We start from the raw sequence: 57,671 nt of genomic DNA on the forward strand, positions 1-57,671 counted from the left end.
TCATAACACGGCGCCTTTCGAAGGTCAGTCTGGCAGCGAACTCAGAAATTCGCACTGCCTGGTGTGCGCGGGAAGGGGATCACGTCACGCACGTTCTGCATGCCGGTGACATACGCCACCAGTCGCTCAAAGCCCAGGCCAAATCCGGCGTGAGGGACGGTGCCATAGCGGCGTAAATCGCGATACCAGGCATAATCTTCTTTTGATAAGCCCATGTCGTCAAGACGACGATCAAACACATCCAGTCGTTCTTCACGTTGTGAGCCACCGATGATTTCACCGATACCCGGCGCAAGGACGTCCATCGCTGCCACGGTTTTATTGTCATCGTTAATGCGCATATAGAACGCTTTAATATCTTTCGGGTAGTTTTGCATGATAATCGGCGCTCCGACATGTTCTTCGGCCAGATAGCGCTCATGCTCTGATGACAGATCCACACCCCACTCGACAGGAAACTCAAACTGTTTGCCGCTGTTTTGCAGAATCTCGATGGCATCGGTGTAATCCATCCTGACAAACTCTGCATTGACCAGGTTTTCCAGACGGGATACGGCATCCTTATTAATTCGCTGTGCAAAAAATGCCATGTCGTCAGCCCGCTCTTCCAGTACGGCTTTACACACGTACTTCAGCATGTCTTCTGCCAGTTGCGCGATATCTGCCAGCTCAGCAAACGCGACTTCCGGCTCAATCATCCAGAACTCCGCCAGGTGGCGCGACGTGTTGCTGTTTTCGGCGCGGAATGTCGGGCCAAAGGTATAGACCTTGGACATTGCGCTGCAATAGGTTTCAACGTTCAGCTGGCCAGAAACCGTCAGGTAGGTTTCCTTGCCGAAGAAGTCTTCACTGTAATCGACATTGCCTTTGTCATCACGCGGGAGGTTCATCATGTCCAGTGTGCTGACACGGAACAGTTCACCCGCCCCCTCAGTATCGCTGGCCGTGATCACCGGCGTGCTTATCCAGTAATAGCCGTGCTCGTGAAAGAAGCGGTGCAGGGCCTGTGACAGACAGTTGCGAATACGGGTCACTGCACCAATCACATTGGTACGGGGACGCAGGTGCGCAAACTCGCGCAGGTATTCAATGGAGTGACGCTTGGCAGCCATCGGGTAGGTGTCCGGGTTTTCTACCCAGCCTATAACTTCTATGCTTTGCGCCTCGATTTCGAGCGACTGCCCGGCGCCCTGTGATTCTTTTACTGTGCCTGTGACAGCCAGTGAACAGCCTGTCGTAAGGCGCTGGACATCCGCATAGTTAGACAGGGTATTGAGGGCTACAACCTGAATGGGATCGAAGCAACTGCCATCGTGCAGTGCAATAAACGACAGCCCTGCTTTGGAGTCACGGCGGGTCCGTACCCAGCCTTTCACTGTCACTGATTCGCCTTGTGCGTACTTGCCTTTGAGTACGTCGACAACGGGCGTATGCGTCATGTCTCTTTCTCCGTTAGTTAAAACTTTTCTCCGCTGCCGTATCTTCGCACACTCATCAAACCGAATACACCGTGTCGGGCACTTTGTAAAAGGCCTGCTGTCGGAGTATAAGTGATAGTGCAGATCGCATATGCCTGGCGATGTGAACACACGAAAGTGCTGTCTCGTATATTCTAAGAGATATTGCAGCTATACAGATGCAGGCTAGTATACTCAACCAACGCATGGATACCAGAGTTTGGGATGACAAATGGGCAATAAAAACACAATTTCCACACAGTCAGACCGGCGGCAGTTGCCACGCAGGCAGGACATGGTTTACCGGGGCGTCATCACATTAAACGTGATTGCCTGGCTGATGCTGGTGGTCGCACTTATTTTGTTTCATTTCGCCCGGCCCGACTTTGTCAGTGGTGTTCAGCAGTACTGGGGGATTGAAGGCGACACAGCCTGGTCACAGGGCTATTTGACAGCACTGCAGGGAACACTGCTGGTCTGTGTCGGACTGACATTGCTTAGTATGATCCTGCGCCGCCACCGGACACGGCGTCAGGCGGACCGGTTTGGTGCAAACCTTTTCATTCTTGCACTACTTGCCGCCATAAGCCTTATTATGATCAATACAATCTCTCCCTGAGTGAACGGGTACCCATGAGCGCACCCGTTGTGTTTGCTTGTCTGTCTAGTTAATAAATGCGCTGTTGATCAGAATAACGGTGTAGATAATATACGCGACGGTAAACGCGCCTCCTTCCAGACGGTTCAGGCGACCCTGCCCACGAATGCCGATGCAAAAAATGAAGAGGGCCACGGTGCTGGCCAGCATGACCAGAATATCGCGGTATAAAAAGTCACTGGTGACGGTCATCGGCTGGATCATGCCGGCGATACCCACCACCGCGAGGGTATTAAACATATTGGAGCCAATCACATTGCCCAGCGCCAGGTCATGTTCGCCTTTTTTGACTGCCATCAGCGATGAAGCCAGTTCGGGCAGGGAGGTGCCAATGGCGATAATCGTCAGGCCAATAACCGTATCGCTGACGCCGAAGAAGGTGGCCACCTCGACCGCGCCCCAGACCAGGATCCGCGAACTAGCGATAAGTGCCAGCAAGCCAACCAGTAACCACACCACATGCGTTTTTACTGGGTCCTTATCGTTACGCAACTCTTCGCTGTATTCATCTGACAGCGCATCTTTGCCACCCCGGATGCCTTGCCAGATGCTCCAGGAAATAAGCAGAATAAACAGCCCCATTAGTGAGAATGCGTCGTCTTTTGACAGTTGCATGTCCAGCAACTGCCAGGCCGCAAAAAAGGTAATGCCGAGCAGTACCGGAATTTCTTTTCGTATAATTTCAGAGCGTACGGCAATTGGGCTGATGAGCGCAGTAAGGCCCAGGATCAACAAAATGTTGGCGATGTTCGAGCCAAATGCGTTGCCCAGCGCGATGCCTGAGTTGCCCTGAACGGCGGCAAAGATAGACACGATAATTTCCGGCGCGGACGTGCCAAACCCGATAATTAGCATGCCGATGAGCAATGGCGAGACACCGAAGTGATTTGCGACCGCTGCAGCGCCTCCCACAAACTTACCGGCACTCCACAGTAAAACCGGCAGGCCAATGATGATGGCAAGACTGGCAAGAATCATAACTACTCCTAGAGGCTACCTGATTTATGACCTGGTGCTGTTACCGTGACCCAAATCAGATTTTATTGTCTTAACGATGAAAAAATCCCGTGCGCAAAGCGCTATGCAAAACAGAGATTTGCAGTAAACTCGCGATCACGGACGGACTGGTGAATGCGCCAGAACCGAACCCTAAAGTTTAACTTATTCAGCTATTTATAGAAGCGTTTTTATATGCACAACACCCTTATTGTGGTCGACGACCCGACACTGTTCAATGAAACGGGTCTGACGGTACTGACGTTTGACAGCTATCTGTCTGACTTTCCGAAAAAGGACGAACCGAAAACCCGGGTCATTAACCTGTGTGATACGTCGCACTACCTCAGTGAGGGCTACTATTGCTCGCTTCTGGCGCAGGCGAGAAACCATGTTGTGCTTCCCAGCGTCAATACTATTAATGACTTACGTAGTGACAGTGATGGTCAGATCGGTCAGATTCCGATTCCAGGGCATATTTCTGTTCCCAAAGAGGCACAAAGCGGTGCGCCATTTATGGTTTTCTTTGGTGAAACGGACACGCCGGCATTAAAACGCCTCGCCCGTCTGGCGTTTGAAAGCTACCCCTGCCCGGTGCTGGAAGTTACCCTCCATGCAACCAGTGCCGATGGTTCTGCACCGATGTCGCAGCGCGTTGAATTTATGACCTGCACTCCGCAGGCGCTGACGCAGCTGAGCGGCGCGCTTCAGCAACGCTGTATTGCAGCAATTGGCAAGTATACCCAAAAGCAATGGCGCGCGTCGCGCAAAGGCAAACCAGCGCGCTGGGATATGGCCATTCTGGTGAATCCGGCTGAGCCCACACCGCCAAGCGATCAGAAAGCATTACGCCAGTTTGTTAAAGCGGCAGAAAACGCAGGATTTCAGGCTGATGTGGTGCAGCGTCTGTCTCCGGAAGAACTGGGGCATTATGATGCGTTGTTCATTCGCGAGACCACCGCCATTGATCATCATACTTACCGGCTGGCCAGAGCGGCAGAGCGAGAAGGCATTGTCGTGATGGATGACACACAATCGATTTTACGCTGCTGTAATAAGGTGTATTTGCAGGACGCATTTACTTATCACAATGTGCCTGCACCGAAAGCGCAGTTTGTTTCCAGCGCGGATGAGGCGACCTGTGCGCTGCTAATCGACACTTTTGGATTGCCGCTGGTGTTAAAACTGCCGGAAAGTTCGTTTTCCCGTGGCGTGCACAAAGCGCAGTCCGCTGACGAACTGAAACACTACCTGACCGACATGCTGAAAGTATCGGCGCTGGTGCTGGTTCAGGAATACATTTATACCGAGTTTGACTGGCGAATAGGTATGCTGGCCGGTAAGCCGATCTACGCCTGTCAGTACTTTATGGCGCGCAATCACTGGCAAATTTATCATCACGAAGGCGAGCGCTTCAGCTCGGGTGATTTCAAAACCATGCCAACCTTTGAGGTGCCTAAGCCGGTACTCAATGCCGCCATTAAAGCGGCAAAAACTGTTGGTGATGGCCTGTACGGCGTCGACATTAAACAGTCGGGGAATAAAGTGTACGTTATTGAAGTGAATGACAATCCAAGCATAGATGCAGGGATAGAAGATAAATACCTGGGTAAAGAGTTATATGCACTCATTATGCAGGAATTTGCCAGCCGTCTGGAGCGCCGGGGCCGATGAACGCGCGTCCGGAACACCGCGCGTCAGAAGCCGACGACATTGTGCTGCGTGCGGCGCAGCCGGCGGATCTGGAGGCACTCGTCGCCATTGAAAATCGCTGCTTCAGCACCGACCGGCTAAGTCGGCGCAGACTCAGGTATTACATTGAAGCATCACATGCCGTGATGATGGTCGCTGTCCAGCCTGACGCAGCAAAAGGCGCCTCGGTGACAGGGTATGCTCTGTTGTTACTGCGCAGAGGCACGCAGCTTACCCGACTTTATTCTGTAGCCGTGTTGCCGGAAGCGCGGGGCCGGGGACTGGCAGAAAAGCTGATTGTGGCGCTTGAGGAGCGGGCGCTTGCGAAGGGAAAGCGCTTTATGCGACTGGAAGTGGCGAGCAACAATATAAGCGCGATCGCCCTGTATGAACGGCTCGGCTTCCACCGTTTTGGTTTGTATCCCGATTACTACGATGATCACAGTGATGCGTTGCGGATGCAGAAAACCCTTGTCAATACTGGTGGTACGTGCCGCCAGCCGCCTTATCCCTGGTATCAGCAAACCACGGAATTTACCTGTGGGCCAGCTGCTCTGATGATGGCGCTCAGTGAACTTGGCCATGCACTGCCCATGACACAGCACAGCGAGCTCACTGTGTGGCGGCGCGCCACAACCATCTATATGACATCAGGACACGGAGGCTGCCACCCCATCGGTCTGGCTTTGGCGGCAGCGGATCATGGTGTTACTGCAGAGGTGTGGCTGAATGCCGGTTTGCCGCTGTTCGTTGAAGGGGTTCGCAATAAGGACAAGAAGAAAGTGCTGACGTTTGTGGAGAACAGCTTTGAATCAGAAGCGAAGGCGCAGCACATCCCAGTCCAGCAGTTTGACTGGAAACTGGATGATCTTATTAACGCAATGGACGAGGGTGCAAAGCCCGTTTGTCTTATCAGTACCTACGCGTTTGATCGTAAAAAAGCGCCACACTGGGTAACGGTAACGGGGTATGACAGGCACAATGTCTACCTGCATGATCCTGATGCCGACGGCAGGCCTCCGGTCGAGTGCCAGCATCTGCCCGTTGCCAGGGAAGATTTCATGCGTCTGGCCAGCTACGGTCAACGCAAAGTGCGTGCGCTGGTGCTACTGCGTGACAGGCGCACAAGCAAAGCATGAAGATCCTGCAGCGGCTGTACCTGCCACCGCAGGGTCAATCCGGGGCGTGGCGTGGATGACTAATGTCGCGCCTGCGATTGCTGAACCTGGGTATTGAGGTTATCGAGTTGTGACACCATACTCTGCAACTCGCCGACGGTGCCTGAGAAGGTGGTCGGTTTATTGCTGGCCGAGCCTTTGGCCGCATGATCGAACAAACTGCCGGCATCAAAACAGGCGGTTTTCGCAGTAAGCGCGTTCCATTCGCTCAGCAGCGACGAGGGGATACAGTGACGTTTTGCCATCAATTTGTCTCTGATTTGCAACACTCTGCCTACTAATAACGTTGCTTCACTAGTCATCTTTTTTACCTTACTAACAGCTTACTTCATTCCAGCCCTCATAAACCGGGCTGATAACATCAGTGTAGTCGATGAACCGGCCCTGTGAGGTACATACTCAAATGGATAAGTAGCAAAAATGATACCTGAATGAAAATTAAGCAGGCGAAGAGGGTGGGAAGATCAGGATTCGGCAGATGAGGCGGGCTGCGAGCGTGTAGTGTGTTGCATGCGTGTTTGGCCCGACATGGCGGGGGTATAGCAATTGCAATGTCAGGTTGCACGCGAACCCGCGCTCAGCGCATCCATCAGGCTGATTGGGAATACTGCTTTTTGCGATGATGGTGTCGATACAGCTTCACACAGCCACATGCACCAAGGTAGGGCAGCCAGATCAGTAAATTTAACAGGATTGCGGTAATGACACTGTAAATTATGGCTGCTGGCGTAAGTGGTACCGAAGGGGAGAAGTTATCCAGCACCCGTTTCAGAGTGGCCGCGTGCGCCGGATTAAACATATACCAAGCCTGCTCGTAATAATGCCCCTGTTGCAGTGTTTGCATGGCAGTTTGCATCGCCGCCAGCTGCTCGAGTGTTGCCCGCTTATTTTCTGCATCGGCGCGGATCAGCGCTTCGGGATTTTGCTCAAGTGCGGAAATCATACTTTCAACTGACGGGTAGCCGAAATCATCTGCCAGACGCTGATAACCCGACACCTGCTGCTGACTGGCGTCAATGTAGCCGCTTAAATACTGACGGTAATGATCAGCGAGAATGGGAATTTGCAGCGCAACCAGCAACAGCGCTGAAAAAATCAGCTTGTCGGCTAAGCGAATGACGATTCCCATAATTACTCCTGCTGGCTGAAGAGAGTGAAAGCGCACGCCTGCCCGCAAGTGTGGGCATCACGCTGCGCGTATATTGCGGCCGTACAGCGCCCGCGCCGTTTGCGGAGGGCATGCTAACCGCATGTTCATCAGACTAGCAGACGTTGTGTCAGGGTTACACGCTTTGGCGCAGGGCATCATACATCGCTGATGTCAGTGTTTTACACTGGGCTTCGCTGATAATATACGGCGGCATTATATATACCAGTTTACCGAAGGGACGGATCCACACGCCGCTATTGACGAAATGACGCTGGATAGTGGCGACGTCCGCGGCCTGATGAGTTTCCACCACACCAATTGCGCCCAGAATGCGCATATCAGCGACAGCGGGCAGTGCCAGACAGGGCTTCAAGCCGTCGGTCAGCCACTGCTCAATACTGGCGACCTGCTGATGCCAGTGACCCTCATTGATAATATCCAGGCTGGCACCGGCCACCGCGCAGGCCAGCGGGTTACCCATGTAGGTTGGTCCGTGCATAAACACGCCGGGTTCGCCCTGACAGACGCCCAGCGCTACGTCATCGGTACACAGTGTGGCTGCCAGGGTCATGTAGCCCCCGGTCAGGGCTTTACCCAGACACATGATATCCGGGCTGATACCGGCATGTTCGCAGGCAAAGAGTTTACCGGTCCGGCCAAAGCCGGTGGCAATTTCATCACAAATCAGTAATACGTCGTACTGATCACATAACTGTCTTGCACGCTTCAGGTACTCTGGGTGGTAGATCCGCATGCCGCCGGCACCCTGTACCACCGGCTCAAGGATCATGGCTGCCATTTCATGATGGTGCTGTTCGAAGAGTTCCTGCAGGGGTAAAATATCGTCTTCACTGAAGGTCTGATCAAAGCGGGTTTGCGGTGCCGGCGCAAATATCTGCGTATTCAGTACGCTTGAAAACAGGCTGTGCATGCCGTTCACGGGATCGCAGACCGACATTGCGGCAAAGGTATCGCCGTGATAACCATTACGCGGACTGACGATACGGTGTTTTTCAGCGCGCCCCTGACAGGCCCAGTACTGAATGGCCATTTTAATCGCAACCTCGACCGAGACTGAGCCAGAGTCGGCAAGAAATACCCGCGACAGGCCGGGCGGTGCCATGTCGAGCAGCTTGCGGCACAGCGATACGGCGGGATCATGGGTCAGGCCACCGAACATGACGTGAGAAAATGCATCAATCTGCGCATGTGCGGCTTTGTTGAGTTGTGGGTGGTTATAGCCATGAATAGCAGCCCACCAGCTGGACATACCGTCAATCAGGGTTTCGCCCGATGCCAGACTGATGGTTGCCCCTTCCGCGCCAGTAACTTCGTAACAGGGAAGTGGTGACACCGATGAGGTGTAGGGGTGCCAGATGTGCTGTCGATCAAAATCAATATTGTTCAAAATGTAACCACCAGTAAAGGTTTGCAATTGGTCAGAGTTGACAAGTCGAGTGACGCGCATAGACTAAGCCAGCATTCATCATTAGTAAAGGACAGGCCATGACCGCCGTGCCACGTACTCCCCAGCAAGCAGAGATTCGCCATGACTGGACAAAGCAGGAAGTTGATGCGTTATTTGCTATGCCATTTAACGACCTGGTCTTCAAAGCGCAAAGCATTCACCGTGAGTATTTTAATCCCAATGAAGTGCAGGTCAGCACCCTGTTGTCGATAAAAACCGGCGCCTGCCCTGAGGATTGCAAATACTGCCCGCAAAGTGCCCGATATGATACCGGCCTGGAAAAAGAACGCCTGCTCGAAATAGAAAAAGTACTGGAGCGGGCCCGTGAGGCAAAACAGGTTGGCTCAACCCGTTTTTGCATGGGGGCGGCCTGGCGAAACCCGAAAGACCGCGACATGCCGTACGTACTCAAAATGGTGCGTGAAGTGAAAAAGCTGGGCTTGGAAACCTGCATGACGCTGGGTATGCTGAGCCGCGAACAGGCGGTGGCACTCAAACAGGCCGGACTGGATTACTATAATCATAATCTGGACACCTCGCCGGAATATTATGGCGATATTATTACCACCCGTACCTATGATGATCGCCTGAATACACTTGAAAATGTGCGCTCAGCCGGTATGAACGTATGCTCCGGCGGAATTGTAGGTATGGGCGAGAGTGCCGGTGATCGTTCAAGCCTGCTGATGCAACTGGCTAACCTGCCAGAGCATCCGCAGAGTGTACCGATTAATATGCTGGTAAAAGTGAAAGGCACACCCATGGAAAATGTTGACGATCTGGAGCCGTTTGAGTTCATTCGTACCATTGCGGTAGCCAGAATTATGATGCCGGCAGCGCATGTGCGACTGTCTGCGGGGCGTGAAGACATGAATGAGCAGATGCAGTCTTTGTGTTTTCTTGCCGGCGCGAATTCCGTGTTCTACGGCTGCAAACTTCTGACCACCAAAAACCCCGATACCCACGAAGATGTAATGCTGTTTAAAAAACTGGGGATCAATACTGAACGAGGCCGCGAATTTTCTGATGAAGCGCACGAACAGGTGCTGGAAGAAGAGCTTATGCAGGCACAGCAGCCTGATAAGACACTGTTTTACGATGCAACTGCGCCACGCGTTGCGGATACACAACAATAATGGCCTTCAACTGGCTTGCTGACACACTGAAGGAGCGGGAGTCGCAAGGGTACCTGCGGCGCCGAGTCAGTCAGTCCTATGAAAAAGACAATATTATTTGTATTGATGGTCAGCACTATCTGAATTTTGCCAGTAATGATTATCTGGGCATGCGTCATCATGAAGGTATGCTGCAGGCCTGGACGGAAGGGTTGGCCCAGTATGGCGGCGGCAGCGGTGCCTCGCCGCTGGTGACGGGTTACAGCCAGGCGCATCAGGCGCTGGAAGCATATCTGGCACAGCATTTAGGCCGTGAGGCCGTGCTGCTGTTTAATTCAGGTTTTGCCGCCAATCAGGCAATTTGCCAGGCGCTGTTTCACAAAGGCGGAGAGGTTTTCGCTGACAAGCTGATGCATGCATCTTTTTTAGAGGGTGCGCTGGCCTCGCAGGCATCGCTTCGGCGCTTCCGGCATAACGATACAGCCCATCTTGCGACATTACTCAGTGCCAGCGAGAACGCCGACAGACTGATAGTCAGTGAAGGCGTATTTAGTATGGATGGCGATCAGGCACCTGTAACCCAGTTATGTGAACTGTCTGCGCAATCAGGCAGCTGGCTGATGATCGATGATGCGCATGGTTTTGGCGTGCTGGGCAGGCAGGGTTTTGGCAGTGTTGAAGCACATTCTCTGAGTCAGGCGCAGGTGCCTGTTGTCATGGGCACGTTCGGCAAAGCGATTGGTACTGCCGGGGCATTTGTAGCCGGGAGTCAGGCGCTGATTGATTATCTGGTGAATTATGCCCGGCACTATATTTACTCGACAGCGATGCCCTCGGCGCAGGCGGTGGCTACATTGTATTCACTGACTTACCTGCGTGATGCGGATGTCCGTGACCGGCTGAATGATAATATAGGGTATTTCCGCGAACGTGCCAGATCCAGCGGCCTGGATATCATGCCATCGAAAAGTCCTATTCAGCCAGTGCTGGCGGGTACTCCCGAACGTGCTGCAGCGCTGGGTCGGGCACTCAGGGTGCGCGGTATCTGGGCGGTACCGATGCGTTACCCTACGGTGCCAAAAGGTACAGATCGACTTCGTCTGACGTTAAATGCTGCGCATACGCGCCAGGATATTGATGCACTGACCGATGCGTTCTCACTTGCTCTGGAGGCGATAAGCACATGAGTCTGTCTGTCGCCCGCCCCCTGGCAGCCAGCGTGACATTCAGTCAGGCCATCGCGGCACGGTTTTCCCGAGCAGCGCGTGACTATAAGCGTTACGCCGGTGTACAACAGCAGATTGCCAGCCACGCTATCGACGGGTTCAGCTGGCAGGACGATGATGTGGTACTGGATATCGGTTCGGGGACAGGCTGCAATACCTATCATATCGCACAACGAGTGGCGTCGGCACAGGGCGTTGATATTGCTCCTGGGATGATCCGCGAGGCCGCGTCGCGCTATCCTCATATTACGTTTACGCAGGGTGACGCGCAGGCGCTGCCATTTGACGACGGACAATTCAGCGTGGTGTTCTCGTCAATGGCGCTGCAATGGTGTGCACAACCGGCGAAAGTGCTCAGTGAAATCAGGCGGGTACTGACGCCCGGTGGCCGGGCGGTGCTGGCAGTGATGGTTGATGGCTCGTTTGCTGAGCTTCGCGCGGCGCAACATGCTGCAGGGCTGGAAAACACGCTGATGCCGCTAGTTAGTGCCGGCAGCTGGCTGGCGGCAAGTCAGGCATCGTCGCTGATGCTGGGCTGCCATCAGCAGGTTCGTTACGCCGACACCTTCAGCGATATGTTCGCGCTGCTGCGATCGATTTCGCGGGTGGGCGCGAGCGCGTCAGTCAATACAGGGAGCAGACATACCCGCCGTGATTTTCAGGCTATGGCACAGGCCTACCCGGCAGCCTCTTCCAGTGAGCAGGGGCTGACGCTAAGCTATGACGTGTTGCACGTGCAACTGGAGAAACCATGAGTGCTTATTTTGTTACCGGCACAGATACCGAAGTGGGTAAAACCTATGTTACCTGTCAGTTACTGCGTGCTGCTACTGAGGCGGGGCTGATTTCGGTAGGGTATAAGCCGGTGGCGGCAGGCTGTGAAACGATAAGCGGGCAGCGGGCGAACGAGGATGCGGTCGCCATCCAGCAGGCAAGCAGTCTTTCGCTCGGTCTTGATCAGATAAACCCAATTACCTTTGATGCGCCGGTGGCGCCGCATATCGCGGCCGCTCAGACAGCCAGCCCGATAGGTGAACAGCATATTAAAGACGGTTATCATGCGTTGGGAGCACACAGCCCTGATTTGTTGCTCATGGAGGGCGCCGGCGGCTGGCGATTACCCATCAGCGACACGCGGTATATGTCCGATGTGGTGAGGTCTCTGCAACTGCCGGTTATTCTGGTAGTAGGGATGCGGCTGGGCTGTCTCAATCATGCGTTGTTAAGTGCAGAAGCCATCATTAATGACGGCTTACATCTACACGGCTGGGTTGCCAATGGTCTGAGTGAGACGATGCCTGTTTATGCGGAAAATCTGCTCTACCTGAAGTCGGCCATGCCGGCACCTCTGCTCGCTGAAATACCGTTCAGACACACACCGGCGCGGACAACAATGGCGTCATTCCTTGAGCAGGTAGTTTAGATCGCTGCCTGCATCAATGGGCCGCTTCTCATCACTCTGAAAAACAAACCCGCCTAACTCTCCTTCAAGGGTCAGTGTGTTGTCAGTATACAACAATGCGGTACCCTCACGGATAGCCACCACCGGCGTTGTGTTTGCCAATGTGGTGAATTCTGTGAGTCGCTCGTCGCGGGTTTCACCGTTATGATTGGGGGGCTGGTAGTCGCTGTAATGCGGATTTAACTGGAACGGGACAATAGCCAGCGCGTCAAAACTGGGTGGTTCGATGATCGGCATGTCGTTGGTCGTCCGTATGCTTAGACCACAGATATTCGATCCGGCGCTCCAGCCGATATAGGGGGTGCCGTCTGCAATAACGTGTTTAAGCGGAACAATCAGGCCAAGATTATACAACTGGTGTAGCAGGTGGAAGGTGTTACCACCACCAACTAAAATCGCCTGGCCGCGCTCGTGAGCCTGATGAATGGCACAGACCGGATCCTCATAGCTGTGAATGCCCGTCACGGTGCATTCAGGGAGTGCTTCCGCAACCGCGTCGACGTACTCGTCATAGGTTTTGGTCACCGCCGCATAGGGGATAAACAGGATATCGCGAATATCACCTAAATGTGCAAGAATATGAGCCCGCGCATGTTCCAGATAGGCTTCCTGATCTTTGCGGGAACTGCTTAACATTAAAACGTGTGCAGTCATGGTATCTCCACTGTAATAAGAACGTCCATAATACGTGAAAAGGGTCCGGAAGTTTAGTCACCACTTTTAAGAGGAATTTTTTTATGTCAGAACGTCCGTCTGTTCTGTTTGTCTGCCTTGGTAATATCTGCCGCTCGCCAACCGCGGAAGCGGTTTTTCGTAAAAAAGTGGCGGAAGCAGGGATAGATGTGGACATAGAATCGGCCGGCACCCATGGTTATCACATTGGCAGTCCGCCGGATAAGCGTTCACAACAGGCTGGCATGGCACGCGGCTACAGTTTTGATAAAATTAAGTGTCGCCGGGTAGAGCAAACCGATTTTGAACGTTTCGACTACGTGCTGGCGATGGACGACAGCAATCTGAAAAACCTACGGGACATGGCCGAGCCGCAACACTACGACAAAATTGCGCTGTTTTTGTCGTATGCTGACAGTGACGAAACAGAAGTGCCGGATCCTTATTACGGTGGGCAAAAAGGCTTTGAGCTGGTGCTGGATTTAATTGAAGAAGCCTCCGACGGACTGATACGCCATATTAAACAGCGACAATGAATGGGAACAAGCGTCGATTACTGATTTTACTGTTTGCCTGCCTGTTCTGTGCAGCGGGCATTCTTGCTGTGACACTGGAAAGTGATGCGGGGGCAGACGTAAAACAGCACATTATTTTACATCTGCAGTTGCCAATGATCACGACTGCTGCACTGGTCGGGGCCGTATTGTGTGTCAGTGCTGGCAGTCTGCAGATTGTACTGCGTAATCCGCTGGCCGATCCCGGACTCATAGGTATAAGCAGTGGGGCAAGTCTGGTAGCCGCCGTGTTATTGCTGTTACCGGGCCTGAGTGTGGCGGTACCGTTTCAGTATCTGCTGCCACTTGGGTGTTTTATTGGTGCGCTGATTTCCACCTTTATCATTTATCGCATTGCTAGCCGTTTGCAGGGGGCGGCAATGGCCGTGATCCTTGCGGGGATCACCATTTCCACACTGGCAGGGGCAGCGATTGCCTGGCTGTATATGTTCAGTGATGCGCAATCTTTGCGAAACCTGACGTTCTGGCTGATGGGCAATCTGTATCAGACTGACTGGCATGTTCTGGCTATCAGTGGACCGGTAATGCTTGGCAGTATTGTGTTTCAACTGCGTCAGGCAAAAGCGCTGAACTGGTTATACGGCGGAGATGTTGCGGCGGCCGCCGCCGGTACATCGCCCCAACAACTGTCGGTACATTGCTTGCTGGCGGCGGCAATCGGCGTGGGCGCTGCGGTAGCGGTGGCAGGCTCCATTGCGTTTCTGGGCTTGCTGGTCCCGCACTTACTGAGGCTCACCATCGGGTTTGATAACCGCCGGGTATTGCCGGCCGCCGCGTTGTCGGGCGCGCTGGTATTGTTGATTGTAGCGTTACTGACAGAGCTGACTGCCAGTGTCACCTTCCCGGTGTCGATGCTGACCGCGACAGTGGGGGGGCCATTGATGCTTTACGCACTTTATCGTGGGCAGTACCGGTTATGAAACGGGTTACAGCAACCGGTGTACGTGTCGATGACCGCCTTAGTCCAACAGATGTCACGGTCAAGAGCGGTGAGTGCATTCATGTGTTGGGGGAAAATGGCGCAGGCAAGTCCACCTTGCTGCTGACCCTGGCGGGCTTACTGCCACCTTCTTCCGGCTCCCTGATGATTGATGCGGCGCCTGCCCATTCTATGCCACCCGCGGTTTTTGCGGCATTTCGCAGTTTCCATACTCAGCACGCCAGCGATCCGTTCGGTATCAGTGTCAGAGAATACCTGTCCTTCTTCAGCACGGCTGCGGTGTCGACACTGTTGCCTGGCGTTATTAACGATGTGCTGGATATTGGTCATCTGCTGGGCAGGCGGGTCAGTGAGCTTTCAGGCGGCGAGCGGCAGCGTGTGGACATTGCACGTACACTATTGCAGGTCTGGCCTGCCATTCGGGAAGGCCGGGCCCTTATTTTTATGGATGAGCCGTTCAGCAGTCTCGATATCCGGCATAAATACAAACTGGCGAATTACCTCACATCACTGGCCAGTGCCGGAAACAGCTGCATTGTCAGTTCGCATGAGCTGAATTTGAGTGCTAACTACAGTCACCGTGTGTGGCTGATGCGCCAGGGGCAGGTTGTTCATCAGGGGGCGCCGGAAAAGGTGATGACCCCTGAAACGCTGGGGCCTGTATTCCATTGTGACATGCGTGTAGAACACGCCCGTAACATGATAGAAATTCACGTTATTCAGCCTGCGGCAAAACAGTAACCTGTGGTAAAGTAGCATTACGTCTTATCCCGGGGGGCTGAACTGCTCTGTATCTGGGATGAACATGTATTTTTTCGACGTTTCATCACAAGGAGATCCCGTTGAATAACTGGCAACCCGACAGCTGGCGCTCAAAGCCTATTCTCCAGCAGCCTACATACGATGACGCTGCTCAGGTCCGACAGGTAGAAGAAACCTTAAGTAAGTATCCGCCGCTGGTTTTCGCTGAGGAAGCCCGTGAGTTGCGGCGCCAGTTAGGCGAGGTCAGCCTGGGCAACGGCTTCCTCTTGCAGGGCGGTGATTGCGCTGAGTCGTTTGATGAATTTAATGCACCGAAGATCCGCGATACCTTCAAAGTGCTACTGCAAATGGCGATTGTGCTTACCTTTGCCGGACGATGCCCGGTAACAAAAGTAGCGCGTATGGCAGGACAGTATGCAAAGCCGCGCTCCTCGGACGAAGAAACCCGTGACGGTATCACGTTGCCCAGCTACCGGGGCGATATTATCAATAGCTTTGAGTTTACTGAGGCGGCGCGTCGCCCGGATCCGAACAGGCTACTGGACGCTTACCACCGCAGTGCATCCACCCTTAACCTGCTGCGTGCCTTTGCGCAGGGCGGGCTGGCCGATTTGCACCAGGTTAATCGCTGGAATATGGCGTTTGTTGAAAATAATCCGCTTAAAGAGCGCTACCAGGATATGGCGCGGCGGATCCAGGACACGCTGGAGTTCATGGATGTGATTGGCATAAACGCGAATACCAGCGCCACCTTGCATGAAACGTCGTTGTTCACGTCGCATGAAGCCTTGTTACTGAATTATGAGCAGGCACTGACCCGTGTTGATACCCTGACCGGTAAGCCTTACGACTGTTCAGCGCATATGGTGTGGATAGGTGAACGTACCCGTCAGCTTGATCATGCGCATATCGAGTTTTTCCGTGGGATCCATAATCCGATAGGGGTCAAAGTCGGGCCTTCAATGGAACCGGATGAGCTTATCCGACTCATTGATACCCTGAACCCGACTAATGATCCTGGCCGTCTGACACTGATCACGCGGATGGGCGCGGATAATCTGGCGGACAATTTACCGGCTTTGTTGCGCCGGGTGAAAGCCGAAGGCCGGCATGTAGTGTGGAGCTCAGATCCCATGCATGGCAATACATTTAAAGCGTCCAGTGGCTATAAAACCCGTGATTTTGATGCCATTTTGCGGGAAATAAAACAGTTCTTTACTGCCCATAACGAGGAAGGCACCCATGCGGGGGGTATTCATCTGGAGATGACCGGCCAGCATGTCACCGAGTGTACGGGCGGCGCGTATAAGATAAGCGATGACGATCTGGCCGAGGCTTATAAAACCCAGTGCGATCCCCGTCTTAATGCCGACCAGGTCCTGGAAATGGCGTTTCTGGTCGCTGATCACCTGCGTAACAGCTAGCTAAGTCGCCAGACAATGATGGGGGCAACGGCTGTCTGCCCCCATCATTTGCCATCTGGCTCAGGCTGACAGCGCAGCCTGTCGCTCTTCTTCACTGAGAATACCAATGAGTATTGTCTGCCTGCGTAAACTGGCGGTGCGTGTGTCACTGGCAAGCAAAAGGGCGCGGAACTGCTCAGGCTGGTTATAGCTTTCAAGAATACCGTGCCATAACAGGTAACTGCCGTAGCGCATCATACCCTGCTGGTAGCGCTGCTCGAGTACCTCATACACCGGGGCTAACATTTTGGGATTGCGCAGCAGTTTGTCAGCCATTGCGGTATGCAGGCGTAAAATACGCTGATCGATGTCTGCTTGTCGCTGACGTTTGGGACGGGCTAGCATGCTGCTCTTTACTCTACTCTGACTCTGTCGATGGATTCTGTATCTGTTTATTTATACAGTAAGTGTAACAGGCACCTTAGTCATCGTCGACAAGTGGCGCGATCAAAGATTCCAGTCCGTTTACCTTTATTTCATGAATAAGCGCCAGTTGCTGTCCCAGCTTTCCCCCTGGAAAGCCTTTATTGCTAAACCACACCAGATAGGGCTCGGGCAGGTGAGCCAGTTTGCGCCCGGCATACTTGCCAAACGGCATGGTCTGATTCACCGCGCGTTTTAGTTCACCTGCGTCCATACTACTGCTCCTGCTGTTGCGCCTGCCACAGGGCAGCGTACACACCTTGTTTTGCCAGCAGACTGACGTGGGTACCGGTTTCTGCAATGCGCCCCTGCCTGAGCACAATGATTTTATCGGCATCAACAATGGTAGAAAGGCGGTGTGCAATGACAAGGCTGGTATGGTTTTTTGCGGCCTGGCGCAGTGCACTCAAAATATGCTGTTCAGCATGGCTGTCCAGCGACGATGTGGCTTCATCAAACACCAGAACAGGTGGATTTTTTAACAGGGCCCGGGCAATGGCAACGCGCTGTTTTTCACCGCCGGAAAGCTTCAGGCCGCGCTCACCCACACGGCTTTGCAAGCCGTCGGGCAATTCAGCAACAAATGTATCTAAGTGCGCAAGCCGGATGACCTCATAAATGTCAGCTTCGCTGGCGTCAGGGCGTCCGTATCGAATATTTTCGTACAGGGTGTCGTTAAACAGCACTGTGTCCTGTGGGACAATGCCAATATGCTGTCGCAGAGACTGCTGGGTTACTGCCGCAATGTTCTGTCCGTCAAGACATATGGTGCCGTCTGTCACGTCGTAAAAACGAAACAGCAGCTTGATCAGGGTTGATTTACCTGCACCACTTTCCCCGACAATAGCGACTTTTTCCCCCGGCTCAACCACAAATGACAGATCATGAATGATGGGGCGCTGGTGCTGGTAGGCGAAACTCACGTTATTAAACTCAAGACGTCCAGCCTTAACCACAAGCGACGAGGCATCAGGCGCATCTTTGACGTCAGGCTGCGTCTCTAACAGCCCGAACAGGTTATCGATATTAGCCAGCGCACCGCGAATTTCCCGGTAAACAAAACCAAGGAAATTGAGCGGCATAAATATCTGCATGGTAAAGGCATTGATTAAGACAAAGTCGCCAATGGTCATGTCGCCACTGGCTACGCCAAGAGCGGCATTGGCCATCATTGCTGTCATTGCGACGGCGATAATCAGCGCCTGGCCACCATTTAAGGCAAACAGTGATAACCGGTTCTGACGACGGGCCTGTTCCCACTCTGCCAGCGCCTGGTCGTAGCGGTTTGCTTCAAACTGCTCATTATTAAAATACTTTACCGTTTCAAAATTTAGCAGGCTGTCGACGGCACGGGTATTGGTGCTGGAGTCTGCTTCGTTCATGCGCGTGACATAGCGAGTGCGCCAGTCTGTGGCTTTCATGGAAAACAGCACATAAGTGATAACGCTGACAAGAATGATCAACGCAAACGACGGCCCATACTGCGTAAGTAACAGGCCGACCACGATCAGTATTTCCAGTAAGGTAGGCAGAATATTGAAGACCATAAACCGCATCAGAAAGCTGATACCAGACGTGCCGCGCTCAATGTCACGTGACAGGCCCCCAGTCTGGCGATTCAGGTGAAATCCAAGGTCAAGCTGGTGCAGGTGTTCAAAGACGGTCAGGCCCAGACGCCGCATGGCACGTTCGGTAACGCGACCAAACAGCGTGTCGCGTACCTCTCCTAAAATCACATTAAGTAATCTTAATACCCCATACGCGACAATCAGTGCCAGTGGCACGGCCAGTAAAGCCGTTGTGGCTTCATCTGCGTTTAAACTATCTACGGTGTATTTGAGCACATAGGGTAAACCAATACTGGCGAGCTTGGCGGCAATAAGGCACACCATTGCAAGCGCCACCCGGCGGCGGAATTCCATAAGGTAAGGGACTAGTTGTCGTAAAACCTGCCAGCGGACAGGGGTAGAGGTATCAACCGGAAATCGGGAACGTCTCATAATACATCCAGCGCTGAAAGAAACGGTGTAAGGTGGCGGTCATCGTTGTATGCCGGGGTAGCAGATTATCGCTGCTCACCTTGCGAAGTATGTGGACACAATATAATGTAAAGCGTTAACAGGTGTCGTTGGCGATTGTTTTTACTCGTTAGTCCAACACCTGTGCGGTACGTGAATAGTACAGTAAATTCATTCAGATGGCAGCAGTGGCTGGCACACTTTTCACAGAGAGTTACGTTGCTTAAAGATACGTTCGGACGGGAATTTCATTACTTGCGGCTTTCAATCACTGAGGCCTGCAACTTTCGTTGTCAGTATTGCCTGCCAGACGGTTACGATGGTCCCGCCAATGATGCATTTATGTCGATTCAGGAAATCGATACCCTGGTGCAGGCATTCGCAGGCCTTGGCACCAGTAAAGTCCGCATCACCGGGGGAGAGCCATCGCTCAGGCGCGACTTTACCGATATTCTAAGTCAGACCAAGCGAACACCTGGGATTCACCAGGTCGCCATTACAACGCACGGTGCCCGACTTGAGCGGTTTGCCAGACAATGGCAGCAGGCTGGATTAGACCAGGTTAACGTGAGTATAGACAGCCTGGATCCACGACAGTTTAGTGCAATTACCGGGCAGGACAAGTTACAGCAAGTCCTGAAAGGGTTAGATGCTGCACTTGATGCGGGACTGAACGTTAAAGTAAATACGGTGTTGCTGGCCGACTTCTCGGCAGCGCGGCTGAACCGTTTTCTGACGTGGCTCAAAACCATGCCGGTTACGCTGCGGTTTATTGAACTGATGGAAACCGGAGAACATGCTGACTTTTTCCAGGCACAGCATCAGTCTGGCACGCCTTTGAAATCTTACCTGGAAAATAACGGCTGGGCACCAATTAGCAGGGACCGAAGTGCTGGCCCTGCAATAGAATATCAACATCCGGATTATGAGGGTAAAATTGGCCTTATCTTGCCGTACAGTAAGGACTTTTGTAAGTCGTGCAATCGATTAAGGGTTGCAGCGAACGGCAATTTGCATCTATGTTTATTTAGTGAAGAAGGTATACCAATGCGTTCGTTGCTTAAAGAAGGCAACACAACCGCTGTTCAGGCTTTTCTGCAGGAAGCGCTGGGCAATAAACATGCGAGCCATTTTCTACACGAGGGAAATACCGGTGCAACGCGGCACCTTGCGATGTTAGGAGGATAAGGGCACCAATGCGGATTGATGATAGTGATCGCTTACGTTATGAGTTTGTGGATGATCATGACGTTGAGTTTATATGGCAATTAGATCAGGACGAGGAAGTCATGAAGTTCATCAATGGTGGCATCAAAACCAGCCGGGAAGAAATTGATTCCGTATTTATGCCGCGCTTACATGCTTTCCGAAACCCATCGCTGGGCTGGGGGCTATGGCGGGTCATCGAAAAAGAGCACGAGGAAAGTATTGGCTGGATTCTGGTTCGCCCGTTTGGCTTTTTTACGCCACAGCCCGAGTCTGAAAATATTGAGTTGGGCTGGCGCTTCAAACGAAAATGCTGGGGGAAGGGATACGCGCTTGAAGCGGCAACGGCCGTACGCGAAGCGCTGCGTGACATGGGCGTGGAAACTTTCTCAGCAATGGCAGTACCCGACAATGTGCGTTCTATCCGAATAATGGAAAAGCTGGGTATGGAATACCAGCGAACCCAGCGGTATACCGACGACATTTTCGATGGGGATATCGTTGTATACGGGCAGTCATACTCCCGCTACAAGTAGCAACCCGCGCACCTCCTCTCATCAGGCGAGATCTTTGAGCACGGTTTTTACGCGCTGATAGCGCCGTTCCTGATCATCGCTCAATTCGGCAGACTCAATAGTTTGCAAACATTTATGAATAACGGGCTGAGTGGTTTTACTGTTACCACGCAGTTTGCGCCAGTTAATGGCCGTGGCCTGCAGCAGGTTAAGTGCAATTGCAGGGTTTTTTGGCATGACACGGTATGCCTGACTGAATGTTTTTAACGACTTGCCCATTTCGCCCTGGTTAAACTGATGAACCGCCATGTTGTTGAGTGCTTTGGGACTAAGTTCGATATCCGATTTTTCAGATTTTTCCTGATGCACGTAGTAGGTAAATAACGGACTTTCTTTATTTGTTTTACAACGCTGCTCAATCACATCGAGTACCTTAAGCGAGTGTTGCTGCAGGCCCACATCATGAAAAGCCTTGGATCGATCCAACAGCGCTTCAAGGCTTTCTGTTTCCCACACTTCATCGCTTAGCTGGTCAAGTAATGCCCGTGCATTATCCGTTTCATCCCGCAAATACATGATGCGCGCATCAATGACCTTCATTTGTTCATCAACATCGGCTTTAGGGAATGTTGATTTCATTTGTCGCAGGTAGTCATTGGCCTGCTTGATGAGCTTACCTGAGTGCTCATCATCCGTTGTCATGGCAAAATCGACACCTGCGCGGGCTACGTTCAGATAAATTTCCGGTTTATCGTGGATTGAGTTCTTCGCATATTTTACGATTTTTTTTGCGGCATCGAACTGCGCTTCATAGTCATGGGTCAGGCGCGATAAATCGAAAGCCTGACGGTGGCGCTGAATATTGCGTGGCGATATTTCACTGGCAGTAAGCACGCACTCCAAAGCATCATCAAAGGCCTTGTGTTTAATTTGCAAAGCACTAAGCAAGTCATAGGCTGCCAGCATTGATTCGGGTTTGAATGCCAGTTCAAGGATAAGCCGCTCTGCGTCTTCATCTTCATTTAAATAGATAAGACAGCGAACCAGGCCCAGCTGCGCCCAGGTAAAATTCTGGACGTTAATAATTGCCTGATAAAACTCTTTGGCCTGCATCACATACTCACAGGCCAGCAGCAGTTCGCCCTTCGTTTTTAATGCGACTGGATACCATTCGGCATTGGCAGGATCGCTGAGAAAACGCTCAACTTCATTTAGTGCCTGAGAGAACTGATCATTGTCCATCAGGCTGTAAACGGAGGCGAGAGCCTGCTTACGTTGTAACACCCGTGAGATCCGACGGTCCAGATCGCGCACAGTAAAAGGCTTGGCAAGAAATTCATCAGGTTGAAGCTCAACAATTGAATGAACAATATCGGAGGCGGTATCGGCACTGATGAACACAAAGGCCGCGCTTATTGGTAATATACGCTGCTCTTTAATTTGCTGATACAGAAAGTAACCTTCCTGTTCCTGTTTCAGGTCGTAGGCACACACGATGAGGTTATAGGCTTGCCGCTGAATGGCTGAGAGGGCATGGCTGGCTTTGTCGACATAATCAATCGACTGAAAACCCAGTTCTTCGAGCGAATATTTAAGGTAACCCTTCGCAAGAACCTGATCGTCGATGACCAGCACCCGCATTTGTCTTACCAGTTTGATGTTCATTGCGACTCCAGAGCGGTTCGGCATGCGCCAGCGAACCCACGCGCGGTTAGCCAATATTATGTTATCGGCACTACTCCCATTAAGATTACTTTTTAATCAGTAAAACGTAAAGGTGCAACGGTACAAAGGTACTAAGGTACAAAGGTACTAAGGTACTAAGGTACAAGAGCTAAAGAGAGCAGAAGAGCGCCTGCTGCGTCTGACATCGTCGCAGTCTATGGGACATTGTTGGACCAGTGACCCGATCGATGACTTAATAAGAGAAGAGATGGTGGACGCTACTGTGGCTCGCAACGAATGTTGTTGGACCAGTGACCCGAGCGATGACTTAATAAGAGAAGAGATGGTGGACGCTATTGTGGCTCGCAACGAATGTTGTTGGACCAGTGACTCGAGCGATGGACTTAATAAGAGAAGAGATGGTGGACGCTACTGGGCTTGAACCAGTGACCCTCGCCTTGTAAGGGCGATGCTCTCCCAACTGAGCTAAGCGTCCATTTGTTGTTGATTACATTTAATATTTATTGTTTCACTCGAGTAAATCAAGTGATGGAACGTCTGCTGTGGCTCGCAACGCCTTCGCCTGTGGGAAGTTGTTGAACCAGTGAACCTCGCCACTCACTTGAGAAAAGTGGTGGACGCTACTGGGCTTGAACCAGTGACCCTCGCCTTGTAAGGGCGATGCTCTCCCAACTGAGCTAAGCGTCCAAATATTAAATGCTAAGACAATTATGACGGGTTATCGCTATGGCTCGCAACGAATGTTGTCGAACCAGTGACCCTCGCCACTCACTTTAAAAAAAGTGGTGGACGCTACTGGGCTTGAACCAGTGACCCTCGCCTTGTAAGGGCGATGCTCTCCCAACTGAGCTAAGCGTCCATATTGTCTTAATTACCGCGCTGCGGTAAGTGGGGCGGTATTATAGAGTTGGCGTCGCGACTGTCAACTACAAAATAGCACAATGGTGACTGTCTGAATGAAAAATGTGCAAAAGTTACATTTGCTGTCTGAAAAGCGAACGGTCATGATGCCTGGCTCTCAGCTGACACCATTGTTCTTCTGCCGCTTATTTTAACTATACTCAGTACCTCTTTATAAGGCTTTCTGACTACAAGGGGCAGGGCAGGTGCTTTTTCCACTGCAGATAGACTGGTAGAATGCGCCTCTTCTTATTTTTACTTACTTACCTTTAACAGAGAGACGACATGACGGTCACTACCAGATTTGCTCCCAGTCCAACCGGTTATCTGCACGTAGGCGGTGCGCGTACTGCCCTTTATTCCTGGCTGCTTGCCAAACGCCACGGTGGTAATTTTGTTTTGCGCATTGAAGACACAGATATCGAACGTTCAACTGATGATGCGAAACAGGCAATACTGGATGGTATGAACTGGCTGGGGCTTAACTGGGATACCGGGCCGGTTTATCAGACAGATCGGTTTGATCGCTATCGTGAACTAATTCAGAAGCTGCTTGATGAGGGATTAGCATATAAATGCTTTATGAGCAGTGAGGAGTTGGATGAAATCCGTGAAGCGCAAAAAGAACGCGGTGAAAAGCCACGTTACCCAGGTACCTGGCGGGATCGCACTGATCATCCTGAGGGCGAGGCCTTTGCAATACGCTTTAAGAACCCACAGGAAGGCTCTGTAGTATTTGATGACCGGATCCGCGGGCGTATCGAGTTTAGTAACACGGAACTGGACGATCTTGTCATTCAGCGTTCTGATGGCACCCCTACTTACAACTTCTGTGTGGTTGTTGATGACTGGGATATGGGAATAACGCATGTGGTGCGTGGTGAGGACCATATTAATAATACGCCGCGTCAGATTAATATTCTTAAAGCGCTGGGGGCGCCTGTGCCTGACTATGCGCATGTGTCGATGATCCTGGGCGATGACGGTAAAAAGTTATCAAAACGTCATGGTGCGGTAGGCGTTATGCAATACCGGGATGACGGCTTTCTGCCTCAGGCGCTGGTTAATTACCTGGTTCGTCTGGGCTGGTCGCATGGCGATCAGGAAATTTTCAGTATGGAGGAAATGATTGAGCTGTTTAGTCTGGACGCGATTGGTCTGTCTGCCTCTGCATTTAATACTGAGAAGCTGATTTGGCTGAATCAGCATTATATTAAGTCGCTGCCAGCCTCCGAAGTCGCGCACCATGCCAAATGGCATTTTGAACAGCAGGGCGTTTCTGTCGATAGTGGCCCTTCGCTTGAGTCTGTTATTAGCATTCAGGCTGATCGTGTGAAAACGCTCAAAGAACTTGCGCAAATAAGTGCCTACTTTTATCAGGACTTTGACGATTTTGATGAAAAGGCAGCGAAAAAGCACCTTCGCCCGGTCGCCAAAGAGCCGCTTAGTGTGGTGAAAGATAAATTAATGGCGATAACTGACTGGAAGCCGGAATCGATTCAGGCGGCGATTAATGAAACGGCTGAATCGCTGGGCGTGGGCATGGGCAAAGTCGGCATGCCACTGCGAGTAGCCGCAACGGGCAGCGGTAATTCTCCGTCGCTGGATATCACGCTGAATTTGTTACCAAAAGACAAAATTGGTGAGAGAATCGACAAAGCGCTCACTTTTATAGCAAACAGAGAAAATTCATAAAAAAAGCGTTGACATGCCAGGGGGGTGTACCTAAAATGCGCCCCGCTGTCACGGAACAGTCACACAACGTGATGTTCAGACGGGGCCATAGCTCAGCTGGGAGAGCGCTTGCATGGCATGCAAGAGGTCGGCGGTTCGATCCCGCCTGGCTCCACCAAATTTCAACAAATTGTTATGTACGGTTTGTTATATAGGCTGAAGGTTGAAATACCTTCGGACAGAAAATTGAGTAAGCTGAAGGTCGCTCAGTTCGCAGAGCTCACTTCGCCTTACAAAAAAGTCTAAGTCCAATGCTTTTAATAAGCAGGATAAGGCCGAAAAATTTCACCAGTGAAATTTTTCCTCGACAAAATTTTATCGTTGCAATGCAACGATAGACAAAAATTTTGTCCCCTTCGTCTAGAGGCCTAGGACACCGCCCTTTCACGGCGGTAACAGGGGTTCGAATCCCCTAGGGGACGCCATTTTTACGGTACACAGTCCGAAACTGTGAATAGGCTGAAGGTTGAAATACCTTCGGACAGAAGTTTCTGGAAGAATAAGGTCGCTCGGTTCGCAGAGCTCACCTCACCTTACAGAAATTTAGCGAAGCAACGCTTCGCTGGTCAAAATTTCTGTCCCCTTCGTCTAGAGGCCTAGGACACCGCCCTTTCACGGCGGTAACAGGGGTTCGAATCCCCTAGGGGACGCCATTTTTACGGTGCACAGTCCGTTAACTGTGAATAGGCTGAAGGTTGAAATACCTTCGGACAGAAAATTGAGTAAGCTGAAGGTCGCTCAGTTCGCAGAGCTCACTTCGCCTTACAAAAAATCTCGAAAGCGTTGCTTTCGAAAGAAGATTTTTTGTCCCCTTCGTCTAGAGGCCTAGGACACCGCCCTTTCACGGCGGTAACAGGGGTTCGAATCCCCTAGGGGACGCCATCTAAAAAAACCAGCCGAAAGGCTGGTTTTTTTTGCGTACCCGCCGGGATGAGAAGCCCTTTCTTCGAAGAGCAGGCTGACGATTTTCCTCGTTTGTCACTACTACGGGGTCGACTGCTGCGTCGGGAACGCAGCAGAACAGGCGAAGCCTGGCCCGAAGGGTCGGAGGCAGGATGCCTCCGATAATCCCCTAGGGGACGCCATCTAAAAAAACCAGCCGAAAGGCTGGTTTTTTTGCGTGTTTCAAAGAGGCGGGGGCTATGTGCTTTGCGGCACGCCGTTAATCCGTCCATGGAGGCTCCGCTGCCGCTTCCCTGCGGCAGAGGGCCTTAAATCACATAGCCCCCCCACTCTCTGTAACGTTTAATCCGCTTTTAAAATAACGCGGTAATGTGCTTTGCAATACGCCGTCAATCCGTCCATGGAGGCTCCGCTGCCGCTTCCCTGCTGCAGAGAGCCTTAAATCACATAGTCCACTACGACCTTCAGTCGCTGGCTTACGTTTGGAGCAAAAAAACGAAATAGTGCGCTTTGCGGCACTGTATGTGTTCACGTCTGGCAGGTGCGGGGCGCCACAGCATCTTCAGGTTATGCGGCCTTGCTTCGTTTGTGCCAGTATTGTGATAGCATTACTGTCCCGAATTCTGACAAGTATACGAGGTGTTTTTTGCAAGAATATCCAATCGGTACACCCGGTAAGCCCTGGGGCGATGAGGAAAAAGCACAGTGGCTGGCGCAACAGTCGGTGAAACGCACTTATCAGCAGGAAGTGCTGGATAAGCTCGACACCATCCCGGACGGTTTCAAGCTGGTGCAGTATGGGGCATTGCCCTATGACGCGACACGTTACCCGTTAATGGCTGTGGTGCCGGAAAACTTTAATGCGTCGTTGCCCAATATGCTGGTAACCGGCGGTGTGCACGGTTACGAGACGAGCGGCGTGCAGGGCGCGATTGCTTTTATTCGTGAGCACTTAAGTGAATACGCGGAGCGTTGTAATGTGGTGGTGTGTCCGTGCATCAGTCCCTGGGGTTATGAAACGATAAACCGCTGGGATCCACTGGCACTTGATCCAAACCGTTCGTTTTATAAAGATTCCCCCGCACCAGAATCGGCACAGCTTCTGGCTTTTGTAGAGAGCCTGGAACTGGCGTTTACCATGCACATTGATTTGCATGAGACCACTGATACTGACAACAGCGAATTCCGACCAGCGCTTGCCGCCCGTGACGGGACGGAGCATGACGAATGGGAGATACCGGATGGTTTCTATCTCGTATCGAACAGTAAAAATACCCAGCTTGGCTTTCAGCAGGCCATCATCGATCGGGTGCGTGAAATCACGCATATCGCTCCCGCTGATGAAAACGGTAAGATCATCGGTGCTGACATTGTCAGTGAAGGGGTTATCGGCTACGACAAAAAGTCGTTGTACCTGTGTGGTGGTCTGACAGACGCTGAGTACGTTTCCACAACAGAGGTATATCCTGACAGCCCGAATGCGACCCCCGAGATCTGTAACGAGGCTCAGGTTGCCGCAGTCCGGGGAGGACTGGATTACGTACTGGCAAAATAACGTTATACGTATAAGCGTCTAAACGTTTGAACGTTTAGACGTCTAAATGTATTATGTGGATCTTCATTCAAGGAGGTCCGCATGCCTGTTTTTACCGCCCTAATATATACTGGTACACACCAGTGTCTGGTCAGCCAGCCCTGCGCTGATCATGAAAGTTTTCATGACTATCTAACCGAACAGTTTGGTGTTTATGTATGTTTGTGGCTGAAGGAAATGCGCGCAGCGTCTCACACCCGGTCAAAATAAGACGCCCGCGCAAAGCCGGTTAGGGTATAGCGCAAAGCGCGTGAAGTGCTGTTTGCAGTGCCTGACAAAAAACGGGGATGAACTGGCTATTGCATCGCCTTACCAACGTGACGGTAGTGCTGCGATCAGGTATACTCGCGCGCCTTATTTGTCATGGCTTATTCACTGTAACCACGCTGTTTATGAAGATTATGCTTGCCCCGATGGAAGGGGTTGTCGACAGTCTGATGCGCGATATGCTCACTCAGGTAGGGGGCTTTGATCAGTGTGTCACCGAGTTTGTGCGGGTGGTCGATCAGTTACTGCCGCGACGGACGTTCTATCGCCTGTGTCCCGAACTCCATCAGGGCGGAAAAACGCAAAGTGGTGTACCGGTGCGGGTGCAATTGCTCGGGCAACACCCTCAGTGGCTGGCCGAAAATGCGGTACGGGCTGTAGAACTTGGCTCACCAGGCGTAGACCTGAATTTTGGTTGCCCGGCTAAAACGGTCAATAAAAGTAAGGGCGGGGCCGTACTGCTAAAAGAAACCGACGCCCTGTATAACATTATCAGCGCTGTTCGTGACGCTGTGCCGGCCGACTCACCGGTAACGGCCAAGATTCGCCTTGGCTTCGATGATACGGACCTGGCGCTGGATAATGCCCGCGCTGTCGAGGCTGCCGGGGCAGATGAACTGGTAGTGCATGCGCGCACCAAGCGGGATGGTTACCGGCCGCCGGCGTACTGGGAATGGATCGCCCGTATACGGGAATGCACGACGATGCCTGTGGTGGCCAATGGTGAAATTTGGTCTGCTGAGGATGCAAAACGCTGCCAGGCTATGTCGGCATGCGATAATCTGATGATTGGTCGTGGCGCACTGGCTATGCCAAATCTGGCCAGGACCATCAAAACAGGTGAAGCACCAATGCCATGGCAAGAGGTGGCAAAATTACTGATTGGCTACAGCGGTTATGAAATCAGTGGCGACAAGGGGCGCTATTTTCCCAACCGTATTAAACAATGGTGCGGGTATTTGCAGCGTCAGTATCCACAAGCCGCGTTACTTTTCAATGATATACGCCGGTTAAAAGTGTCTGACGAAATTGTCAGCGTGCTTGAACGGCATTCCTCGCAGCAAAGAGTCAGTTGACCCGTCGCGCATTGTCGCTGTGTTATTTTACCGCTAGTCTTTACAGCGGCACGAACGAATAAGCCGAAACGGCATTTTGTTCGTACTTGCCATAGAACAATAATCACGACAATCCGGGGAAACCATGAAATCTGTAAATACCAGACTGCCGGTGTTGCTGTCGGGGCTTGTCTGTGCGCTGGCGTTAAGCGGCTGCACGGCAACAGCAAAAAGCGCTGACAAGCAGGCAACCAATAATAAAGTAGAAATAGACACCAACCCTTATCCCAGTACCTATCAGCCGTTGGAAAGCACACCGACCCTGATTAAAAACGTCACCCTGATTGACGGCGTGGGGAATAAAATCGACAACGCCATGATTTATTTTGCCGAAGGTAAAATTCAGGCGGTGGGCACGTCGCTGGATGTGCCTGCCGATGCAAAGGTCATTGATGGCGAAGGAAAATGGGTAACGCCTGGCATTATTGATAATCACAGCCACTTAGGCGTATACCCGTCACCATCGACGCGTTCACATGCCGATGGTAATGAAATGACTAATCCTGTTACCGCTGAGGTGTGGGCAGAACACTCAGTCTGGCCGCAGGATCCTGGATTTGGCCGGGCTCTGGCCGGGGGCGTGACAACCCTGCAAATTCTGCCTGGCTCAGCCAACCTGTTTGGCGGGCGTTCAGTAGTACTGAAAAATGTCCCCAATCGTACTATGCAGGATATGAAATTCCCGGATGCGCCCTACGGCATGAAAATGGCGTGTGGCGAAAACCCCAAGCGCGTGTATGGTGAGAAAGGCGGCCCTATGACTAACATGGGGAACGTGGCCGGCTACCGCCAGGCCTGGTCTGACGCTCAGGACTATATGCGAAAGTGGGAACGTTACGAAGCAGATTTTGACGCCGGCAAAAATCCAAAAGTGCCCAAGCGTGATTTGCAAATGGAGACGCTGGCAGGGGTTCTGTCAGGCGATATCCGCGTACATATGCACTGCTATCGCGCCGATGAAATGACCATCATGATGGATGTCATGAAGGAATTCGATTACCAGATTGGCACATTTCATCACGCTGTCGAAGCCTACAAAATTGCCGACAAGTTGGCAAAGAACGACGTTTGCTCGGCCATGTGGGCTGACTGGTGGGGCTTTAAAATGGAGGCGTATGACGGCATCCGTGAGAACATTCCGGCCGTTCATGCTGCCGGTGCCTGTGCAATTGTTCACTCTGACAGCGACCTTGGCATCCAGCGTCTAAATCAGGAGGCCGCGAAAGCATGGTCCGACGGTCAGCGTGCCGGTCTGGATATTCCCAAAGAAGAAGCCTGGGTTTGGCTATCGGCCAATCCTGCTAAATCGCTGGGCATTTTTGAGCAAACCGGCTCACTGGAGCAGGGTAAGAATGCCGATCTGGTGCTCTGGAACGGTGACCCGTTCTCGACCTATACCAAAGCTGAAAAGGTGTACATTGACGGTGGCCTGGCGTATGACCTGAGTGCCCCAGAAACATGGCCGGTCAGCGACTTTGAATTAGGTCAGGTTGGCGAAGGAGACGTAAAATGAAAACACTGGCATTACTTGCATTATCCACCCTGATGAGCACCACCGTTCTGGCACAGAATATTGCGATAACCGGTGGTAAGGTAATTACCATGGGGGAAAATGGCACCCTGCACAAGGCAACCATACTGATAGAAGACGGTACGATCCAGCAGGTTAGCGGCGATGACATTGAGATTCCTGAGGGTTATCAGGTCATTGACGCAAGTGGTAAAACCGTCACTCCCGGTTTAATTGGCGCGTTTACGTCACTGGGCCTGGTGGAAGTGTCGTCATCAGCAGGCGTGGTTGATGCAACCGTCGATCCGACACCTATTACCAAAACAGGCGCAGCGCTGGACGTGAGCTACGCGGTCAATCCCGATTCAAGTCTGATGGGCGTAACGCGCATTGAAGGAATGACTGCCGCAGCGACGGGAATTACCTACACTGACTTTTTGTTCAGCGGTCAGGGCGCAGTAATTAGTCTGTCAGGCGATGAGCCAGTCCTGAAATCGCAGGCATTTGTCACGGTGGATGTAACGGGGTCAGGCAGTGAGCATACCGGCGGTAGTCGCGCCGCATTATGGGTGACCATTGAACAGGCGCTGGCTGAAGCGGACGCCGTAACTACCCTGCCAGGTCCTGACACTGCGTGGCATGGTCTCAATACGCCTAACGATATCAGTGCGCTGAAAAAGGTGCTGAGCGGTGACTTGCCGCTATTTATGAAGGCGGATCGGGCGTCTGATATTCGTCAGGTGATTGCCTTTAAAGAGCGTCACTCTATGATCAATGTGGTACTGATCCATGCCGTTGAAGCCTGGCGCGTGGCTGATGCCCTTGCCGAGGCGGATATTCCGGTGATTATCGATCCTGAGTACAATCTGCCGGGCAATTTTGACCAGCTGGGCGCAACGCTGGCCAATGCAGCACGTCTGGAGCAGGCGGGCGTGTCGGTAGCAATTGGCATGGACACCCACAATATTCGCCTCGCCACCCAGCATGCGGGGAATGCGGTAGCCTCGGGATTGTCTTACGATGCGGGTATTGCCAGTCTTACGCGCACACCAGCGCAGATTCTGGGGATGGAAGACACCTTAGGTCAGATTGGTACCGGCTACCGGGCTGATGTCGTTATCTGGTCGGGCGATCCGCTGGAAGTGACTGAAGTGGCAGAGCAGGTCATTATTAACGGCTCACTTATCGATATGGAGTCCCGTCAGAGTCGGTTGCGGGAGCGCTATGTCGGTATGGATGCCGCATCTGATACATCGGCCTCGCATTATGTGCGTCCCTGAACCACACGGGCAATGAAAAAGGGCAGCCACCAGGCTGCCCTTTTACTTATTAGAATCTGAAACGCTACACGTAGGTATCGATTTGACCACCAATGCGTGCATTAGGATCTTGTGTACTGTCTGAAGACTGCGTACCGTCGACCTGCGCAGAGGGGGCAGACTGCGTGTCACCCTGGGGTGATGACAATGCCCGGTTATCACGCGGCGGTGCTGGATCCAGTGTTGTCGATACTGGTGCAGCGGTCGCAGAAGATACATCCATCGTGAATACCTCCGGTTAAAAACAGTCTATTTATTGTACGAAGAATGCGTCAGATTGCAATGTTAATCTCCGGTAGCGGCAGAACCATGGCGTCCTGTGGCAGCAGTAATGGCGTTAGCTGTCTGTACATATAATCGCGGATTTTGGGTTGTGCCTCGGCATTAGGATGGATCCCGTCACGCTGCATAAGCGACGGGTCAAGGGCAATGTCCTTTAGAAAAAACGGCACCAGCGTAATATTGCGCTTATCGGCGACGTCATCGAAACTTTCCCCAAACATCTCGGTATAGCGGCGTCCATAATTGGTAGGAATTTGCATATCCTGCAACAGTGGAACAGCACCATGGCCTTCAATCAGCGTGATCATTTTCATTAAATTTTGTTTAAGTTTGCCGACCGGGTGTCCCTGAAGACCATCATTGCCGCCCAGCTCAATGAGCACATGAGTAGGATTATGTTGTTTCAGCAGACGTGGAAGCCGGGCCAGGCCACCGTCAGTGGTATCGCCACTTATCGCAGCATTTACCACGTCAATCGGAAGCTGCTCGTCCTGCCAGCGCTTTTGTAACAGACTCACCCAACCCTGATTCGCTTTCAGCCCGTAAGCGGCACTCAGGCTGTCACCGAGTACCAGCAGTTTCTGAGAGGACGAAGAGGTTTGGCTGGCGTCATTCGCCGCCTGATCTGAAAATACGGGAAGCGGGAATAAAATGCATGTGAGCAGAATAAGCACGACGCTTGTCGCTCGTTGGAAATCAAACACGACTGATATGACTCCTTTATGATAAAAACGCAGCAGATCACTAAAATCGTAACTACGAGTGAAGGGCAACTGCAGATCCTTCAGCCTATCTCATTTGAAGTCAAGGCCGGTGAGTCGGTTGCCATTGTTGGTGCGTCCGGCTCCGGCAAATCCACGCTGCTGAGCCTGTTGGCCGGCCTGGACGAAGTGTCCGAGGGTGAAATTTATCTTGATGGTGCAGCATTGCATAGCCTGGATGAAGAGGCCAGAGCGCGTCTGCGTGGCGAGAAAGTCGGGTTTATTTTTCAGAGCTTTATGCTGGTGCAGAGTCTTACGGCACTGGAAAATGTCATGCTGCCGGCTGAAATTGCAGGTCGCACTGATGCGAAGAAACGTGCTGAAGCGATTCTTGATGATGTGGGACTGGGGCACCGGGCCCATCATTACCCGAACCAGCTTTCAGGAGGTGAGCAGCAGCGGGTGGCGATTGCCCGGGCTTTCATTGGTGAGCCGCGGATCCTGTTTGCTGATGAACCGACCGGTAACCTTGATGAGGCGAACAGTGAGAAGATCGAACAACTGCTTTTTAACCTCAACCATGAGCTTGGAACAACGCTGATCCTGGTGACGCACGATCCAGAGCTGGCGAAAAAATGTGACCGCCAGCTGATGATGCATGGCGGGCAGCTGGAAGAAGAAAGCAGCGATGAGAAACACAACCTGGCCAGGGAGGCGGGGTAAATGAATAATGTTTTCAGCCTGGCATGGCGGTTGTTTAAGCATGAGGCCAGGCGCGGTGAACTGACCATAATATTGCTGGCCATCGTATTGTCGGTGGCGGCGGTATTGTCGTTATCGTTGTTTAGCGAGCGACTGCAGTCGGCATTGTCTGAGCGATCAGCCGCGTTTCTGGCTGCAGACACACAATTGCGGTCTGATAAGCCGATAGATGAAAACTGGCTGACTGACGCCCGTGACCAGGGCATCAGTACGGCGCAGCGTGTATCGACCCGCTCCATGGTATTTGGGGCAGAAAAGATGTCACTGGTCGATTTGCGGGCAGTGAGCCGCCAGTACCCGCTGCGCGGTGAAGTCATGGTTGCCGATGCGCCGTTTGGTGAAAAGCAGCCTGTCCAGTCACTGCCGGAAAAGGGCCATGTGTGGATTGACTCCCGGTTGTTCCAGACACTGAACGTGAAGGTCGGGGATACGGTTGACGTCGGTGACGCGAGTTTTACTGTCGGTAACGTGCTGGGCGAAATTCCGGATGCGGGATTTAGTGTTTTTTCAGCCGAGCCGATTGTTCTGATGCGACTGGATGACCTGGCTGCCACCAATGTGACAGGGCCGGGCTCGCGGGCTGATTATGTCGCGTACTTCGCTGGCGATGCGTCAGCGATTTCCGACTATTATGACGCGCTCGAGCCAAAGCTGAATGATGATTTACATAGCTGGCGTTCAGCCGCTGATGATGAGTCAGCCATTGGCCGCTCGGTGGCCCGTGCGGAACGCTACTTCCTGCTGGCCTCATTACTGGCAATTATCCTGGCGGCCGTGTCGATCGCGGTTGCCGCTCAGCGCTACAGTCTGCGTCACTTTGATCCGGTTGCCATTATGAAGACGCTGGGCGCGACCCAGGCGATGATCCGCAAAGTGTATGTCCTGCAGGTGCTGTTTATTACGGTGGTCGGGATCATCCTGGGGGTTATCTTCGGGCTGGCCATTCAGCAGGTGGTGGTCTGGGCACTGGCTGACAAAGTCGATGTGAGTATCGATGTGTGGCACTTCAGGCCATTACTGATTGCTGTGTTTACTGGTGCCGTCTGCGCGTCGCTTTTCTCCCTGTACCCGTTGTTGCGGCTTTTCTCTGTTCCGCCGCTGCGCGTATTACGGCGCGACCTGAGTTCCAATTTAAGTTCACGTTCACTGCAGTTTCTGGCGTCGGGCAGCGCTGTATTTCTGCTGATGTGGGCCTACAGTCAGGATCTGGAAATCAGTGCAATACTATTTGCATCCGGCGTGGTTCTGATTGCCGGACTACTGCTGGTTACCTACGGTCTGATTGCAGTGGGACGGAAACTGGGCCAGGGAAGAATGGGCGCCTGGCAACTGGCGTGGGCACGCATACGTCGCCGGGCTATGGACAACAGTATTCAGCTGATCAGTTTTTCTGTGACCATCATGTTGCTGCTGATTGTGCTGGTAATGCGCAACGATATGGTTGCTCAGTGGCGGGCGCAGTTGCCGGAAGGTACGCCTAATTATTTTCTTATTAATATTACCGAAGCGCAGCAGCCGCGCCTCGAGTCGCATTTTGCTGAGAATCAAATCGACATTGATAAATTTTATCCGGTGGTAAGAGGGCGCTTCGCCGCTGTGAATGACGAAACGGTGCGCACGGAAGTCACTAAAGAAGAGGAGGGCAGCGATACCAACCAGCGCGACGGGTTGGGGCGTGAGGCGAACCTGACCTGGGATGATGAGCTGCAAAACGAAAATAAAATCACACAAGGCCAGTGGCATGGTAATACCGAGGCTGACTTACCCGAGGGGATCTATCCGGTATCGGTGGAAACCGGTGTGGCTGAACGCCTGAATATCAGTATGGGTGACAAGCTGACCTTTAATATTGGCAGTGAAATCGTCAATACTCAGGTGACCAGTGTGCGTGAGGTCAACTGGCAGACGATGCAGCCCAATTTCTTTTTCATTATCGATCCGGCTGCGATGACGGCCTTCACACCGACCTATATTACCAGTTTTTACCTGCCTACCGAGCGTAAGGCCGAACTCACCCGGCTGATGCAGCCGTTTGCTTCGGTCACCATGTTTGACGTGGACGCCAGAATTAATCAGCTACGCAGTATTGTCGATCAGGTGTCTGTCGCGGTTGAGTTCATCCTGGTGCTGGTGCTGGCTGCAGGCTCTCTGGTACTGATCGCTCAGGTTCAGGCCAGTATGGATGAACGCCTTCAGGAACTGGCGATTTTACGGACGCTAGGCGCGAAAGGCAGCCTTATTCGCCTTAGCGTGGTGCTGGAATTTGTCATTATTGGTGTGGTCGCCGGACTGATGGCTGCGCTGGCCAACGAGTTTAGCCTGTATTTACTGCAGACTCAGGTGTTTCAGATGGACGCCCAGCTGCACCTGGAGTACTGGCTGATTGCACCTGCTTGTGGCGCCCTGGTCGTTGGTCTTCTGGGCGCTGTCGGTTGCTGGCGGCTGTTACGGCTTAACACGTCACAACTGCTGCGTAATATGGTGTAGGTGGCGGCAGCATTGTGCAGGGTTATCGACCTTACACAATGCTGCATATCTGGTGTTATTTAGTTGCGAGACTGGCTCGTACCAGTGGGCAGCAACGCAGATCGCGCACCTTTGTATGGCCTTACCGCGTAGGCTATCAGCCCCGTGCCGACGATCCCTGGTATAATCCAAAAAGCGAGCTGCCACTGACCCAGTCCGTCAAACAGCGTACGGCCACCGAACGCGAAAAATGCGGTAAAAACGCCAATGCCGGTGCCGCAGATACTGCCTATATGCTCGATGATTTGCTGTTTTCGGGTGACACTGGCCTTAAGCAGGTAGCGCAGCATTGAGAGTGCATTTACAACGCCCAGTAATGAGAATACGGCAAATAAAATATGGCTGGCGGATACTGCAAGCACGCCGAGCATCAGGCTCACCCCCAGCAGTAAAGCAGGAAGCAGTTTAGGGCGCCAGGTCTGGCCGCTGCGCAAGCCGGGCTGTTCATTTAGTGCAAACAACGCCTGACGAAGGCCGGTAAAGATAAACACACACAAAAACAGCAGAAAAAACCAAAAACGCCGGACACCCGCCTCTGTCGCCGCTATGTCCGAGGCCTGGTTGAATAAGTCAGGTTTAAAATACTGCGGGCTGATTAATACCATGGTTGCCATGATCGCCCCCGTGCCACAGATAATATACATTGACGTGATGTACCAGGCGCCGAAGCGTTTATGCGGTTTACTGCCACGCGGTACCATCAGGGGTAACCAGAAAGTTATCAGCGCGATCACGCCGGTACCTATATGCAGCCACATAAGGCTTTGATAGAACGTCATCAGGGGATCGGGTAATAATTGCATAGCAGGCTCCTTGAAAGTCAGGGTAAAAACGGGCAGTACAGTGAAAAGCGGTGTATTGCCGGTTTAAGAGGAGTATGGCGTGACAACAAACAGCGAGGTAGTGAGGATAGTCACGACGTAAAAAGTGACTTTTGGCCTATTGGCAGTGGTACGAGGTTGCTCTAGGCTAGTAGCATGAAAATTCGAACATTACCGCTTGCGACTGAAACTCTGGTTGCGTTTTTTACCTGGCTGCTGGTGGCTGGTAGTGCACTGGCACTGACGGTGAACTACGCTGAAGTGACGGATACCCGCTGGTGGTTGTCGATGTGTGCCTATTGCGGATTTATCACCGGCTTTTTTCTTGGTGTCCGGGATGGTGCGTACCGGCATGAGTTGCTTGTCCGGTATTCGCTGATGGGCTGGCAGTGCCTGTGCGTGATAATCCTCTATCTGTGCCTGCCATTTTCCTACAACGCGATTTTGATGACCATGCTGTCGGCACAGCTGGTCTATTATATGTCTTTACACCGCGCCATATTGCTGTCGCCGTTGTGGTCTGCTCCGCTCTGGCTTACTCAGTACTATGTGTGGCAGGAGAGCACGGCCTGGCTGACCGCACTGTTATTCTGGACCTTCAATATTTTTGCGATGATGATGGTGGACAGTCGTCGCCGTGAAGAGCAGGCAAGGAAACACGCGGAAGAAACCAACAGAGAGTTACGGGCCGCGCAGGCACTATTGCAACGCGCTACGCGTGAACAGGAGCGCACCCGAATTGCGCGTAATATTCATGACCTGTTGGGCCATCATCTGACCGCGTTATCGATTCACCTGCAGGTTGCCGGACGGTTATCCAGCAACCCTGAGCGTGATAAGGACGCGCTTAGCAGCAACCTCTCGCAGTGCCATAACATTGCCAGATTATTGCTTCAGGATGTGCGCGATGCGGTTTCAGACATGCGCGAAAGCGAAGGCGTGAGTCTGCAGGAAGCCATTGATGTGTTGATCCGTGATGTTCCCAGTCTGGCGATTGAGACGCGCATCACCGACAACCTGCCGGAACTGAGTTTTACGCAGGCAAATGCGGTAATTAGAACGGTTCAGGAAGCCATTACCAATACTCTGCGTCATGCCAGAGCATCGGTACTGACCGTTGATATTACCTGTCGTGATGGCATGCTGACGGTGATCATTGAGGATAACGGACGAGTGGAAGGCGAGCTTAACGAAGGACACGGCCTGCGCGGGATCCGTGAACGTATTGCCGACGTGAACGGGTCGCTTACCATGGCCACTACACCCGCGCTGCAGTTAACCATTAAGATGCCAGTAAACCTATGAGTATAAACGTGATGCTGGTCGATGATCAGTTGCTGGTTCGTCAGGGTATTGAAAGCTTACTTCAGCTATCTGAAAATATCGAGGTAGTGGGGGTGGCGACTAACGGTGAGGAAGCGCTGATGATGCTTCCGAATCTGGCGGTGGATGTGTTACTGCTTGATATCCGCATGCCGAAAATGAACGGCATCGCTGTGCTTGAGGCGCTCAGTAAACGCGATAAAATGCTGCCGGTACTGATGCTGACCACGTTTGATGATCATGACAGTATTCTTAATGCGCTGCGAGCCGGGGCGCGCGGCTACATGCTTAAGGATGTGTCACTGGAATCACTGGTTGCGGCTATCGAAACACTCGCAGCTGGAGGCAATTTAATTCAGCCTGCGCTGACAGACTCATTGCTCAGACGACTGAAATCCGACCACGTGCCAAGCGATACACTCACCGAGCCGGTATCCGTTAAAGAGCGTGAAATTCTGCGTTTAATGGCGGCCGGTATGTCTAATCAGGAAATTGCCGAAGCCACTCACAAGTCACTGGGCACCGTGAAAAATCAGGTATCGGGATTGCTGGGTAAACTGGGCGCGCGGGATCGCACCCGTGCCGTGTTAAAAGCCATTGAGCACGGCTTGTTAGACTGAGCAACGCCGCCGCAGCCTGGCGCTGGTAATAAAAAAGCCGGGGCATTTGACCCCGGCTTGCTTAAGTGACACTGAGTTGGTGACCTTTGCCACCGTTGCCCAGTTTAGTTAAAGATATAACGCACACCCAGCGAGTAGCGTGGCCCATACTGGCGGGCAAACAGGAACTGTTCCTCATACCGGCCATAGCCCTCTTCGGTCTCGTTGTTAAGGTTGATCCCCTCAAAGAACACGGTCAGGTCTTCGGTAATGTCATAGTGGACACTGAGATCCCACTGGCCATACTCACGCGCAAACTGAGGCGGCGCATCAGCAGAGCCCTGCGCCTGTCCTACCCCAATCAGGTAGGAGTCACGCCAGGCATACGTGAGTTTTGCCGACCAGCCATACTTTTCGTAGTAAAACTGCGCGTTGGCCGAGTCACTCAGACCATAAAGCGGTGCCTGCTGCGTCAGACTGTTCACATCAAATTCTACGTCACCGTCAACGAAGGTGGCATTTACCCCCACACCGAAGCCAGTATCACCGAACAGGTGCTGGACAGCCATCTCAATACCATCGACCTTTTTGCTGTCGGTATTGGTCGGCTGTGTGATATTCCATGTGATCAGCGGATCAGACGCGTCAGGTGAAATCACGCCGTCAGCATTGCCGTGACCATTTTCCAGCATCTGGGCATAGATCGCATTACTGTCAGCCTGTTCACCCCGTGCCTCAATATCGGCAATGGCTTGCTGGTAGCGTGGTCCTTCAAAGATATCACGTAAGCCATCAATGGTGGTTTGTGTGATTTGACGTGAAATAAAGTTATCCACGTCTTTTCTGAAATACCCAATGGCGGCATAACTGCCTTCATCGTAATAGTACTCAAGCGTGATATCGAGGTTCGTTGACTCAAACGGCAACAGGCTTGGGTTGCCCTGTGAACCGGTGCGTGCGCCGGGTTTTGGACTACCTGTCAAAGAGCGACCACCGGCCAGATCACCCAGCGGCGCGCGTGACATCGTTTTGCCCCAGGAAACCCGACCAATCAGTTCATCGGTGATGTCGACACGGACGTCGATCATCGGCAGCACGACATCATAATCGCCTTCCAATACCAGGAAATCATCGTCGCCGCCTGCGTATTGCATGATCCACTCTGACGCACTGACCCAGTTGACCTGTTGTTCAACACGCTGGCGGACAGTACTGGTTACATCGGTTTCTTCGTATCGTACCCCGGCATTCACCGTCACCATATAATTGGCAATATCGAATTCCCAGTCGGTCTGCAGGTACACACTGTTGGTTACCTCTTCCACATTGTTTTGGCTGTCAATACCGTCAAAGTAGGGGTCAGGGACATACGCATTGTCGCCCATCAACTCTGGCGTCAGGTACGCCATCTGACGTGCTACTGCTTCGTCAAAGTCATACGTGTAATAGTACGAAGGCATCAAATCACTGCCGCCCCCGGCAAATTGATCAAGCAGGCCTGCAGTGCTGTGTTGCGTGAACATGCCATCCGGGAAGATTTCGGTGAACGACGGGTTAAAGCCCGGACCACCCCGCAGGCCGCTCCACGCGGTAAAACCGCTCATGGTCTGCTCGGTACGTGCGACACCGAACTTCACTTCCACCATGGGAATGTCAAAGGCCGAATTGTACCACTGACCGTCTAGCTGGAACTGTTCGATCTCCGCCTTACCTGGTGAATGGATAAACTGACTGAAGTTCGAATCTATTTCGCCAGGCTGAAGCACATTGGTGCCATTTTGCCAGTTGATATAAGTATGCGGAACTTCACCGGTGCGGTAATCGTAGACTTTACTGACAAGCTTATCGGAGCCAAGAATAACCTGGCCATTGCCCCGCATTCCATCATCCGCACCATTGTCTGTCTCGTTGCTGGAGTCGTGATAATCAAACGCCAAATGCAAATCATCAGTCATTTGCCAGTCGATGTTCAGACCAATGGACTCTGCTTCCACTTCGACGGTCTCACGAAACGCTGTAAAGGAGCCATCGTTACCGGCGATATCGGCGTACAGCGCCGTGCCGTTTTCATCCAGTTCGTAGGCATTGATGTTGCCGCCAAACTCGTTCCAGATCCCCCAGCCAACACTGTTCACGCCGGTTACCGCATTACTGCCGGTATAGTCGGCGGTAACGATCAAATCATCGGTAGGGGCATATTGCAGCGTTACCTGCGCATTGGTCCGCTCACGTTCGACGTTATCGATGCCGTAGTTCATGTCTTTGGGGAAGAAGTGGTTACCAATAGGGTTGCCTTCGTCGTCCAGAGGACGTGGATCGATCACCTCGCCGCTGGGGTCAGAGGGGAGGCCGACATTGGCCTGCCAGCCCTGGATATTGGCTAACTGACGCTGAAAGTCACGCTGCTGGTGCGAGAAGGATGCCGAAAAGCCAATGGTGTCTTCGGCAAAGGTGTTGCTGTATACCGCAGCAAATTCAGGTGTCAGGTCATTGCCTTCTTCCACAGACGTATCATGGATGGTTTTTCCCATCAGTGAATAGCGCAGGCCCGGATTGTTCAGCGGTTTGGTGGTCACGATATTGACCGTTGCACCGAGGCCGCCGCTTGGGTTTTCAGCCCGCGCGGTTTTAAAGACCTCCAGTGTTGATACGCCTTCTGACGACAGGTTTTGCAGATCATAAGAACGGGTATACCCCGTTCCAGGCATCTGCCGGCCGTTAAGGGTAATAAGGTTAAACTCAGGCCCGAAACCACGCACCGTGATTTGGTTGCCCTCACCGTTTGAACGGCTTACCGATACACCTGTAATACGTTGCAGTGACTCGGCCAGATTGGTGTCGGGAAAGCGGCCCATTTCTTCGGCGGAAATGGCGTCCATCACCCCGTTGTTGGAGCGCTTGATATCCATCGCGCGTACCAGACTGCTGCGGATCCCGGAAACTTCAATCACTTCGACAACTTGTTCGCTTTCGTCGAGATTAGCAGCATCGTTACTTTCTTGAGCGGCTGCAGTATGAATGCCGGTCCCCAGCAACATGGCCAGGGTCGCCGCCAGACGGGTTTTGTTAAATGTTTGCTGTGTCATAGTTGCAATTCTCATTTTACATTCTGTTCGCGTTCCGGGGTCCGACGACCCCGGTCTGTTCAATCGTTAGTGCTTACTGGGCAGCGATAACGGCGTTATCTATGCGGTATACAGCACCATCACCCATGTCCCAGGAAGGGAACACCATGACGACATCGATACTGCTGATATCCAGACCCGCATCGAACAGGCTTTGCAATGTATAGGTGTAGGTTTGCCACTGACCGGTTACCGGGGCTTCGCCCTCTAAACTGGCAGACAAAGGCAATTCCACGGCCGTGGCCGCATCGCCGGATTCAATCTTAAACAGCCACTGTGCTTCCGGGTTACCCGGCGCTGATACCACTTTCATTTCGAATTGCACGACGCCATTTTCCAGAATGGCTGAGGCATCATGGTACACACCATCGTCGGCAAAAAAGCCCATCACCGTTGGTGTTGCACCAATGATAAACTGTGCGACAGTGCCGTGTTCGTCATCGTCCTGTTCTTCGGTGGGTGTGGAGCCGCCACAGCAGTCCCACAGCGACCACTGGTCGGCAGACGTCTCGTCAAACAGCACAACCTCGCCCGGTGTTGAGGGGGCAGGGGCATCAGGGTAATGAATTTTAACATTGTCTACACGGTAGACTGCACCTTCACCGGTTCCCCAGGCTGGGAATATCATCAGTACATCAATGGCCGACGGATCAAGGCCGGCGGCGACCAGATCTGACAGTGCATAGGTGTAGGTTTGCCATTCGCCGGTCACCGGTGTCGCACCTTCCTGGCTGTCAGCCAGTGGCAGTTCAACGGCGGTGGCGGCATTGTCTGACTCAACTTTAAACAGCCAGCTTGATTCAGGGTTGGCAGGCGCACTGGTCACTTTCACATCAAACTGAATGACACCCTCTTCAATAATGGCGCTGGCGTCAAAAGGCGTATTACCGCCACCTGCATCAGGACGGGTATTGAAGCCATTAACCGTCGCTGTGGCACCTACGCTGAACTCTGCGACAATGCCGTGCTCGGTATCTTCATCCATTACCTCAACCGGCGTCGAACCACCACAGCAGTCCCACATTGGCCAGTTCAGATTTTCCTCATCTTCAAACACGGTGAGTGACGGGAAACTGACCTCATCCTGGGCAATCTGAACATTATCCAGCTGATAGACAGCCCCAGAGCCCGTATCCCAGGCTGGGAATACCATGATCACATCAATGGCAGACAGATCCAGACCGGCATCGGCAAGCATTTGCAGCGGGAAGTCGACGCTTACCCACTCGCCAACAACAGGCGTGGTGCCGTCAGGATTATTTGCCAGCGGCATTTCTACGGCCGTTGTCGCGTTATTACTTTCAACCTTGAACATCCAGGTCGAGTCAGGATTTGATGGAGCACTGACCACTTTCATATCAAAGCTGACACTGCCATTTTCAACGATAGGCGAGGCGTCAAACGGCGAGGCCTGACCTTCAGGATCGGTAATGAACTCCTGACGGGTTATAAAGCCATTTACTGTAGGCGCGTCGTTAACATAAAACTCATACACATCACCACGATCCGGGTCGGCAATCAGCGTTGGCGTGCTGCCACCACAGCAGTCCCAGGCGGGCCAGTCAGGGTTTTGGGTACCGTCAAAAATCGTCAGATTTTGCGGTATGCCAGAGGAGGGCGGTGATGGGATCGGGGCTTCACCTTCGACCAGTGCGTCCTCGGTATCTTCATACCCTGGGCGAACCGTTTCACAGCCTTTACCGGTATCAAAATCCACAGCACACTGGTACACACGCACATAATCAATTTCGTAGGTCTGACCGTTTGCGAAGGCCTCCGGATTAATGCCCAGTTCGTTAACATTTTCAGGCCAGTCACCACCCACTGCCAGGTTAAGCAGCAGGTGAAATTCCTGATCGAAAGGTGCACTGTCATAGTGCGTCACCAGTTCGCCGCTGCCCTGTTCAAAGTATTCGGCAAACCAGCCGCGGTGGGCCAGGCCGACCGCTTCATCTTTACTGTTATAGCGAACTTCAGACTGACGTTGTGTCGCGTACAGGTAGCCATCGACATACCAGCGGATTTCACCTTCCTGCCACTCTATCGCGTAGGTATGGAAGTCATCAGCCGGGTTTTGTCCGTCAGGCAGTTGGTAGGCTTTGCCGGAATTGACATTATTTGGCCAGTCGCGGCCATAGTGCAGGGTGCCATGAACATGAGACTCCGGCGTTCCGTCCTGGGTGTCAGCCTTCAGATTGACGGCCTCGACAATGTCAATTTCACCGGATTTAGGCCAGCCACCGTACACATAGTCTGTGGGTAACATCCAGAACGCCGGCCAGCTGCCCTGACCGGAAGGCAATTTGGCACGCATCTCAAAGCGGCCATATTTGAAATCACCTTTATAGCGAGTATTCAGCCGGGCTGATGTATATGGCTTCGCAGCGCCTTCTTCTGCAGGCAATGCGACAATGTGTAAGGACCCGTCTTCTACGAATGAGTTATCTGCACTGTCGGTGTAACATTGCTTTTCATTGTTACCCCCGCCTTCACAGTTTACTTCATGGGTCCATTTACTCGAATCGATGGATTCGCCGTCAAATTCGTCACTCCAGACCAGTTCCCAGTCAGATACCGGCTCAGAGGGGTCGATTGCAGTAAAATCGGATTCGGTTTCTGCACTGCCACCACCGCACCCGGCCAGTGTAGCCGCGGCGATAGCAGTAGCTAGCCAGGAGAGTTTTGTTGCTGCGTGTTTCATGTGTTCAGCCCCGATGATTGAATATTTCCTGCTTTCTTTTGAAAGCCTTATAATAAAAATATGGTAGCGCTTACATAAAAATGTTGCGTGTTTTTTGTAAGCGCTTACAAAAATATATTTCAATTTCTCCATAAAGTAAAACTAAATTAACATTAAATTTACCTGTCGTTACTGGAACGTAACGTTTAACGCTGGAAAAACTGCTTTTAATATCGTGGTGGAATGGCGAGGGAAGATGCGAATAAGTCTTCCCTCGTGCGCGACTGATTATTGGTACCATCGCGGCGCAGATACCTATCGTCATAGGGTAGTTGCTGGCGCATCAGCCTTAGCGCAGAATGCGTTTTTCCTGAGCGCTGTTTGCCCATGAAATCAAGAAAAGGGCGACGATAAATACAACGACCTGCGTTAGGGGAACCGTGACGCCGTATAAATAAATGGTGTCAGTGAGCAGAAAAAGGTGAATATTCTGTGCAATTAACCCAAACAATGACAGATAAAATGACACCACGGCCCATTTTTGCTTTAGCAGCATTCCGATGCAGCCTGCGGTTCCCAAAAATACGGCTATGGCGGTACTGATCAGTGCCCATGGGGGGCGAGAAGCATAGACAAGGTTATCATTGTTACTGAGGTTTGCCAGATCATCTGCTGTCAGGGACATATCAGAAATAAAAACAAAACAGCCGATCAGATTCCAGAATAATGCCAGAGCGGCAATCAAATAGTATTGTTTTGTGGCCGTATTCACTGCTACTTTTCCTTATGAGTAAAACACCTTGTTGAGTGTTTGCGCGTCATCCTGTAACGCCTGAATACTACTGTTAATTTAGCTGGGTGTTAAAACCGTTACTTTTTAGCCAGCCCAGGCATTCTTCAGGTGACGTAAAAAATGCCAGCTTTACTTTTTCGGCAAATATTTTTTCCATTACCCAATGAGATACACCAATATCTTTGCCGCACACCACACAGTGTGTGAGGCCACTATCAATCATCGCGTGTGTAGCCTGCGTACAGGCGTCAATTTGCGCCGGAGACTTTATCGGCCAGTTCCGAATGTCATCATAGAATGCCCATTTACCGGCACTGAGGGATTCCCGGGCGTGCCCGATGTCTTCAATTAATGGCATAACGGAGGCTTTCATTGCCCAGTCCGGGTCATAATTTACGGCAATTACGTTCGAACTGGTAACCAGGTGGTACGTCGCTGTCATACTGTTGTCCACGGGAATGCAAGATAAGCATAGCCTGTTTATGTCGATTCGCCTAGCCAATATACGGGCAGTATTGCAGCTATTCGGCCGTGTCGTCTATTTCGGTTACTACTGAAGATAGCGCAACCGCTTGCAAAAACCAGTCACGCAGGGAGGGAATGTAGCACGCAGCAAGGGCAGCCACTCTTTTGTACAAAAATACCAGGCCTGGCCATATTGCGCCTTTGCTGGCAGCGCGTGATAAGCGTGGTTACTGGTAAATCGCGTCAAGGGCCTGCTGAGGCATGGTGTATTTAAACGTAAAACCGGCCTCTTCAAGCTTTTTCGGCAGTACCTTCTGACCGGTGAGGATCATATCTGCGGCTTCTCCCATGATAAGTTTCATGGAGAAGGCTGGTACCGTAAACAGGCAGGGTCGGTGAAGCGCCGTTGCCAGCGATTCCGAAAAGGTTTTGTTCGTCACCGGCTCAGGCGCTGTCATATTGAATGCTCCGTTACAGGCATCGTGATGTAGTAAAAACAGGATGGCGCTAACCATGTCATCAATATGGATCCAGGACAGATATTGTTTGCCATTGCCAATTTTGCCGCCCAGTCCAAACCTAAACGGCAGGGCCATGCGCGCCAGCGCGCCTTCATCCTTTTCCAGCACCACACCAGTGCGCAACAGGCACAACCGGGTTTTCTCGGTATTAACATCTTCGGCCAGCCGCTCCCACTTCGCACAAAGCTGATGGGTAAATTCATCGTGGACCTGATGCTCCTCTTCGGTAACGGTCCGATCGCCTTGTCTGCCGTAATAACCAATTGCAGAACCAGATAAAAATACGTCAGGCGGTGATGCACAGCCATTAATGCGGTTAACCAGCTGCGCCGTAATGTCCCACCGGCTGTGGCAAATGCGCTGCTTTTGCAGCGGTGTCCAGCGCTTGTCTGCAATCGGTTCGCCTGCCAGGTTAATCACCGCGTCAAAGCGGCTGAAATCCTTGATATCGTCCAGTGACGCGATCAAATCACAGGAGGCTGGCAGTACCTTCGCCGTTGCCGCGGGGCTACGGGTCAGAACGGTAATCTGATGGCTGTCTTTTAACGCATCTATCAGGTAACGGCCAATAAAGCCACTGCCGCCTGTGATCAGTATATTCACTACTTACTCCTGGGGTTTATTGCATGAGAGCGTCAACGATACTGAGTCAGAAAAGCGCAGTGCGTGTGGTTTGTCGACTTCAACCTCAGCGTACGACACTGAATGATGCTCTGCCGCGATCGCAAGGACATCCGCAGTCAGCTTCTCCAGCAGAGAAAAACGATTGTCTTCGACCAGGCGAATAATTGCTTTGGTAATGGTTTTATAGTTCAGCGCGTCTGTCATGTTATCGCTATTACTGGCTTTCTCTGCATCGTAGTGGATCTTCACATTCACAACCACGTCCTGCTTGTTTTTTATTTCGTCCTCGTTAATACCAATATAGGTTCGCAGACGAAGGTTTTTTATTCTGATGGTTGCCTGGTTTAGCGTCATATTTTTCTCTTATTTGTAGTTACTTAGAACTCAGGGTAAAGTGCCGGTACCCATTTAAGGAATACTTTATCACTATGTCTCTGGAACTGCGTTCCCCTACTGCCAAAGTGCTGCTGGTGCTGGCCAGTCTGGTTATTGTACTGGCGGGTATCAAGGCAGCAAGCACTATTATGGTACCGTTTTTGTTGTCTGTATTTATCGCAATTGCCTGCAGTCCAATTATTCAATGGACATCCAGATACGGTGTACCTCGCTGGTTATCAATTACTCTAGTTATACTGATGATTGTGGTGTTTGGTTTTTTACTGGCTGGCCTGGTGGGCCAGTCGATGACCGAGTTTCGGGAAAACCTGCCTGAATATCGGCAAAAACTGGACAGCGAGTTTGCCTGGATCGTGAGCAAACTAGCTGACTTTAATATTCATATTAATCGCGAGCTGATTGAATCACATCTTGATCCGGGGGTTGCCATGTCGGTGGCGACGGACTTTATCACCGGGATGGGTGGTGTTCTGTCAAACCTGGTACTGATTCTGCTGACCGTTGTGTTTATGCTGTTTGAAGCCGATACCATTCCCAAGCGGCTGCATGTTGCGATGGCCGATCCAGACATGAAATTTCAGCACATTGACCGCTTTATCCAGTCAGTGAAAAGTTATCTGGCTATCAAAACCATGGTCAGTCTGGCGACCGGTCTGATTATTGGTGTGTGGTTATGGGTCATGGATATTGATCATTTCATGTTATGGGCGGTGCTCGCCTTCATGCTTAATTATATTCCCAATATCGGTTCGATTATCGCGGCGGTGCCGGTTGTACTCATTGCTTTTGTGCAATATGGCCCTGCATCGGCAGGCTTCGCAGCACTCGGGTTTGTGCTGGTGAACACCATCATGGGTAACCTTGTTGAACCCAGGTTAATGGGGCGCGGGATGGGGCTATCGACCCTGGTCGTATTTCTGTCGCTGATTTTCTGGGGCTGGTTGCTGGGCACAGTGGGCATGCTGCTTTCTGTACCGCTGACGATGGTGGTAAAAATCGCGCTGGAGTCACGTCACGAAAGTCAGTGGCTGGCAGCCTTGCTGTCCAGTTCCGACAATCCGCGGCTGTAAATTCCGTTACAGACAGGATTGTCAGCAGGGCCTCAGGTGACCCTATTGCGCTGCCTGCATTATGACGGATGTCAGCATTCGAAGGGCGGGAGACAACGCGCTGTTTCCCCTAAAGCGCGAAACAGCGATCAGGCAGCTGGCAGTTTTATTTCAATGCAGGCTCCGCCATGCTGGCTTTTATCGATACGCAGCAGCCCCCCATAAATGGCCAGCAGATCACTGACCACCGCCATGCCAATACCGTGGCCATCGGCATAACTGTCCAGCCGCTCACCACGTTGCAACAGCCGCTGTTTATCCTCTTCGCTGATGCCTGGGCCGTCATCTTCAACAACCAGCACGGTCCAGTTGCTGACGCACGCAGCCTTTACCCAAACAGCACTGGTGGCAGCTTTGCATGCGTTGTCCAGCACATTACCTAAAATTTCCAGTAAATCGGTTTTATCCCCTTTAAATGTGCAGTCGTTATCGCAGTCGTTATAGATGGTTAACGCGGCCTGACGATGCACTTTTTCCATGGCCGCAATCACTTTGCGCAACGTTGGCGCGACAGGCATTGCCACCTGCCAGCTGTGCTGGCCGGCCGTGGCGCGCTTGAGCTGACGCTGAATGAGTGCATCAATTTGTGTCAGGGCGTCTTTAGCCTCAGAAGCCAGCGGGCGAGCGCCCATGGCGACAGCTAGCGGCGTTTTGAGGCTGTGCGCCAAATCGCCCAGACTGTTTTTGTAGCGGGTGCGCTGCTCTGCTTCAGCGTTAATCAACTGGTTAATCGACGTTTTTAGTCCATCGAATTCAGAGGGGTAGGTACGCGATAAGCTATCCTGGCGACCACGGGCTGTATTGCGGATATCGTCAATGAGCTTACGTACTGGTGATAACACAACATTCATACCAATAACCAGCAGTACCAGTAACCCCGCTGTCAGCAGTAACATGCCCCGCCAGACCGTACTTAAAAAGGTATCGCGCTCCCGGTCAAATGCTGACTTGTCATTGAGAATATAAAAATGCACAGGCTCGAAGCGTTCGTCACCGGCAAATTCTGCAGTAAATACGTACGAAAAATAGCGATGAGCACTGTCAAAGCCAGGCTGAAATGACGCATGAAAGGCTTCTTCACCAATTGCTGGGGCTGGCGGAGGGGACTGAATCGGGAAGTTGAGCGCAGACGCTGATTGCCAGACGACTTTGCCACGAAAAGCAATCATGCCTATATAGCCAGAGTCGGGCAGGTTGAGTTGTTCTTCGTACAGTAACTCTGGCATGACAGGAATCTCGCCATCCAGTTCAAAAGCCGACACCAGAGCCAGGCCCATCAGCCGTAATTCGCTGAGTTTGGCCTGCATCAGGCTGCTGGTGTACGCTCTGTCCAGTGTGACCACAGTCGCAGGCATAAACACCAGCAGGGCGACAAGTGCCAGCACAATGCTGCGGATCCGCAGCGACAGGTTTTTCATAGATGCCGGTTTAGCCGGTAACCTCGGCCGCGCAGGGTTTCTATGGGTTTCAGTGTGCCATCTGGATCCAGTTTTCGCCGCAAGCGGCCCACAAAGACCTCAATCACGTTACTGTCTAAGTCGAAATCCTGATCGTAAATATGTTCGGTCATCTCAGTCTTGGAAACGACCTTTTGCGGGTTCATCATCAGGTATTCCATGACCTTATATTCGTAGGCGGTTAAATCCAGTAGTGTGTCATTGACTCGCACTTCTTCGGCGACTGAATCGAGACTTAGCGGCCCATACTCGATGGTCGGGTTTGCCTGACCAGAGGCCCGGCGAATAAGGGCTTTGACTCTGGCCAGCAGCTCTTCGTTGTGAAAAGGCTTAGTTAAATAGTCATCGGCGCCGACGTCCAGTCCCTCAACTTTTTCCTGCCAGCGATCGCGGGCGGTGAGAATAAGAATAGGGCACCTGACATTGGCTTTGCGGGCCTCCCGGATCACATCCAGTCCATCGCGTTTAGGCAGACCAATATCAATGATTGCCAGGTCGTAGGGGTATTCACCGAGCTGAAACAGCGCGTGATCGCCATTGTCAGCCAGATCAACGCTGTATCCATGGTGTTGCATCAGCACATCAAGTTGGGTGAGCAGGCGGCTGTCGTCTTCCGCAACTAATAATCGCATTATCCTTTGTCATCCTGTGGTTGACCGGCTTTCACTTGTCCGGACCGCTTATCAACATCAACCGATACCACGCGCCCGGATTTCTTGAGTACCTTTACGCGGTACGTGTTACGCGTCTGAACAACCCTGAGAACGCGGCCCTTCACTGCCTGACGGGCTTTCTCTGCTGCCTGACTTTTGCTTTCTACTGCACTGTCATTCTGCTGCTGTGCCAGCGGAGTGGCAACAGGCACAGCAAGCAACATCAGGCATAGCAGCAGAGCATTTTTTGAATGTTTCATTTTCTTCACCAGGTAGTGCGTCAGGCGCGATACCCTCATTTATGACACAGGGTGGCAGGGCATCGCAATGCATACAGGGTAAATCGCTATGATAACAAGCTGTCATGAACGGCACCTGAACTGACCTTGTCTGAGCGAACACTGGTTTAATGATTACGAGCTTTTACACCAAAACGCAGCTGTAAGGTTTGCATAGCTGGTACATACCCTGTGTGAAAAATGTGCTTATAGCAGACGTATTGGTCGCAGTCCAGTACGCGGACCCGGCCTGAAACGTGGCCGCTGGCGGTTTGAAATGGCAACAACAACTGGCACGGGGCCTGCAAGTTTCAACCTGAACGCGTTGACAAGCGGTGTCCGTATTCAGGGTGCCCAGCAGAACATCTCAAAGGAGGTATTATGTCCGATGATATTAAGAAACAAATGTGGGAAGCCATGGCCAGCCATCCCAATGTCATGGTGAGTCTTAAGCACCAGGATGACCCCGCTATTCCTATGCGTGCTCAGCTGGATAAAGACGCAGACAGTGAGTTCTGGTTTTATACCAGCAAAGGAAACCGGCTCGAAGATGGCGGACAGGCAGAAGTGCAGTTTGTATCAAATGGTCATGATCTGTTTGCCAGTATTCGCGGCACGCTGAAGAAAGAAACGCGAGAGGAGATCATTGATAAGTACTGGAATAAATCGGTAAGTGCCTGGTACGACGAAGGCCGTGACGATCCGAACCTGCTGATGTTGCGCTTTTCCCTGAGCGATGCTGAAATCTGGGAAGCCGATCCAGGTGTGAAAGGCGTTTACAAACTGCTGACCGGCAAAACCATTGACCCGGATGAAATGGGCAAGCATGACAAAGTGTCACTCTGACTGGCGAATATCACGTCCGCAAAATCGCGGACGTGGTATTGTCAGGGCAGCACTTTTTTGAACGGTTTGACCGTGACTTCCTGGTACACGCCCGCCGCTTGATACGGGTCGTCGTCTGCCCAGGCGTTGGCAGCGTCAAGGTTGTCAAACTCGGCGATGATCAACGAACCGGTAAAGCCCGCAGGCCCGGGGTCGGCCGCGTCAATGGTCGGGAAGGGACCTGCTACCAATAGGCGGCCATCTGCTTTAAGCGCCTCCAGCCGCGCCAGGTGCGCCGGCCTGGCGCCCAGTCTTTTTTCAAGACTATTGGCAGTGTCCGTTGCGCAAATCATGTAATACATAAATTTGTCACCTGTGGGTAGCGGCTTTCATTTGCTGCACAAATTCGTCCAGTGCTGCCAGCATGGCGTCGTTGTCATTAAGATGCTGCTCAATTAAGTTCACGGTTGCCGAACCTGAAATGGCACCGGCCGCCCCCGCGCTGATAGCATCGCTGACCTGCTGCGGTTTAGATATACCAAAGCCCAGTAGCGGCGGAGCGCAGCGGTGTTCAGCCAGGCGTTCAATCAGCTCAGAGGCGGGCGTACTCGCCGCTGTTTCAGCGCCGGTAACACCTGCGCGGCCAAGCAGGTACGTATAGCCGGTTGAGTGCTTGCCAATCGCTGACAAGGTTTCAGGCGTCGCGTTAGGGGGCGCGATCATGATTTGTGCAATTCCATGGGCGTTGGCGGCGTTATAATAAGGCTCAACCTCGCGGATAGGAACATCGGCGACCAGCACAGAATCAACACCCATCTCACTGGCTTTTTCATAAAAGCCGTCAATGCCTTTAGCGCGGACCAGGTTGCTGTACAGGAGTAACCCGATAGGGATATCCGGAAAACGCGCACGAATGCGCCCCAGTAATGCCAGACAGTCGCCCGGGGTCACGCCTTTTTCCAGTGCCCGAATGGCGGCGCGCTGAATAGTGGGGCCATCAGCAATCGGATCAGAATAGGGGATCCCCAGCTCCAGCGCATCCGCGCCGCTTTCTATCAGTTGTGTAATGATGCGCTCACTTTGTGCCAGATCAGGGTCACCAATCATCACAAAGGGCACAAAAGCCCCTGCATTATTACCTTGCAGGCGCTCAAACATGGCAGCATATCTATCCATTAACTTCATCTCCCAGAATCTTCATAACATGATCAAGGTCTTTGTCGCCACGACCAGATAAGTTGACCACGATGATAGTGTCTTCTTCCGCTTCATCCGCCATATTCAGCGCGTGCGCCAGCGCATGTGCTGTCTCAAGTGCCGGAATTATGCCTTCTTTACGGGCCAGTAGCTGAAATGCATTCAGCGCTTCTTCATCCGTGACCGCGACGTACTGAGCGCGGCCAGTTTCTGCTAAATACGCGTGCTGCGGGCCTACCGCAGGGTAATCAAGGCCGGCCGATACCGAGTAACTCTCATGGATCTGCCCTTCCTCGTCCTGCATGATATAGGTATAGGCACCGTGCAGGATCCCTTTGGTGCCGGTGACGATGGTGGCGCCATGTTCACCAGTATGCACACCCTTGCCGGCGGGCTCGACGCCCACCAGTTGCACCTGCTCTTCCTCAATAAAGTCGGCAAACATGCCAATAGCATTTGACCCTCCGCCGACACAGGCGACGACCGCATCAGGCAGCCGCCCTTCTTTTTCCATTATCTGCCGGCGCGTTTCTTCGCCAATCATGCGGTGATATTCCCGTACAATGGTGGGGAAGGGGTGCGGGCCGGCGGCAGTGCCCAGCAGATAGTGCGCACTGTCGTAGTTGGCCGACCAGTCACGCATGGCCTCGTTCACAGCATCTTTCAGCGTGCCAGAGCCACTGTTGACCGGGATAACCTCAGCGCCCATCAGGCGCATACGAAACACATTGGGAGACTGACGCTCGACATCTTTGGCCCCCATATAGATACGCGCTTTCAGACCTAACAGCGCGCATGCCAGCGCCGTCGCTACACCGTGCTGGCCCGCGCCCGTCTCCGCAATGATTTCTTTTTTGCCCATACGCTTGGTCAGTAAAGCCTGACCGCTTAAGGTACAGTTTCACCTTAGGGTTGCTGACCAGGTTGCGGGTCAGCGTCATGGATGTTGGGCGGCCGGCAAAGTCTTTGAGCAGCGCCATAAATTCTTTTTCGAAAGACGGATCGTCTTTGGCGTCGAGAAAGGCAGCTTCCAGCTGATCCAGCGCCGGGATCAGCAGCTCAGGCACATACATACCCCCGAACTCGCCAAATTTGGTATCAAGTTGATTCATGAATCACCCTTATTAAATGCTTAGTACTGGCGCAACTGCGCAAACAGTGTGTGAATTTTTTCGGCAGATTTCTTTCCTGGCGCCGTTTCTACGCCAGAGTTTACATCGATGACGGCAACGCCTGTCGCAACCGCGTCCAGTGCATTGTCCGCATTTATGCCACCGGCCAGAATCAGCCTGTGTTTATTATTAATGCTATCCAGCAGGTCCCAGTTGAATTGTTGTCCGGTACCGCCGTGCTGATTGCCTACCTGACAATCCAGCAGCACATTGTCTACTGACGACGTTGTCATCAGTGTATCGAGCGTATCCGGTATTGCATCACTTACGCCCACTGCCTGCCAGACGGCGCAGCGCTCAGGTAACAGTGAGGCCAGTTGACGGCGGTAGTGTTTGTCCTCGTTGCCATGTAACTGTACGGCGGTCAGATTAAGCATTTGTGCCAGTTGCGCGACCTTTTCAGGTGCATGATTTACAAACACCCCCACATAGTGACCGGGTACAGCATCTGTGATCTGCCGGGCGGTCTGCTCGTCCACGCAGCGTGGTGACTTTTCTGCAAAGATAAGCCCCAGATAGCTGGCTCCGGCCTGCTGCGCTATTCTGGCATCCTCTGCTGACGTCAGGCCACAGACTTTAACGCTGCCATAAATCATGGCCGCCACCGCGCGCGGTAAATCAGGTTGGGCCATCAGTGCACTGCCGACTAAAAAACCGTCACAATAGGGGGCGAGACGCAACACATCCTGATGGGTATAAATACCCGACTCAGAAATCACCACAAAGTCATGTTCGGCGGCATCCAGTAGCGGCACCAGTGTTTCAGTCGTCGCCAGATCCGTAGATAAATCCCGCAGGTTACGGTTATTTATACCAATAATGCTGGCTTTAAGTGCTATAGCCCGCTGCATTTCTTCACTATTGCTGACCTCGGTAAGAATATCCAGGTGCAGGGCATCCGCGACGCTGGCAAGCTCACGGTACTCATCGTCACTGAGCACACTTAGCATGAGTAAGATTGCATCTGCATGGTAATAGCGGGCTAGGTAAACCTGGTACGGGTCGACAAAAAAATCTTTATTTAAGACGGGTTGTTCAACGCGCTGCGTGACGTACGTCAGGTAGTCATAACTGCCCTGAAAATATTTTTCGTCCGTCAGTACGGAAATACCTGCTGCATGCGGCCCATAGGCAGCAATAATTTCGTCCAGATCAAAGGGCTCGCGGATGAGACCTTTAGACGGCGAGGCCTTCTTGCACTCCAGAATATAGCCCGCGTTGGGCGTGCTGAGTGCGGCAAACAGACTCTTGTCAGACGGACGTAATGCCTCTTTAAACTCACTGAGCGGCAGGCTTTCTTTGCGTGATATCAACTCTTCACGCTTATTCGCAACGATTTTTTCTAACACATTAGCCATGTACAACTTCCTCCTGACTGATGGTGGCGGCTTTTGATAGCACCTCTAACGGGCGACCGGCATGCATGGCGGCAAGTGCCATTTCGGTTCCCTCACTAAGGTTATCGGCTTTACCCGTGAGCTTCAGCAGCGCCGCACTATTCATGGCGATAGCGGCGCGGTGGGCCTCATTGCCTTTGCCGGACAAGGCTTCTTCGACCATTTTCCGGTTTTCGTCAGGCTCACCGCCGGCAATGGCTGACAGGGGATATTGCTTCAAACCAAAGTCACTGGGCGTAACGGTGTAGCGACGCGCATCACCATGTTCAAGCTCTACAATAACGGATTCTCCATGCAGTGCCAGTTCATCCAGCCCGCTGCCATGAACAATCATCGCCCGGTGCTGACCTAACAACATCAGCGTGTCTGCGTAAGGTTTCAGTAATGCCGGGGAGTAGACACCCAGCATACTGTGGGATGGTCCTGCAGGATTAGCCAGTGGCCCCAGTATGTTGAACAGAGTCCGGGTTTTCATTGCCTGCCTGACGGGGGCTGCAAAGCGCATCCCGGCATGGTACACCGGCGCAAACAGAAAACTGAAACCGGCTTCATCCAGGCAGCGGCGTGCGGTCTGTGGCGTTACTTCGAGGTTCAGGCCAAATTCGCGAAACAGATCGGCCGAGCCGCTGCGGCTGGAGACACTGCGGTTACCATGTTTGGCGACCGGAACACCGCAGGCTGCCGCGACCACCCCGGCGGCGCTGGAAATATTGATTGTATTGTGTCCGTCACCACCGGTGCCGACAATATCGGCAAACGCATAGTCTGGGGTCGGAAAAGGTTTGGCATTACTGACCATAGCACTGGCTGCGCCGGCGATTTCCGCCGGGCATTCACCTTTCATTTTAAGTGCAGTCAGTACGGCGGCGATCATCACATCACTTTGTTCACCATGCATTATGCTGTTAAACAGTGAAAATGCCTGCCCCTGTGACAGGTTGGTTTTGTCAAGCAAAATAGCAAGCAGGTCGTGGGCATCAGACATTGTGGTGTTCTCCGGTTGTCAGATAATCAATACTTTGACGAAGTAACAGGCTGCCTTCAGCGGTTAGAATAGACTCTGGATGAAACTGAAAGCCCAGCATTCTGTCGCTTGCGTGATAGACAGCCATCACGGTGTCGTCACATTGCGCACAGGCGGTCAACGCGTCCGGGAGTGTATGTGCAATCAGCGAGTGATAGCGTGCTACCTGCAGCGGCTGTGAAAGACCGGTAAACATAGCGTCGCCGGTATGCGTAATCTCAGATGCTTTACCATGCATGACCTGGTCGGCGCGGCCTACTTTTCCGCCATAATATTCAATGATGGCCTGGTGACCAAGACAAATTCCCAGTACCGGAAACTGTCCCGCCGCTTTTTGCAGCAGCGCCGGCATGCAGCCAGCGTCAGAGGGGGCACCCGGACCGGGTGATAACATAAGCAGAACAGGCCCGATTTGCGCCTGTTGCTGCATTTGTTCAATCAGCGTATCGGCGTCGATATAGTTTCTGTATACCTTGATTGAGAGACCAAACGAGTAGAGTTCATCGACCAGGTTGTAGGTGAAGGAATCAACGTTATCTAATAAAAAAACGGTGGTATTGTTCTGAACGCTCATCAGGCCGCTCCTCCCTGCTGACTGGCATTGGCTACTGCGTTGATCACGGCCTGTGCTTTGTTGCGGGTTTCATCCGCCTCTGACTGCGGGTCGGAGTCATGCACGACACCGGCCCCGGCCTGAATGTATGCGCGCCCCTGTCTGACAAATGCGGACCGGATCACAATGCAGGTATCCATATCACCCTGTCCGTTAATATACCCAACAGCACCGCCATAGCTGCCGCGCCGTTTGCCTTCGACTTGCCGGATCAGACTGGCGGCACTGATTTTCGGAGCACCAACCAGGGTGCCCATATTCATACATGCCTGATAGGCGTGCAGCGCATCCAGATCATCGCGTAGCTGACCGACAACCCGTGAC

General features: G+C 52.3%; 52 protein-coding genes, 7 tRNA genes and 1 pseudogene (1 of these 60 only partly in view). 28 read left to right on the top strand and 32 right to left on the bottom strand.

Translation table 11 applies throughout. From position 1 onward, the window contains the following. Positions 1–41: 41 nt before the first annotated feature. Positions 42–1,439 (bottom strand): asparagine--tRNA ligase, encoded by a 1,398-nt coding sequence (asnS, locus tag IE054_RS02050; protein WP_189403415.1) that lies wholly within the window; start codon positions 1,437–1,439, stop codon positions 42–44. 250 nt (positions 1,440–1,689) lie between these two features. On the opposite strand from asnS, the gene IE054_RS02055 reads away from it, so the two are divergent. Continuing rightward, on the top strand, positions 1,690–2,076 hold the full coding sequence (locus IE054_RS02055; RefSeq protein WP_189403416.1) for a hypothetical protein: 387 nt from the start codon (positions 1,690–1,692) through the stop codon (positions 2,074–2,076). Positions 2,077–2,121: 45 nt separating this feature from the next. On the opposite strand, the gene IE054_RS02060 is transcribed toward IE054_RS02055, so the two are convergent. After that, positions 2,122–3,093, bottom strand: coding sequence for a calcium/sodium antiporter (locus IE054_RS02060; RefSeq protein WP_189403417.1), 972 nt, complete (start codon positions 3,091–3,093; stop codon positions 2,122–2,124). Positions 3,094–3,306: 213 nt separating this feature from the next. On the opposite strand from IE054_RS02060, the gene IE054_RS02065 reads away from it, so the two are divergent. Together IE054_RS02065 and IE054_RS02070 are read left to right on the top strand one after the other, a co-directional pair. Then, entirely contained in the window at positions 3,307–4,785 is a 1,479-nt protein-coding gene (locus IE054_RS02065; RefSeq protein WP_189403418.1) for a RimK family ATP-grasp domain-containing protein, read from the top strand. Beyond that, complete coding sequence (locus IE054_RS02070) at positions 4,782–5,942, top strand: GNAT family N-acetyltransferase/peptidase C39 family protein (protein WP_189403419.1); 1,161 nt, start codon at positions 4,782–4,784, stop codon at positions 5,940–5,942. Before IE054_RS02065 ends, IE054_RS02070 begins: the two co-directional genes overlap by 4 nt. 59 nt (positions 5,943–6,001) lie before the next feature. Here IE054_RS02070 and IE054_RS02075 read toward each other — a convergent pair whose 3' ends face one another. The 3 genes from IE054_RS02075 to bioA form a co-directional block, all read right to left on the bottom strand. Beyond that, positions 6,002–6,283: a hypothetical protein gene (locus tag IE054_RS02075; protein ID WP_189403420.1), complete on the bottom strand. Its 282-nt coding sequence runs from the start codon at positions 6,281–6,283 to the stop codon at positions 6,002–6,004. Between the two features lie 287 nt (positions 6,284–6,570). After that, positions 6,571–7,110, bottom strand: coding sequence for a DUF2937 family protein (locus IE054_RS02080; protein ID WP_229804970.1), 540 nt, complete (start codon positions 7,108–7,110; stop codon positions 6,571–6,573). Between the two features lie 154 nt (positions 7,111–7,264). Then, positions 7,265–8,539 (bottom strand): adenosylmethionine--8-amino-7-oxononanoate transaminase, encoded by a 1,275-nt coding sequence (gene bioA, locus IE054_RS02085; RefSeq protein WP_444541874.1) that lies wholly within the window; start codon positions 8,537–8,539, stop codon positions 7,265–7,267. A gap of 98 nt (positions 8,540–8,637) precedes the next feature. Here bioA and bioB point away from each other — a divergent pair, with 98 nt between their 5' ends. The 4 genes from bioB to bioD are packed head-to-tail and all read left to right on the top strand — an operon-like array spanning position 8,638 to position 12,363. Beyond that, entirely contained in the window at positions 8,638–9,735 is a 1,098-nt protein-coding gene (bioB, locus tag IE054_RS02090; RefSeq protein ID WP_189403422.1) for a biotin synthase BioB, read from the top strand. Beyond that, positions 9,735–10,901 carry an 8-amino-7-oxononanoate synthase gene (gene bioF, locus IE054_RS02095; protein WP_189403423.1) on the top strand — a complete coding sequence of 389 codons (1,167 nt, stop codon included), beginning with the start codon at positions 9,735–9,737 and terminating at the stop codon, positions 10,899–10,901. Before bioB ends, bioF begins: the two co-directional genes overlap by 1 nt. After that, positions 10,898–11,695: a methyltransferase domain-containing protein gene (locus IE054_RS02100; protein WP_189403424.1), complete on the top strand. Its 798-nt coding sequence runs from the start codon at positions 10,898–10,900 to the stop codon at positions 11,693–11,695. Before bioF ends, IE054_RS02100 begins: the two co-directional genes overlap by 4 nt. Continuing rightward, complete coding sequence (gene bioD, locus IE054_RS02105; RefSeq protein ID WP_189403425.1) at positions 11,692–12,363, top strand: dethiobiotin synthase; 672 nt, start codon at positions 11,692–11,694, stop codon at positions 12,361–12,363. The genes IE054_RS02100 and bioD overlap by 4 nt, the downstream gene beginning before the upstream one ends. On the opposite strand, the gene pepE is transcribed toward bioD, so the two are convergent. Beyond that, on the bottom strand, positions 12,340–13,056 hold the full coding sequence (pepE, locus tag IE054_RS02110) for a dipeptidase PepE (RefSeq protein ID WP_189403426.1): 717 nt from the start codon (positions 13,054–13,056) through the stop codon (positions 12,340–12,342). The two genes, bioD and pepE, sit on opposite strands and share 24 nt — an antisense overlap. Positions 13,057–13,139: 83 nt before the next feature. Between pepE and IE054_RS02115 the strand changes: the two genes are divergently transcribed. From IE054_RS02115 to IE054_RS02130, 4 genes are all read left to right on the top strand, one after another. Beyond that, positions 13,140–13,610 carry a low molecular weight protein-tyrosine-phosphatase gene (locus IE054_RS02115; RefSeq protein ID WP_189403427.1) on the top strand — a complete coding sequence of 157 codons (471 nt, stop codon included), beginning with the start codon at positions 13,140–13,142 and terminating at the stop codon, positions 13,608–13,610. Further along, positions 13,607–14,569, top strand: coding sequence for a FecCD family ABC transporter permease (locus IE054_RS02120; protein ID WP_189403428.1), 963 nt, complete (start codon positions 13,607–13,609; stop codon positions 14,567–14,569). The genes IE054_RS02115 and IE054_RS02120 overlap by 4 nt, the downstream gene beginning before the upstream one ends. Beyond that, positions 14,566–15,330: an ATP-binding cassette domain-containing protein gene (locus tag IE054_RS02125; protein ID WP_189403429.1), complete on the top strand. Its 765-nt coding sequence runs from the start codon at positions 14,566–14,568 to the stop codon at positions 15,328–15,330. Before IE054_RS02120 ends, IE054_RS02125 begins: the two co-directional genes overlap by 4 nt. A gap of 101 nt (positions 15,331–15,431) precedes the next feature. Further along, positions 15,432–16,775 (top strand): class II 3-deoxy-7-phosphoheptulonate synthase, encoded by a 1,344-nt coding sequence (locus IE054_RS02130; protein WP_189403430.1) that lies wholly within the window; start codon positions 15,432–15,434, stop codon positions 16,773–16,775. 60 nt (positions 16,776–16,835) lie between these two features. Here the strand turns inward: IE054_RS02130 and IE054_RS02135 are convergent, their stop codons facing one another. From IE054_RS02135 to IE054_RS02145, 3 genes are all read right to left on the bottom strand, one after another. Then, on the bottom strand, positions 16,836–17,159 hold the full coding sequence (locus tag IE054_RS02135) for a hypothetical protein (protein ID WP_189403431.1): 324 nt from the start codon (positions 17,157–17,159) through the stop codon (positions 16,836–16,838). Between the two features lie 76 nt (positions 17,160–17,235). Further along, positions 17,236–17,451 (bottom strand): DUF3820 family protein, encoded by a 216-nt coding sequence (locus IE054_RS02140; protein ID WP_189403432.1) that lies wholly within the window; start codon positions 17,449–17,451, stop codon positions 17,236–17,238. A 1-nt stretch (position 17,452) separates the two neighbouring features. Then, positions 17,453–19,237: an ABCB family ABC transporter ATP-binding protein/permease gene (locus IE054_RS02145; protein ID WP_189403433.1), complete on the bottom strand. Its 1,785-nt coding sequence runs from the start codon at positions 19,235–19,237 to the stop codon at positions 17,453–17,455. Between the two features lie 237 nt (positions 19,238–19,474). On the opposite strand from IE054_RS02145, the gene moaA reads away from it, so the two are divergent. Continuing rightward, entirely contained in the window at positions 19,475–20,443 is a 969-nt protein-coding gene (gene moaA / locus IE054_RS02150; protein ID WP_189403782.1) for a GTP 3',8-cyclase MoaA, read from the top strand. An 8-nt stretch (positions 20,444–20,451) separates the two neighbouring features. Then, complete coding sequence (locus tag IE054_RS02155) at positions 20,452–20,997, top strand: GNAT family N-acetyltransferase (protein WP_189403434.1); 546 nt, start codon at positions 20,452–20,454, stop codon at positions 20,995–20,997. A 21-nt stretch (positions 20,998–21,018) separates the two neighbouring features. On the opposite strand, the gene IE054_RS02160 is transcribed toward IE054_RS02155, so the two are convergent. The 4 genes from IE054_RS02160 to IE054_RS02175 form a co-directional block, all read right to left on the bottom strand. Beyond that, on the bottom strand, positions 21,019–22,641 hold the full coding sequence (locus IE054_RS02160) for a response regulator (RefSeq protein WP_189403435.1): 1,623 nt from the start codon (positions 22,639–22,641) through the stop codon (positions 21,019–21,021). Between the two features lie 420 nt (positions 22,642–23,061). Next, positions 23,062–23,137: transfer RNA gene (locus tag IE054_RS02165), tRNA-Val, on the bottom strand. 136 nt (positions 23,138–23,273) lie between these two features. After that, positions 23,274–23,349: transfer RNA gene (locus IE054_RS02170), tRNA-Val, on the bottom strand. A gap of 96 nt (positions 23,350–23,445) precedes the next feature. Next, positions 23,446–23,521: transfer RNA gene (locus tag IE054_RS02175), tRNA-Val, on the bottom strand. Between the two features lie 326 nt (positions 23,522–23,847). Between IE054_RS02175 and gltX the strand changes: the two genes are divergently transcribed. From gltX to IE054_RS02220, 9 genes are all read left to right on the top strand, one after another. Further along, on the top strand, positions 23,848–25,257 hold the full coding sequence (gene gltX, locus IE054_RS02180; RefSeq protein ID WP_189403436.1) for a glutamate--tRNA ligase: 1,410 nt from the start codon (positions 23,848–23,850) through the stop codon (positions 25,255–25,257). A gap of 81 nt (positions 25,258–25,338) precedes the next feature. Continuing rightward, a tRNA-Ala gene (locus IE054_RS02185) sits at positions 25,339–25,414 on the top strand. 231 nt (positions 25,415–25,645) lie between these two features. Then, positions 25,646–25,721 (top strand) — tRNA-Glu (locus IE054_RS02190). Positions 25,722–25,873: 152 nt separating this feature from the next. Continuing rightward, positions 25,874–25,949 (top strand) — tRNA-Glu (locus IE054_RS02195). A 153-nt stretch (positions 25,950–26,102) separates the two neighbouring features. Continuing rightward, positions 26,103–26,178, top strand: a tRNA-Glu gene (locus IE054_RS02200). A gap of 667 nt (positions 26,179–26,845) precedes the next feature. Further along, on the top strand, positions 26,846–27,754 hold the full coding sequence (locus tag IE054_RS02205) for a M14 family metallopeptidase (protein ID WP_189403437.1): 909 nt from the start codon (positions 26,846–26,848) through the stop codon (positions 27,752–27,754). Between the two features lie 431 nt (positions 27,755–28,185). Next, positions 28,186–29,136, top strand: a complete 951-nt coding sequence (gene dusC, locus IE054_RS02210) for a tRNA dihydrouridine(16) synthase DusC (protein ID WP_189403783.1) — start codon at positions 28,186–28,188, stop codon at positions 29,134–29,136. Between the two features lie 124 nt (positions 29,137–29,260). Next, positions 29,261–30,688: an amidohydrolase gene (locus IE054_RS02215; RefSeq protein ID WP_189403438.1), complete on the top strand. Its 1,428-nt coding sequence runs from the start codon at positions 29,261–29,263 to the stop codon at positions 30,686–30,688. Next, the gene (locus tag IE054_RS02220) at positions 30,685–31,965 is read left to right on the top strand and encodes an amidohydrolase family protein (protein WP_189403439.1); all 1,281 of its coding nucleotides are present in this window, start codon (positions 30,685–30,687) and stop codon (positions 31,963–31,965) included. Before IE054_RS02215 ends, IE054_RS02220 begins: the two co-directional genes overlap by 4 nt. 64 nt (positions 31,966–32,029) lie before the next feature. Here IE054_RS02220 and IE054_RS02225 read toward each other — a convergent pair whose 3' ends face one another. Then, the gene (locus IE054_RS02225) at positions 32,030–32,227 is read right to left on the bottom strand and encodes a hypothetical protein (protein ID WP_189403440.1); all 198 of its coding nucleotides are present in this window, start codon (positions 32,225–32,227) and stop codon (positions 32,030–32,032) included. Positions 32,228–32,276: 49 nt separating this feature from the next. Further along, positions 32,277–32,990, bottom strand: a complete 714-nt coding sequence (locus tag IE054_RS02230; protein WP_373293804.1) for an arylesterase — start codon at positions 32,988–32,990, stop codon at positions 32,277–32,279. 18 nt (positions 32,991–33,008) lie between these two features. Between IE054_RS02230 and IE054_RS02235 the strand changes: the two genes are divergently transcribed. Beyond that, positions 33,009–33,710, top strand: a complete 702-nt coding sequence (locus IE054_RS02235) for an ABC transporter ATP-binding protein (protein ID WP_189403441.1) — start codon at positions 33,009–33,011, stop codon at positions 33,708–33,710. Next, a complete protein-coding gene (locus tag IE054_RS02240; protein ID WP_189403442.1) occupies positions 33,711–36,236 on the top strand; it encodes an ABC transporter permease in 2,526 nt (841 codons plus the stop codon). It begins immediately after the preceding gene. A 59-nt stretch (positions 36,237–36,295) separates the two neighbouring features. Here the strand turns inward: IE054_RS02240 and IE054_RS02245 are convergent, their stop codons facing one another. Beyond that, the gene (locus tag IE054_RS02245) at positions 36,296–37,078 is read right to left on the bottom strand and encodes a hypothetical protein (protein ID WP_189403443.1); all 783 of its coding nucleotides are present in this window, start codon (positions 37,076–37,078) and stop codon (positions 36,296–36,298) included. A gap of 174 nt (positions 37,079–37,252) precedes the next feature. Between IE054_RS02245 and IE054_RS02250 the strand changes: the two genes are divergently transcribed. Both IE054_RS02250 and IE054_RS02255 read left to right on the top strand, forming a co-directional pair. Continuing rightward, a complete protein-coding gene (locus tag IE054_RS02250) occupies positions 37,253–38,401 on the top strand; it encodes a sensor histidine kinase (RefSeq protein WP_189403444.1) in 1,149 nt (382 codons plus the stop codon). Next, positions 38,398–39,039, top strand: coding sequence for a response regulator (locus tag IE054_RS02255; protein WP_189403445.1), 642 nt, complete (start codon positions 38,398–38,400; stop codon positions 39,037–39,039). Before IE054_RS02250 ends, IE054_RS02255 begins: the two co-directional genes overlap by 4 nt. A gap of 104 nt (positions 39,040–39,143) precedes the next feature. Here IE054_RS02255 and IE054_RS02260 read toward each other — a convergent pair whose 3' ends face one another. From IE054_RS02260 to folX, 6 genes are all read right to left on the bottom strand, one after another. Continuing rightward, positions 39,144–42,104, bottom strand: coding sequence for a TonB-dependent receptor (locus tag IE054_RS02260; protein ID WP_189403446.1), 2,961 nt, complete (start codon positions 42,102–42,104; stop codon positions 39,144–39,146). Between the two features lie 73 nt (positions 42,105–42,177). After that, positions 42,178–44,844, bottom strand: a complete 2,667-nt coding sequence (locus IE054_RS02265) for a glycoside hydrolase family 16 protein (RefSeq protein ID WP_189403447.1) — start codon at positions 44,842–44,844, stop codon at positions 42,178–42,180. A 328-nt stretch (positions 44,845–45,172) separates the two neighbouring features. Continuing rightward, positions 45,173–45,595 (bottom strand): hypothetical protein, encoded by a 423-nt coding sequence (locus IE054_RS02270; protein ID WP_189403448.1) that lies wholly within the window; start codon positions 45,593–45,595, stop codon positions 45,173–45,175. A 73-nt stretch (positions 45,596–45,668) separates the two neighbouring features. Continuing rightward, positions 45,669–46,058, bottom strand: coding sequence for a hypothetical protein (locus IE054_RS02275; RefSeq protein ID WP_189403449.1), 390 nt, complete (start codon positions 46,056–46,058; stop codon positions 45,669–45,671). 250 nt (positions 46,059–46,308) lie between these two features. Beyond that, entirely contained in the window at positions 46,309–47,205 is an 897-nt protein-coding gene (locus tag IE054_RS02280) for a TIGR01777 family oxidoreductase (protein ID WP_189403450.1), read from the bottom strand. A gap of 3 nt (positions 47,206–47,208) precedes the next feature. Further along, positions 47,209–47,580 (bottom strand): dihydroneopterin triphosphate 2'-epimerase, encoded by a 372-nt coding sequence (gene folX / locus IE054_RS02285; RefSeq protein WP_189403451.1) that lies wholly within the window; start codon positions 47,578–47,580, stop codon positions 47,209–47,211. A gap of 74 nt (positions 47,581–47,654) precedes the next feature. Here folX and IE054_RS02290 point away from each other — a divergent pair, with 74 nt between their 5' ends. Further along, positions 47,655–48,692, top strand: coding sequence for an AI-2E family transporter (locus tag IE054_RS02290; RefSeq protein ID WP_189403452.1), 1,038 nt, complete (start codon positions 47,655–47,657; stop codon positions 48,690–48,692). Between the two features lie 128 nt (positions 48,693–48,820). Here the strand turns inward: IE054_RS02290 and IE054_RS02295 are convergent, their stop codons facing one another. From IE054_RS02295 to IE054_RS02305, 3 genes are read right to left on the bottom strand one after another with little or no spacing between them, the layout of a single operon-like run. Further along, a complete protein-coding gene (locus IE054_RS02295; protein ID WP_189403453.1) occupies positions 48,821–50,149 on the bottom strand; it encodes an ATP-binding protein in 1,329 nt (442 codons plus the stop codon). Continuing rightward, positions 50,146–50,820, bottom strand: a complete 675-nt coding sequence (locus tag IE054_RS02300) for a response regulator transcription factor (protein WP_189403454.1) — start codon at positions 50,818–50,820, stop codon at positions 50,146–50,148. Before IE054_RS02300 ends, IE054_RS02295 begins: the two co-directional genes overlap by 4 nt. Next, the gene (locus IE054_RS02305; protein ID WP_189403455.1) at positions 50,820–51,101 is read right to left on the bottom strand and encodes a PepSY domain-containing protein; all 282 of its coding nucleotides are present in this window, start codon (positions 51,099–51,101) and stop codon (positions 50,820–50,822) included. The genes IE054_RS02300 and IE054_RS02305 overlap by 1 nt, the downstream gene beginning before the upstream one ends. A gap of 399 nt (positions 51,102–51,500) precedes the next feature. Here IE054_RS02305 and IE054_RS02310 point away from each other — a divergent pair, with 399 nt between their 5' ends. Then, positions 51,501–51,965, top strand: coding sequence for a pyridoxamine 5'-phosphate oxidase family protein (locus tag IE054_RS02310; protein ID WP_189403456.1), 465 nt, complete (start codon positions 51,501–51,503; stop codon positions 51,963–51,965). A 41-nt stretch (positions 51,966–52,006) separates the two neighbouring features. Here IE054_RS02310 and IE054_RS02315 read toward each other — a convergent pair whose 3' ends face one another. The 7 genes and pseudogenes from IE054_RS02315 to IE054_RS02345 form a co-directional block, all read right to left on the bottom strand. Further along, positions 52,007–52,306 (bottom strand): YciI family protein, encoded by a 300-nt coding sequence (locus tag IE054_RS02315; protein WP_189403457.1) that lies wholly within the window; start codon positions 52,304–52,306, stop codon positions 52,007–52,009. A gap of 7 nt (positions 52,307–52,313) precedes the next feature. Beyond that, positions 52,314–53,120, bottom strand: a complete 807-nt coding sequence (trpA, locus tag IE054_RS02320) for a tryptophan synthase subunit alpha (protein WP_189403458.1) — start codon at positions 53,118–53,120, stop codon at positions 52,314–52,316. Further along, positions 53,113–54,253: pseudogene (trpB, locus tag IE054_RS02325) on the bottom strand (tryptophan synthase subunit beta). Before trpB ends, trpA begins: the two are co-directional and overlap by 8 nt. 20 nt (positions 54,254–54,273) lie before the next feature. After that, entirely contained in the window at positions 54,274–55,671 is a 1,398-nt protein-coding gene (gene trpCF / locus IE054_RS02330) for a bifunctional indole-3-glycerol-phosphate synthase TrpC/phosphoribosylanthranilate isomerase TrpF (RefSeq protein ID WP_189403459.1), read from the bottom strand. Beyond that, positions 55,664–56,695, bottom strand: a complete 1,032-nt coding sequence (gene trpD / locus IE054_RS02335; RefSeq protein ID WP_189403460.1) for an anthranilate phosphoribosyltransferase — start codon at positions 56,693–56,695, stop codon at positions 55,664–55,666. The genes trpCF and trpD overlap by 8 nt, the downstream gene beginning before the upstream one ends. Further along, positions 56,688–57,308 carry an aminodeoxychorismate/anthranilate synthase component II gene (locus IE054_RS02340; RefSeq protein WP_189403461.1) on the bottom strand — a complete coding sequence of 207 codons (621 nt, stop codon included), beginning with the start codon at positions 57,306–57,308 and terminating at the stop codon, positions 56,688–56,690. The genes trpD and IE054_RS02340 overlap by 8 nt, the downstream gene beginning before the upstream one ends. Continuing rightward, positions 57,308–57,671 carry the final stretch of an anthranilate synthase component 1 gene (locus IE054_RS02345; protein ID WP_189403462.1) on the bottom strand. Its footprint extends 1,229 nt past the window's final position, so the window shows 364 of its 1,593 coding nt (coding positions 1,230–1,593); its start codon lies beyond the right edge, outside the window; its stop codon occupies positions 57,308–57,310. The genes IE054_RS02340 and IE054_RS02345 overlap by 1 nt, the downstream gene beginning before the upstream one ends.

Origin of the sequence: Alteromonas halophila (assembly GCF_014651815.1) — a bacterium.
In the GTDB taxonomy this organism is placed as follows: Bacteria; Pseudomonadota; Gammaproteobacteria; order Enterobacterales; family Alteromonadaceae; genus Alteromonas; species Alteromonas halophila.

What these genes read in the sequence shown, in the direction of transcription:
- asnS (WP_189403415.1), bottom strand. Translation starts at nt 1,439, where the DNA reads ATGACGCATACGCCCGTTGTCGACGTACTCAAAGGCAAGTACGCACAA.
- IE054_RS02055 (WP_189403416.1), top strand. Translation starts at nt 1,690, where the DNA reads ATGGGCAATAAAAACACAATTTCCACACAGTCAGACCGGCGGCAGTTG.
- IE054_RS02060 (WP_189403417.1), bottom strand. Translation starts at nt 3,093, where the DNA reads ATGATTCTTGCCAGTCTTGCCATCATCATTGGCCTGCCGGTTTTACTG.
- IE054_RS02065 (WP_189403418.1), top strand. Translation starts at nt 3,307, where the DNA reads ATGCACAACACCCTTATTGTGGTCGACGACCCGACACTGTTCAATGAA.
- IE054_RS02070 (WP_189403419.1), top strand. Translation starts at nt 4,782, where the DNA reads ATGAACGCGCGTCCGGAACACCGCGCGTCAGAAGCCGACGACATTGTG.
- IE054_RS02075 (WP_189403420.1), bottom strand. Translation starts at nt 6,283, where the DNA reads ATGACTAGTGAAGCAACGTTATTAGTAGGCAGAGTGTTGCAAATCAGA.
- IE054_RS02080 (WP_229804970.1), bottom strand. Translation starts at nt 7,110, where the DNA reads ATGGGAATCGTCATTCGCTTAGCCGACAAGCTGATTTTTTCAGCGCTG.
- bioB (WP_189403422.1), top strand. Translation starts at nt 8,638, where the DNA reads ATGACCGCCGTGCCACGTACTCCCCAGCAAGCAGAGATTCGCCATGAC.
- bioF (WP_189403423.1), top strand. Translation starts at nt 9,735, where the DNA reads ATGGCCTTCAACTGGCTTGCTGACACACTGAAGGAGCGGGAGTCGCAA.
- IE054_RS02100 (WP_189403424.1), top strand. Translation starts at nt 10,898, where the DNA reads ATGAGTCTGTCTGTCGCCCGCCCCCTGGCAGCCAGCGTGACATTCAGT.
- bioD (WP_189403425.1), top strand. Translation starts at nt 11,692, where the DNA reads ATGAGTGCTTATTTTGTTACCGGCACAGATACCGAAGTGGGTAAAACC.
- pepE (WP_189403426.1), bottom strand. Translation starts at nt 13,056, where the DNA reads ATGACTGCACACGTTTTAATGTTAAGCAGTTCCCGCAAAGATCAGGAA.
- IE054_RS02115 (WP_189403427.1), top strand. Translation starts at nt 13,140, where the DNA reads ATGTCAGAACGTCCGTCTGTTCTGTTTGTCTGCCTTGGTAATATCTGC.
- IE054_RS02120 (WP_189403428.1), top strand. Translation starts at nt 13,607, where the DNA reads ATGAATGGGAACAAGCGTCGATTACTGATTTTACTGTTTGCCTGCCTG.
- IE054_RS02125 (WP_189403429.1), top strand. Translation starts at nt 14,566, where the DNA reads ATGAAACGGGTTACAGCAACCGGTGTACGTGTCGATGACCGCCTTAGT.
- IE054_RS02135 (WP_189403431.1), bottom strand. Translation starts at nt 17,159, where the DNA reads ATGCTAGCCCGTCCCAAACGTCAGCGACAAGCAGACATCGATCAGCGT.
- IE054_RS02140 (WP_189403432.1), bottom strand. Translation starts at nt 17,451, where the DNA reads ATGGACGCAGGTGAACTAAAACGCGCGGTGAATCAGACCATGCCGTTT.
- IE054_RS02145 (WP_189403433.1), bottom strand. Translation starts at nt 19,237, where the DNA reads ATGAGACGTTCCCGATTTCCGGTTGATACCTCTACCCCTGTCCGCTGG.
- IE054_RS02155 (WP_189403434.1), top strand. Translation starts at nt 20,452, where the DNA reads ATGCGGATTGATGATAGTGATCGCTTACGTTATGAGTTTGTGGATGAT.
- IE054_RS02160 (WP_189403435.1), bottom strand. Translation starts at nt 22,641, where the DNA reads ATGAACATCAAACTGGTAAGACAAATGCGGGTGCTGGTCATCGACGAT.
- gltX (WP_189403436.1), top strand. Translation starts at nt 23,848, where the DNA reads ATGACGGTCACTACCAGATTTGCTCCCAGTCCAACCGGTTATCTGCAC.
- dusC (WP_189403783.1), top strand. Translation starts at nt 28,186, where the DNA reads ATGAAGATTATGCTTGCCCCGATGGAAGGGGTTGTCGACAGTCTGATG.
- IE054_RS02215 (WP_189403438.1), top strand. Translation starts at nt 29,261, where the DNA reads ATGAAATCTGTAAATACCAGACTGCCGGTGTTGCTGTCGGGGCTTGTC.
- IE054_RS02220 (WP_189403439.1), top strand. Translation starts at nt 30,685, where the DNA reads ATGAAAACACTGGCATTACTTGCATTATCCACCCTGATGAGCACCACC.
- IE054_RS02225 (WP_189403440.1), bottom strand. Translation starts at nt 32,227, where the DNA reads ATGGATGTATCTTCTGCGACCGCTGCACCAGTATCGACAACACTGGAT.
- IE054_RS02235 (WP_189403441.1), top strand. Translation starts at nt 33,009, where the DNA reads ATGATAAAAACGCAGCAGATCACTAAAATCGTAACTACGAGTGAAGGG.
- IE054_RS02240 (WP_189403442.1), top strand. Translation starts at nt 33,711, where the DNA reads ATGAATAATGTTTTCAGCCTGGCATGGCGGTTGTTTAAGCATGAGGCC.
- IE054_RS02245 (WP_189403443.1), bottom strand. Translation starts at nt 37,078, where the DNA reads ATGCAATTATTACCCGATCCCCTGATGACGTTCTATCAAAGCCTTATG.
- IE054_RS02250 (WP_189403444.1), top strand. Translation starts at nt 37,253, where the DNA reads ATGAAAATTCGAACATTACCGCTTGCGACTGAAACTCTGGTTGCGTTT.
- IE054_RS02255 (WP_189403445.1), top strand. Translation starts at nt 38,398, where the DNA reads ATGAGTATAAACGTGATGCTGGTCGATGATCAGTTGCTGGTTCGTCAG.
- IE054_RS02260 (WP_189403446.1), bottom strand. Translation starts at nt 42,104, where the DNA reads ATGACACAGCAAACATTTAACAAAACCCGTCTGGCGGCGACCCTGGCC.
- IE054_RS02265 (WP_189403447.1), bottom strand. Translation starts at nt 44,844, where the DNA reads ATGAAACACGCAGCAACAAAACTCTCCTGGCTAGCTACTGCTATCGCC.
- IE054_RS02275 (WP_189403449.1), bottom strand. Translation starts at nt 46,058, where the DNA reads ATGACAGCGACGTACCACCTGGTTACCAGTTCGAACGTAATTGCCGTA.
- folX (WP_189403451.1), bottom strand. Translation starts at nt 47,580, where the DNA reads ATGACGCTAAACCAGGCAACCATCAGAATAAAAAACCTTCGTCTGCGA.
- IE054_RS02290 (WP_189403452.1), top strand. Translation starts at nt 47,655, where the DNA reads ATGTCTCTGGAACTGCGTTCCCCTACTGCCAAAGTGCTGCTGGTGCTG.
- IE054_RS02295 (WP_189403453.1), bottom strand. Translation starts at nt 50,149, where the DNA reads ATGAAAAACCTGTCGCTGCGGATCCGCAGCATTGTGCTGGCACTTGTC.
- IE054_RS02300 (WP_189403454.1), bottom strand. Translation starts at nt 50,820, where the DNA reads ATGCGATTATTAGTTGCGGAAGACGACAGCCGCCTGCTCACCCAACTT.
- IE054_RS02305 (WP_189403455.1), bottom strand. Translation starts at nt 51,101, where the DNA reads ATGAAACATTCAAAAAATGCTCTGCTGCTATGCCTGATGTTGCTTGCT.
- IE054_RS02310 (WP_189403456.1), top strand. Translation starts at nt 51,501, where the DNA reads ATGTCCGATGATATTAAGAAACAAATGTGGGAAGCCATGGCCAGCCAT.
- IE054_RS02315 (WP_189403457.1), bottom strand. Translation starts at nt 52,306, where the DNA reads ATGTATTACATGATTTGCGCAACGGACACTGCCAATAGTCTTGAAAAA.
- trpA (WP_189403458.1), bottom strand. Translation starts at nt 53,120, where the DNA reads ATGGATAGATATGCTGCCATGTTTGAGCGCCTGCAAGGTAATAATGCA.
- trpCF (WP_189403459.1), bottom strand. Translation starts at nt 55,671, where the DNA reads ATGGCTAATGTGTTAGAAAAAATCGTTGCGAATAAGCGTGAAGAGTTG.
- trpD (WP_189403460.1), bottom strand. Translation starts at nt 56,695, where the DNA reads ATGTCTGATGCCCACGACCTGCTTGCTATTTTGCTTGACAAAACCAAC.
- IE054_RS02340 (WP_189403461.1), bottom strand. Translation starts at nt 57,308, where the DNA reads ATGAGCGTTCAGAACAATACCACCGTTTTTTTATTAGATAACGTTGAT.